The following is a 57,671-nucleotide window of genomic DNA, read 5'->3' as shown; positions in this document are numbered from 1 at the left end:
TGGCAACGCCCTTGCCACTACCCTTAAATCTTTAAGTCTTGATTTTATTTCTTCATCAGAAAGTGCAAACAATTCATCACTTGTTAACACTATTTCATTATCAGATGTTAAAAGTCCTGCTTCTTTTGCTATAGCAACAGCAGTATCTTTTCTATCACCTGTAATCATAACAACTTGTACACCAGCATTATGCACTTCTTGTATTGCTTCAATAGACTCTGGACGGACATCATCACGTATACCTAATACTCCTACTAATATATAATCATTTTCAGGTAATACATCATTTTCAATGCCCTTTTCAGATACTGCAAGTCCTAATACTCTAATAGCACGACAAGCTAATTCATTTATTTTTGTATTTACAATATCTGGATTTAATGGCTGTTTTTCTCCATTTTCATCAAAATACCATTTACATTTTGAAATAATTTTTTCTGGTGCACCTTTTAAAAGTGTATAATTAAAATCTCCTGTAACTTGTGCTGCAGAATATTTATTATCACTGTTAAATGGTACAGAAGCTATTTTTTTCACATTATAAGAAGGAATGTCCCCTGTTAAAAAGCCCAATACAGCTCTATCTGTACCATTTCCTCCTATAATTTTCCTTTTACCTTCTTCTTGAGAAATTACAGCTGTTGTGTTTTCTAATATGCTTATTGTCAAAATATTTTTTAATTTTGGTGTTACTCTTTCTAAACTATTCCACTCTAATCCTTTTCCATTCATAAATGTAACAACTTCTAATATGCCCTTTGTAATTGTACCTGTTTTATCACTAAAAAGAATATTTAAACTACCTGCTGTTTCAATACCGCTTATTTTTCTAACTAATACATTATCTTTTAACATTTTACCCATATTTTGAGCAGAAACAATAGCAATCATAAGTGGTAAACCTTCTGGTACAGCCATAACTATAATAATAACTGCTAACATAACCGCTTCTACAATGTCATTTACTATTGTTATCCAATTAGAGCAGTAATCTGAAATCAATGCCATATCAAAACTATTGTGTACTACAATTCTTTGAAATAACAATGCTACTGCAATTAATACACCACCAATATAACCAAATTTGCTAATACCATTTGCAAGATTTGTTAACTTTACTTTTAATGGCGACTCTCTATCATCATCGCTTTGCAGTTCACTTGCAATTTTACCATAAACAGATTTATCTCCTACTGTTGTTACTTCCATAATACCATTACCAGAACAAACAATAGTACCTCTAAATACTTTATAAGCATTTAAAAAGTCCATCGCTTTGGTTTCATCTTCTTGATATTCTTCTGGTATTGCTTTCTTTTTTGCTTCTTTGCTTTCACCATTTAATACAGATTGGTCTACATTGATGTTGCCATCAATTAAATTACCATCTGCTGGTATTTTGTCACCAGATTGCAATATAATACAATCTCCTACTACAATATCATCAATAGAAATTTCTGTAACTTCGCCATCTCTATATACTTTACATTTGATTTTAGAAGCTTCATCTTGCAATTTTTGAAAAGCATTTTCATTTCGATATTCCGAAAATGTAGATACAAATGTAGCAAGTATTACTGCCATTGCTATCCCTACAGACTCATACCACTCTGTTTGTCCCAAAAATGCAAACACTACATTGATAATCAATGCTACACAAAGTATTTTAATCATAGGGTCACCAAAATTACTCTTAAGTTTGTCCCAAAATCCTTCTGATTTTACTTCGCTTAGGCGATTATCACCATGTTCTTGTCTGCTCTTTAGGACTTGCTCTTCTGTCAATCCTAATTTATTCATCTTATTATTTTCCTCCTTAATTATATTTTATAAATTTGTATTCATTTTTGAATTAAAATCTATTTTTAATTGATTTAAGCGTTGTATATCTTGTTGTCTTTTTTGCTGTGCTTCTTGTTGTATTTTTTGTGTTTCTTCAATACCATTTACAATAGTTTGCCATGATTTTTCTAATGTTTCTATTTTAACAGAACTTCCTGACGCTAATTGTGTAGTAAGTTTAGATTGATTTACTGTATTTTGTGCATTTTTTAGAAGCATCTCATTTGTTCTCTCATCTAATGCTGCCATTGCTTCTGCTTGTATTTTTTGTCTTTTTAAAAGAATAGCTTGTGTTAGTGCTTGTTTAAATACAGGCAATGTAATAATAAAAGCAGAATTAATTTTTCTGATTAAATTCAAATTGCTAAACTGCATTGTTTTAATCATAGGAATAGACTGCATTGCTACATTTTCTGCAATGCGTAAATCCATTACTCTTTGGTCTAATATATCCTTTGTCTGTTCTAATCCCATAATATCCATTTGTAATACAGCATCTTGAGATTGTTGATAGTCTTGACGCATTTGTTGTAAATATTGGTCAAGTTCTTTTACACCTTGTTCTCCTGCTAATATATATTTTACAAGAGTTTGATAATATTCTACATTTGTTTGAAACATCTGCTCTAATTTTTGGTTAGAAACTTTAATTTCATTTTCATATTCTTTCAATTTAATGTAAATTTTATCAACTTCATCTCCCATAGTATGATATTTTGAAAGCACTTGTTCTAATTGTTTTTTTGCTCCTCCAAATAATTTACCCAAAACACCTTTTTTTTCTTCTGTTGCAATTTCTTCTAAATCAAATTTATCCATAATTTTCCCTAATGTTTTGAGCAACTCCCCTGAGTCATTAATTTGGTTCATATTGACACTATTTAATATTTGGTCTGAACATTTTGAAATGCCTTCTGCTGCTTCTGCACCAAATGACACAATCTCTTGAGGATTATAAACATCAATGGCACTTACAATATCATCAACCTCTTTAGAATTTACTAAATTTTTTGTCATCTCCTGTCTTTGTTCCACAATATTATATTCTTTTATTTCTTCTAGCTCTATTATATTTTGAGTAGTACTTTGAGTAACTGTAGGTTTAAAATTTAATGCCATTGTTATTTTCTCCTTCCAAATATTCTATTAAACAATCCACTTTCTGTTGTTATAGCCATTCTTTCCAATTTTGCTCTTTCTGGTATTTCCATTTGAAATAAATATTCCCCTATTTCATATTCTTCAAAAGCCTTTTTACTAATATATTTATCAATATTTCTATAACCTGTAGGAGTAAACACCACAATGTCAAATCCTATTAAATTTAAATAAAGTAAATAAATAGCATCTTCTAATGTTGCTATATTTTCATTAACAGAAACTACTACAACTTTAGGAATTTCTTTTGTAAAATCAAATTGTTGTATCATTTGTAATGTGATTTTATCTAAATTTAAAATAATATAAAGTATTACTTTTTCTATATCCACACCTTCTGCTTCTATCCATTTCAAATCTAACATTTCTTGTGCTTTTTGTAATATATAATTTTGTGTTTGTAAATTTAAAAAATCATAGCGATAATTGGAATGTTTTTTGACTGCTTTTATATCAATTTTATTTTTATTTAAAAATTGTGCAGCAAAAGAAGGAGAATGTCCTACTCTTGCAATATACGGAAAATTTTTAATAAATATTGTATTTTCTGTCAAAAGTTCAGAAATACTTTTTAAATATTTTGAAATATCTCCCTCTTTTACGCCATTTATTTTTGCAAAAATATTTGGTATAGTAACTATATTTTCTTTTATTTCAAAACCAGGACGATATTTTGCTTCTTCTTTCCAAATAATACTGATTTCTTCATATATTGTTTTTAATGTAACTGTCTGTGAATGTATAAACTGTTTTGGTCTATATAATCCTGTATCTTCATATAATATACTATCTAATTCTCTTTCTGCTTGATAAGCAGTCGTTGCTTGTTTTACTCTTATTGCCTTTTGAGGAAAACAAAACATTTCACTGTCATTTTCTAATTCAATCACTATACTATTGTTTTCTATTTCTTCAAATACAGTATGATATTCTTTTTTAGGTGAAATATATAAAACATCTACAGGCAAATAAGAAAGCATATTTAAAAATAATGCTTGATTTTTATTTATTTTACCATAGTATAAAAACAAAGGTATTTGTTCATAATCAAAATTTTGAAACAATATACTACTATAACGATTAAGCCAACAAACTAACTTCAATGCAGTATTATAAATTTTAGAAATACTTTGTTCTGTATACTGTTCCATTATAGTAAAAAAAGCTCTTTGAAAAAGTCTTTGTAATATTGTATTTCCTAGTAATACAATTTTTTCTGAAAACTGTTGTAGCATATCTTTTTGATTTTCATATTTTGTTAAACGTAATGTATTACTTTCTTCTATAGAAGGATTTTCTATATTTTGCTCTACTATCAAAAAAGGTTTGGCTTTTTGTTTTAACTCTTGTTTTAATGTATATAATCTATTTTGATATATTTCTAATTGGTCAACGCCAATATATTGTATAAAAATATTATAATAATGATTTCTATCTAACAGTGCTCTTTGACTATTTGTTTGAAATAAATTTTGCCAAAAATCTTCTTTTTGTAATATATTTGTTTTTACAAAATCAGATACTGATTGTATATTTTTATCTGTTTGTTGCTGTTTTTCTAGTACATTTAAGTCAATATTTTTAAAGTGTTTTGGAGGTTGTCCTCTTCTTTTTCCATATATCACATTAGACCACATTGCAGCAGTATCTATTTTAAAATAAGAAGCCTCATCATAAAAATGAACATATACAACATCGCAGCCACTAAAACACAACACTCTTAAAAGATATAATTCATATTTTGAAATATCTCCCTCATAAAGTATTTTTGGTACTTCTTCCTCTCCTAAAGTGCAAAGCATATTTCCAAAATAATACTTTAACCAGCACATAAATTTTACAAATGTATTTTTTAATATATTAATGTTATTTTGTTTTGTACTTAATTCATATAATATATAATATATTGCTTCTGAAATATTTTTTTGTATTTTCTGAGGTACAAAATCTAACCATTTTACTATAATTTCATAAAACAAATTTTGCTCTATTACAAAATCAAATTGTCCTACTTTATCAAAAAAATGGAAAACTTCATTTTCATTTGGTTGAGGTAATTTTTTTGATATATATTTTCCATTTTTCTGGCAATCTATTTGTATTTTTCTTTCCCATATTAGTAATTCTTCATCAAAACCAATAAAACGACAAAAATAAACGCCTTCTCTTTCTCTTTTAGAAAGGGGTTTAAAATAATCTTGTTTATCATTACAATTTAATTTTTGATACATTTGTTATAAATTCCTCTTTCTTTTTATCATAACTCTACTGAAAAAACAAAATTTTTATAAAATGATTACTACACATTTACTAAAATTATTTTGTTTTAATGGTACAGTAAAACATTGTTTCTGTCAAATAATAAACTTATTTTTTATAAAAAAAATACAGTTTATAAAAATTTTTTATATAAACTGTATTATAGTACCATTATGATAATACATTAATTGCTTCTATCACTTTTTCATAATCTTTTTTTACTTGTTCAAATGCCTCTGATGCTGTTTCATTATATTGTTGATTATCTCTTAATATATCAGACAAAATACTAGTAGAATGATATAATGTAGTTAATGACAAATTTTGACTAATTCCTTTTAAAGTATGTGCAGCACGAAATGCCTCTTCCATATTACTTTGTTCTATAGAACTACACAACAAATCATAGCTTTTATCATTTAACACTTTCAGCAAAAATTTCTTAATTCTTTCTTCTGTTCTTAATCTACTTTCTACTTCTTCATAATTTGCTCCCATTGCTTCATAGCACTGTTTTACTGTCATTGTACTTTTTCCCCTTTCACACTACTATTTATCTTTCTGTTGTGAAAATTTTGCTTTCCAAACAACTTCTATATCTTCATTATAAAAACAATAAGTATGTCCTCCATTATGTTTGGCTGTATATAATGCTTTATCTGCTTTTTCAAACAATTCGTCATATTCTTTTCGTTCACAGTCTTCTGAAGATGCTATTCCCATACTTACATTAATATCAAAATCTTTATATTTTCCATGTAATTTATGAAATACTCTTTCTACTTGTGGTTTTGTAGTGTCTTTATATTCCATAAAAATTAAAAATTCATCCCCACTCATACGAGCAGCTATATCTGCACTACGAATACTATTTTTAATAGTATCTCCTATATACTGTAAAATCTTATCTCCAGATTGATGACCATACTCATCATTTGCTTTTCTAAAATCATCAATATCAATCAAAAGTAATATATATTTCTTTTCTTGTTGTGTTGATAAAAGAGAAGAAATTTTATTTTTTGCAACACTATGATTTAATAATCCTGTTAAAGAATCTTGTGCCATAGCTAACTCTAAACGGTTCATTTTTTCTAGATACTCATGAATATCTACAATTTTTCCAATCGCACCCTCATATAATGGAGGTTCTTCATTTGTCCACATTGATTTCGCAATTACTTCGCTCCATCTTTGACTTCCATTAATATTTAAAAGGTAAGTTTCTTTTATAATAGAGTCTTCTGGTGTAGTATCTTTTAATCTTTTCAAAAGTTGTTCAAAATCTTCTTTAAAGAATACTTGATTTCCAAAAGTGCTTTCTTTTGGATTTAATATCATTTCTGGTAAGTTTAGGTACTCTGCCCCCCATTCAGAAAGCATAAGCATTTCTGGTGTAGCAGTATATTCAAATTGTATTTCTTTAGACATATTTGCAAAAAATTGATATTTCATTCTTTCATGTTCTAGCAAACGAAATGTTCTTTCAGATACATTTAATTCATTAATATCCATCATTTGTTGCTCTACTGTTTCAAGTAAATCTCTTTGAAAATGACTTGTTGCCGAAATTTCTTTAAACTCTTTTTCCAAAGTATCTGAAATTTCTGTTAAACATTCCATTAAAATAGGATTGAATACACCACATTCTCCATTTAATATCATATTTACTGCTACTTCATGTGTAAAAGCAGCTTTATATACCCTTTCGCTTGTCAAGGCATCATAAACATCTGCCAACGCAACTACTTGTGCTGCAATAGGGATTTCTTCGCCCTTTAAACCATCTGGATAACCTCTTCCATCATATCTTTCATGATGCCATCTGCAAATTTGATAGCTTACTTGAATTAACGGTTCATTTTCTCTCATAGGAATACAACTTAACATCTTTGCTCCTGCTGCAGAGTGTGTTTTCATTATTTCAAATTCTTCTTTTGTTAAACGTCCTGGTTTATTTAAAATTTCACTTGGTATTGCAATTTTTCCAATATCATGTAGTGCTGAAGCATTACAAATTAAAGAAATATCCCTTTTTGAAATGCCATATTTATCTGTTTTTTCCATTAATTTTTTTAGCAAAAGTTCTGTTAAAGTATGAACGTGTAAAACGTGCAAACCACTTTCTCCATTACGAAATTCTACAATATTAGACAATATCTCAATCATCAATCTGCTATCTTTTTCTTTTTCATAAAGTTGTTCTGTTACCATATGTGCTAACTCTCTTTGCTTTGCTGCAAGCATAATTGTGCTAGTAACACGACGTTGTACTACTCTTTCATCAAAAGGTCTACTGATATAATCCAATACACCTAAATCATATGCTTTATCCATATAAGAAGGCACTGTTTCTGCTGAAATAATAATTACTGGCACGCTTTTAATCCAGCCATTTTTATTCATTGTTTCTAGTAAACCAAATCCGTCCATAATTGGCATAACTATATCTAAAAGTATAACAGAAATTTCGTGTTCTTGATTATGTAATATTGCCGCAGCTTCCATTCCATTTTCTGCTTCTATAATATCAAATTCATTTGATAACATATCGGATAATAAGGAACGATTCATTTCTGAATCATCTACAATTAAAATTTTTCTTTTTACCACCATCTATCAACCTTTCTATTTACATCATACTTTATTTTTATTTTAAGTATTTTTTCAATATTTGTATCAGTCTATCTACATCAATTGGTTTAGATACATGCTCATTCATACCACATTCCAAAGAATGTTGTATATCTTCAGAAAATGCGTCTGCTGTCATAGCAATAATAGGTAAATTCACATCAGCACGTTCTTTCATCGCTCTAATCTCTTTTGCAGCATCATATCCACTCATAACTGGCATACGAATATCCATTAATATTACATCAAAATAACCTACCTCTGAATTCTTAAATTTTTGTACACAAATTTGACCATTTTCTGCTCTTTCTAATTCAAATCCAGCTTCTGAAAGAATATCTTCTGCAATTTCCCAATTCAAATCATTGTCTTCTGCTAATAATATATGTTTTCCTACAAAATTTTGTTCTTTTTGTTTTTGTTGTATTTCTTCTGCATCTTTTTCTATCATAAAAGAACTTAAGCCTAAAAATAGATTAGACTTAAACAATGGCTTTGAAATAAATCCATTTGCTCCAGCTTTTAACGCCTCTTCTTCTATATCGCTCCAATCATATGCAGATATAATCAATATAGGAATATTATTTCCTACTTGTTTTCTAATTTCACGCATTGTTTCTAAGCCATCCATATCTGGTATTTTCCAATCTAAAAGCACAATTTGATAATCATTGTTCTCTTGATGACGTTTTTTAACCATTTCTATTGCCATTTTTCCATTTAAAGCCCATTCCGCATTTATTCCTATTTCTTTTAATGAAAAAACAGCACTTTGACAAAGGTCTTCATTATTATCTGCTACCAATACATTCCATGGAGGAAGAAGCATATCTTCTTCTTTTGTAAATGCTTTTTCTAAATCCAATATAATATGAAATTCGCTTCCCTTTCCTGGTACACTATTTAATTGTATTGTACCACCCATAGTATCTATAATATATTTTGTAATTGCCATTCCTAATCCAGTACCTTCTGTTTTATATACCTGCTCTTTTTGCTCTCTCGAAAATTTTTCAAAAATCTTTTCTTGAAATTCTTTTGTCATTCCAATACCACTATCTTTTACTCTAAAATGACATCTTATATAATTTTGACCAACAGGTGAAGTTTCTTGTTCTAAATAAACTCTGATATTGCCATCTTCTGGTGTAAACTTAATAGCATTTGACAATAAGTTAATTAATACTTGATTTAAACGTACACTATCACAAAATACATTTTCTGTCTGAATTTTTTGTATAAAAATATCAAAATGTTGATTTTTTGCTTTAATTTGTGGTTGTACTATATTCACAATACTTTCCATTGCTTCTCTTAAAGAAATTTGGTGCATATTTAAAGTTAGTCTTCCACTTTCAATTTTAGACATATCTAACACATCATTAATCAAACCTAATAAATGTTTACTTGATAATGTTATTTTTGTTAAACAATCCTTTACTCTTGTTGTATCATTTATATTTGCCACAGCAATAGCAGTCATACCTACAATACCATTCATTGGTGTACGAATATCATGGCTCATATTAGAAAGAAATTCGCTTTTTGCTTTGTTTGCTTCAACTGCTTCTTTTTTTGCTTTGTCCAACTCTTTAAGCTGTTGCTGTGACATTCTGAAATACAATATAAAAATAATAAGTATCCCAATTAAAATAGTACCACAAGCTTCTAATATAGTATACTGCCTTATATCACTTAATTCTTTAATACTATCATTTAAAACTCCATAAGGCATAACTGCAACTAAATACCATTTAGAATTTGGTAGAGAAGAACAATACAGCTGTTGGTATACACCATTTACCATAATTAAGGTAGAATAATCTTCGTCTTGTTCCATAGCACTCTTTAATTCTTGAACATATCTTTCTGGTGTTTTTCCATGTAATTCTGAAAATAGTTCTTTAATACGAGTAAAATAATCTTCTTGAAATCCTTCTCCACTTCTAATTACAAAATTTCCATCTTTACGAATAATATGTGAATACATAATAGAAGTTTTTTCATCTAATACAAGAGCACTTTCTAAATAACTCATAGGTAATGCTACCACTAGTGAAGAACTTTTATTGTTTCCTTTCATAGGGTATTCTGCATCAATGGCCAGTATTAAAACTTTATCTCCATTTTCATCATAGCCTGTTGTTACTCTCTTACTTTTGTCTTTCAATATTTCACTAAATTCTTGTTTGTCTACTATTCTAATAGGTTTACCATAAACAATTTGTTCTTCTTCATTTTCTGTATAAAGTGCCAAATATGTAAATTCACGAATTTCAGCACTTAATGCCAGTTCTTGCAACATAGTGTCGCTATATTGAACACCTTGTTGTGGTGTACGTTTTACGATACCTTGTGCTTGTGACAATTTTAAATCAATGATAGCATCAAATTTTTGATGAATTTGTTTACTCATCTCTAACATATAAATTGCACCTATTTCAGTAATTGCCTTTTCACTTTTTTGGTTCATATATGAGCCTATCCAAACAAATACAGCAGTACACAATACGACCAAACAAATACCACTTATTGCAAAAAAACGTTTTGTCATTTGAAACATTAAAAAATTCTCCTCCTTTTTATTCTAAATCAACCAAGTATTTATCTATTTTTATATTACACTTTTGATTATATTTGTTATATTATATATAACTTCTAAAACATGAAATGAAATATATAAATATAAATGTTACATTTCTACAGAAAATTCTTTCATAACATTACATTATTTTTAGTTAAATTGATTAATATTTATATTATTTTATCATTTACTATTGAGCATATCATATCATATTCAATTATAATATGCAAGAGAATACACCAATTACTTCTATTACATAAAGTCAAATAACTACATAAAACAAATAATTAAATAACAAGCAATATTTTGAAATATACTATATTATAAAATATTTTCCACTATTAAAATAACAGTATTATTTCTATAAAACTATGTTATTATATATTGTACAATTAGTATAAATATACAATTTTAATACTAAAAATGAATACTTTATCCATATAATCTGGTGTGCAAAAAACTGTACAATTTTACATCTGATATATCTCTTATATATTAATGTAACATAATAAAATACTATTTACTTATTGCTATATAACAAATTATACTATTTGATAAACAACATAAAATAAAAAGGCGTTCATCAGTAAAAACTGTTATACGCCTTTATCATTCTTTATTTTAAAACTGCTCCCTCATTAGAGGAACAAACTAATTTTGAATATCTTGCTAACCAGCCATGTTTTATATTTGGTTCTTTTGGGACAAACTCTCTTCTTCTTTTTTCAAATTCTTGTTCACTTATTTCTGCATTTATTTTTCTATTTGGAATATCAATACTAATCATATCGCCCTCTTTCAAAAGAGCAATTTCACCACCTGTAGCTGCTTCTGGACAAACATGACCAATAGAAGCACCTCTTGATGCACCACTAAAACGGCCATCTGTAATCAAAGCAACATCTTTATCCAATTTCATACCTGCTAATGCTGAAGTAGGATTTAACATTTCTCTCATACCTGGCCCACCTTTTGGTCCTTCATAACGTATTACTACAACATCACCTTTTTTAATTTTTCCTCCAAATATTGCAGCAATAGCTTCTTCTTCACTGTTAAATACTCTTGCAGGACCTTTGTGTACAAGCATTTCTGCTGCTACAGCAGATTGTTTTACAGCACACCCTTCTTTTGCAATATTTCCCCAAAGTATTGCAATACCTCCTGTTGTACTATATGGATTATCAATGTCACGTATCACTTGTGTGTTTTTGTTTATTGCATCTGTAATATTTTCTTTTACTGTTTTACCTGTTACTGTCATTAAACTAGTATCAATCAAATCTTTTTTTGCTAATTCTGACATTACAGCCTGTACTCCTCCTGCTGCATACAAATCTTGTATATGATGAGGGCCAGCAGGTGCTAAGTGACACAAATTAGGTGTTTTTTCACTCACTTCATTAAACATATTCAAATCTAAAGGACAACCTGCCTCATGGGAAATTGCCAGTAAATGTAAAACACTATTTGTACTACAGCCTAATGCCATATCCATAGCTAGTCCATTTCGAAATGCTTTTTCTGTTAAAATATCTCTTGGTTTAATGTCTTTTTCTACCAATTCCATAATTTTCATACCAGCGTGTTTTGCTAAATGAATTCTTCCAGAATACACTGCAGGTATTGTTCCATTTCCAGGTAAGGCCATACCGATTGCTTCACTCAAACAATTCATAGAATTTGCTGTGTACATACCTGCACAAGAGCCACAGCCAGGACATACATTATTTTCATAATATTTTAATTCTTCATCGTTTATTATATTTGCTTTATAAGACCCAACTGCTTCAAACATTTTAGAAAGGCTTGTATGTTCTCCATTGACATCGCCAGCAAGCATAGGACCACCACTTACCACAATGGAAGGAATATTAATTCTAGCTGCTGCCATAATCATGCCAGGTACAATTTTATCACAGTTTGGCACTAATACCAATCCATCAAAACAATGTGCATTTGCCATTGTTTCTACACTATCTGCAATTAGCTCTCTTGATGCAAGAGAATATTTCATGCCAATATGTCCCATAGCAATACCATCACATACGCCAATCGCTGGTACAACAATAGGCGTACCTCCTGCCATAGAAACCCCAGTTTTCACTGCTGCTGTAATTTTATCCAAATTAATATGTCCAGGTACAATATCACTATAAGCAGACACAATACCAATCAAAGGTCTTTCGATTTCTTCATCTGTTAAACCACAAGCTCTCAATAAAGAACGTTGTGGCGCTTTTTCTGCACCTTTTGTTACATTATAACTTCTTCTTTCCACAATACTACCTCCTATTATTTTTTATTCATTTGTTGTTATTACCTATTTCTTTTATAAAATTACATTTATCATCAACAATACTGACAGAAAATTTTATATCCTTACTATATTTTATATTTTGTTTCAGCAAATAGTAAATATTGTTTGCATCACATTCCTCTTCTATATCACTATTAAAATATATATCGTAAAAACTTTCTAAATCATGAGGATAATTACACCCTGTAAAATGAAGTGATGGTATCTTTTGAATTATCCATTCCTCTACTTCCATTTGATTTGTAATATTACTCATCAACATTATTTCAACATCATCTGCATTTGTAGAATAAAAACTTACTTTTATCTCTTTTATCATAATTAATCCCTTTAAAATTCTTTCAATGCTAAACTCTTTATATAAATAATAGCCTACTTTATTGTTATATACACAGCTTATTATTGAAAATTGCCAAAGGCAGAATACAAATTCTGCCATTGACAATAATAATATTTATTTTTTATTTTTTTAACCAGCTCATCATTTTACGCAATCTTGCACCTACTGCCTCTAATGGGTGTGTTGCTTCTTTTGCACGTGTAGCAAGGAATTTTGCACAACCGCCTGCTTTATTTTCTTGTATCCATTCGCTTGCAAATGTACCATCTTGAATTTCAGAAAGCACTTTTTTCATTTCTTTTCTTGTTTCTTCTGTAATCAAACGTTTTCCTGTACGATAGTCGCCATATTCTGCTGTATTAGAAATAGAATATCTCATTTCAGCAAAACCGCCTCTATTGATTAAGTCAACAATCAATTTCATTTCGTGTATACATTCAAAGTATGCCATTTCTGGTTCATATCCTGCTTCTACCAATGTATCAAAACCAGCTTTCATCAATTCTGTTACACCACCACAAAGTACAGCTTGCTCTCCAAAAAGGTCTGTTTCTGTTTCTTCTTTGAATGTTGTTTGAATAATACCTGCTCTACCTGCACCAATGCCACAAGCCCAAGCTAAAGCATATTCTTTTGCTTTACCAGAAAAGTCCTGATACACCGCAATTAAAGAAGGTACACCCTGTCCTTCTGTGTAAAGGCTTCTTACAATATGTCCAGGACCTTTTGGTGCAACCATAATAACATCAACATTTTTTGGTGCTTTAATTTGATTAAAATGAATGTTGAAGCCATGTGCAAACATTAATATATTGCCTTCCTGCAAATTTGGAGCAATAGATTTATTATAAATATCTGGAGCTGCTTCATCTGGAACAAGCATCATAATAACATCAGCAACTTTTGCTGCTTCTGCTGTTTCTAATACTTTTAATCCTGCTGCTTCTGCTTTTGCACAACTTGCAGATGTTGTTCTTAAACCAACTACAACATCACAGCCACTCTCTTGCAAATTTAAAGCATGAGCGTGTCCTTGACTACCATATCCTATTACAGCAATTTTTTTACCTTTTAATAAATTCAAATCACAATCTTGGTCATAATACATTTGTACCATAATTTTTCTCCTCCGTAATATTATTCATTCTTTTTTACTTCTTTTTTATTTATATCAATCGGTTATAAAAACCGATTTCTATACATTATAACGCTGTTACACCTGTACGACACATTTCTTCAATTTCAAATTTAGATAATGCTGTCACAAAATTATCTACATTGCTTGGAATATCTGACAATTCTACTGTAATAGCATTTGGTTGTATTTCTAATATTTTTCCTTGAAATTCTGATACTGTGTTACTAATTTTTGCACTAGTAGCAGTATCTTCTGTATGAATTTTTAGCAATACCAATTCTTTACAAATAGCTTGTTTTTCATCTATTTGTGTTACTTTTTCCACTTCTTCCAATTTTGAAACCTGTTTAAATACTTTTTCTATAATTTCATCATCTGCTTCTACTACAACCGTTATTTTTGTAATTTTAGGGTTATCTGTAGGTGATGCAGAAATAGAATCTATATTATATCCTCTACGTGCAAATAAACTTGATATTCTTGCCAAAACACCAAAATTATTCTGTACTACAAGAGATAATATATGCTTTTTCATAATATCCTTCCTCCTAAATTATCATTAATCTACAATAATATCGTCAAAACTGCCTCCTGGTGGTATCATAGGCAATACTTTTTCATCTCTATCAATAATACATTCTATCACACTAGGACAGTTTGTGTTTTGTAAAGCCTGTTCAAACGCTTTTTTAAATTCTGTTACAGTAGTTGCTCTGTATCCTTTTGCTCCAAATGCTTCTGCTAATTTCACATAATTTGTTTTTCTATCCAATGTGGTATAAGCATATCTTTTTTCAAAAAACAGTTCTTGCCACTGTCTTACCATACCTAGAACTTGATTATTCATAATTACAGTAATAATAGGTAATTCATATGTGACACTTGTACAAAGTTCATTCAAATTCATATGAAAACTACCATCACCTGTAATATGAACAACACGTCTTTCAGGATAAGCAATTTTTGCACCAATAGAAGCACCATAGCTAAATCCCATTGTTCCCAGTCCTCCTGATGTCAAAAAAGAACGAGGTTTTGTTCTTTTACAGTACTGTGCTGTCCACATTTGATGCTGTCCAACATCTGTTACAATAATAGCATCTTCTCCACTTAATTCAGAAATTGCTTCTACCAATTTAAAAGGTTTAATAGTATTTTCATCATCTACTGGGTGATAATCAATTTCTTCTCTCCATTTATCTATTGTTTCTATCCATTCTTTTCTTTCTGAAGGCTGCACATATTTCATTAATCCTACTATAACATCTTTCACATCGCCTAATATGCTAAAATTTGTTCTTACGTTTTTATCAATTTCTGTATCATCAATGTCAATTTGTACTTTAATAGCATTTGATGCAAATTTCTCTTTATTTGTTGCTACTCTGTCAGAAAATCTTGTACCAATAGCAATCAACAAATCTGCCTCATTAATTGCTTTTGAACTAGAAACATGACCATGCATACCAACCATACCTAAATTTAATCTATCACCATAACTTAATACTCCTGTTGCCATAAGTGTATGACAGGCTGGTATAGAACAAGTATTAATCAATTCACTCAATTCACGAGAAGCTCTTGACGAAATAACACCACCACCAAAATAAATAACAGGACGAACACTTTTATTAATTAATTTAGCAAGATGTTTAATATCATCTTCTTTTACAGGAACATGGTGTTGTGACCTAACAATCTCTTTATGTTCAAATTCATAACTTGCTATAGTTAAATCTTTTGGAATATCCACTAAAACAGGGCCAGGACGTCCACTTTGTGCAATACGAAATGCTTCTCTTAATGTATCTGCTAAATCTTCTATATTTTTGACAAGAAAATTATGTTTTGTAATAGGTAATGTAACCCCTGCAATATATACTTCTTGAAAACTATCACGTCCCATAGCATCTGTTGTTACATTTCCTGTAATAGCAACCATAGGAATAGAGTCCATATATGCCGTAGCAATGCCTGTTACAATATTTGTTGCACCTGGTCCACTTGTTGCAATCACAACACCTGTTTTTCCTGTTGCTCTAGCATATCCATCTGCTGCATGAGATGCTCCTTGTTCATGTGCTGTTAAAATATGACGAATTCTATCTTTATTTTGAAGCAAAGCATCATAAATATTTATTACAGTTCCTCCAGGATAGCCAAATACAACATCGACACCTTCTTCTACCAATACCTCAACTATAATTTCTGCACCTGTTTTCATCATATCCATTTCCCCATTCATTAAATATTTTTCGTAATTACTATTTTTCATTTGTTTTTACTATTTTTCTATAAAAAAAGACTTTATCTCTTTTTTATTCAAGAGACAAAGTCTTAGGCTCTGCGGTACCACTCTTATTGCTATAAATAAATATAGCCACCTCAAAACATCTACACAATAATGTGTTAATGCTAATTCTTTTAACGAAGAATTAATCCGTTTGAACCTACACAAATTATTTCTGAATTCTTTAGTTCAACTGCTCTTGAGGAGATTTTCACAATTTATTGTTATTATCTTACACCAACCGACAACTCTCTGAAAACAAATGTAAAAGTTACTTTCCCTCAGTCACTGCATTTTTTTACTTTAATCATGAACAAAATTATAACCATTTTTATAAAAATGTCAATAGCAAATTTTATTTTATATTTTTTATTTGTATGACAACATAAATATGATATCAAATATTTTTCTATTGATATTATAAAATTAATATTATATAATTATTATTTACATTGGTGTTAAATTACAATAATCTTCTATTGTGCCACCTCTTTTAAAACATTCTATAATTTCTTTTCCTAGTGGGTCTAATTCTGGTACATCAAATTTCTTTAGCTCTTTTTCAAAAAAATTATTTAATATTTTTGCACCTTTATCATAACCTTCTATACCAAGCATTTCCTGTAGTTCGCATTTTAAAAATACACTTCTAATGTTCTGTCTTTCAATTTTCATTTCTTTTAAAGCATAACCTAAAAGAGGACATCTTGCAGGCTCTAAATTTTGACGTTTAATAATATTAATCCCGCCACGTCTTGCTAAATATTCTCTTGCTAACCATTCTGCTGCAAATCCTACTTTATATACACCTATATGCTGATTTGGTATCAATATATATTTTGTATTGCGACAGGAAATAATTTGTTGTAACAATAAATTCGCCTGTCTTACTCTTAATCCTGTTGCAAAAGGCCAGTAAGAACCAACACCTTCACTTTCCATACCTTTTGTAGCAATAATGCTTGGATTATTATGACCTCTTGGTGCTACCAATCTCCACAACCATGCTAAAGAAGGAGGTATAATTTGCATCAATCCCATAATACCATAGCTTGGACGTTCTGCCGTTGCTGGAGGCATACGTACTCCAAAACTACGTATATCTACTCCAACAGGCTCCTGTACAATTTTATTTACCATATATCTTGGAATAACTACACGAGGATTTGGACAAGGTTTTCCATCAGAGTCTAATGTGTGCTCCCAAGGCAAACAAGTTGCTCCTGCAACTCCTTGTAAATTGAAGAAAATAAGAGGTTCTTTTGGGTGAATTGCTATTTTTTCATAGGCAGGGCTACTTCCATATTCTGTAATACCATCTACTCTCAAAAACCAAGCATTTTCTCCATCAATAATACCTAATTTTCCATCTTCGCCTTGTATAGCAGGGTGACACATTGCCATATCATCAGAAATTGGCTCAATATCACAAGTATCTCCCAAGTGTAAATAATTTTTTCCTCCTGTTACAATATGTGTTCCTAGTAATATACGGCCGTCTGGCTCTCTATGCTCTACTTCAAGCATTTCACTTTTTCCACCGCCAGAAGCTCCTTCATGCATAATTACAATCTCATTTTCATATGGTGTAATAATTCTCGCAGCAGAAGCATGAGCAGTTACCCAATTTTCTTGCTCCCCAATATCTAATAATACACTATAAACTCCCTTTTTAGCAGATGGGCCAGGATACAAATTATAAGAAAAAATTTCATGACAATTATCTAAACGATTATGAACACACACTTGTTTTCCCTCAAAATGAGTATGTCTAAAAGGTGGTGCAACATAAATAATAGCACGTGGCACAAAAGGAACAATTTCTTCTTCTATATTTACAAATGCTTGCAAATTTGCAAGTGCATATGCAAAAAAAGCAGCATTTTTAGGACATATTAATATAGCAGGATAGCCATATTTTTTACCACCTGCTCTAAATGGTACAACAATTAATTCTCTTTCTTTCAGCCACAACAATGTTTCTTTTCTTAAACTAGAAAATTCATAACCATACGCTTCTTCAAAACGTTGCTTATCTGTTGGCTTTTTATCTGAAATAACCATACATTCTGGGTCACGGCGACGCATATAATCTTCTGTATAATTTACAGCAGCTCCATTGCGGCAACGCACAACATCTGCTTCTTTTTTTTCTTTGCCATGAACTGTATATGTGATGTCAAAAGAATTTTCTTTTTCTCCTCCAAATACCATATCATAAATTTCTGCTCTTGTTTTTGGAATAACTACATCAGAACAAGCATTTAAAATTTCTTTTAATTCTTCTGAAAAAGCAATTCTTTCTATATTTTTATCCATAACTTCCTCCTTCTCTTTTATTTATTAACATGATATGAAACAGCTTGTCATTAAAAGCAGAACAAAATATTTTTAAAATTTTTACTGTATTTTTACTTTCATGTTAATTTAGCAATATATTTTATTTTTTATCACTTATTTTAATATGCTATTATTCATTTGTAAATCTTAATTAAAAATGTACTTTTATTTTAAATTTTGTATGTTTTATTATAAATTATAATGCCATTTTAGTTCTAAAATAAACAAAATAAATAAATTCTAAAGTGTAATTTTTTTTAGATATAATATTTTTTATGATAAAAATATAGAATTAGTCCTTTTCTATCACATTTTTTTACAAAATTTAGTATTCTATTTTATCATTCAAAACAAAAAAGATAACCCCTCCGCTGTCACTTCAACGGAAAGGTTATCTTTCATTCTGAACTGGTTCTAACACTTCTATTTTTCTCACTCTTTCTTTATTTTATTTTATTCGTGTTTTTATTGAGATGTCATTTATAATCATCACAACACCATTTTCCATATTTAGTTGTATATTTCATATACTGTATTTGCTCTTTTTTTCCACATGGAATACATTTTTTATCTCTTTATAAAATGTTTTATATTTACCATTTGCTTTTACAGTTTTGAAATAGAAAACGAAACTTGCTTTAAACATCGGACTCAAGCCTATATTATATAGTGCCTTATCCATTTTATATTGTCCTATGATATCTCCCTTCATAAACACTATATGCTTTTCTCTTGGAAAAACACGCCCAACTTTCATCGTCGCAAAGAAAAGGGTATATCGAAATTAACTATTTTGTTGGACTCTCCTCCTTCTACCATTTACTAACTATAATTGTATTGGAAAATACATTCCGCTTCAATTTATAATCAACAAAGTAATGAAAACAATCTTTATAATGACTTGTTTGACATAAAGAAATGGAATTTCTTCTATTATTGACGTCTTATAACAAAAGAACCGAATATTTTTTCCTTTTTCTTATTTATTTTTTATATAGATTGATTACTTTGTATGTATTTATATTAAAACATTAATAATAAAATGTCAATAGTTTTTTTAAATGTATACAATATTTTTTAAAAGTACATTTTTACATTCTCTTTTGTTGTATGAATTGACATTTAATGATAAAATATGATATATAACTTTATTGATTTAGAAAGGTGGAACTATTTATGAAAGAAGCACTTGTTGTTATTGATATGCAAAATGATTTTATAGATGGTAGTTTAGGTACAACACAAGCACAACAAATCGTACCAAATGTAATTTCAAAAATTAATGCTTTTTCTGGCGATTTATATTATACAAGAGATACTCATTCAGAAAATTATTTAGATACACAAGAAGGAAAAAAACTTCCTATAGTACATTGCATTAAAAATACTTTTGGTTGGGAAATACAAAAAGACGTTTGGAATGCTGGTGTAAATAAAAATCCTGTTATTATTGATAAACCTACTTTTGCCTCCACAGCACTTGCTCAAATGCTTTCTCAAAAGCAATATGACCGCATTACTTTAGTAGGTTTATGTACTGATATTTGTGTAATTTCTAACGCATTAAATATAAAAGCATTGCTTTGGGAAACTCCTATAATAGTTGACGAAAACTGTTGTGCTGGTGTGACACCAGAAAGTCATACACAAGCACTCAATGCTATGAAAATGTGTCAAATTGATATTTTAAATTAGTATATAATTCTTCCATATTTTTTCAAAATTATATATAAAATACAAAGACATTATAAAAAAAACGTGTTACAATAAAAAAATAATATTATTATCACTTTTTTATAAAAAATATTGTGTTTGCTAAAATAGCAAAATGAAAGTGGGCGATAATAAGTGAGTAATAAAAATAAAGCTTGTTTTATTATATACCAATATTTTTATGGCGATCAAAAGGCAAACACAAATTTTATAGAAATTTTAGACTATATTAAACGTTATAATATAACAGTAAATAAAAATGAATTACTTCTTTCTGGCAGACTTTGTAAAGATATAAAATTAGGTGATGTACTTTTTACAAAAAATTATAATACAATGATAGTTGTAAAATGTTTATTTGCATATGGCCATACATTTGATTTTTTAAATGCTGGAATGAGCTGTGCAATACTAACCAATATTTTAGAATATTCTTTTTTTCAATATGAAATATTATATAAATTATACCCAGAAAGTGCTAAAAAGCAGTAAAATACTTTTAAAAAAATATTCTAACAATACAATCATATTTGTTTTGATGAACATATGAAGGAGAAAACAAAATGAAACTTTTTGATTGGATAAAAAAGAAAAAAGAACCTCAACAGCCGACAGAAGAAAATTCTTCTGTTACTGAAAGCAATACTATAAATACAGAAAGCCAAACAACTACAACACAAAACGAAACACAACAACAAGATACACAGCAAAAAACAGAAACAGTTCAGCAAGAAAAACTGCAGCAGTCAAAGACCAAACAGCAAGAACATGATGCTGCTATTCGCTTATATTCTTGCCGAAAAAATACAGATATTATTTCCTCTGTTTTTGAAAAAGCTTTTTCTGAAGAATATAAAAAACTTGATTTTGTAAATAATGCAGAATTTGTTTTAACTTTAAAAGATGATACTTTTCTAAAAATTCGTATTATCACAAATAAAAAAGAAACAACTGCACAAGCTTATGGTATGGCAAATTTTTTTAGTAAATCTCCTATTAAAAATCAAGTATTAAAAGAAAATATATTACAGCAAATGAAACTATTCAATTGTATTATTTCTATACAATTTACATTAAATTCTGATGAAAAAAGAACAAATAATATTATTAAAAATGTTTATAGTGCAGCAAAAGCTCTTACTGCTTTTGTACTTGTACCAACTATGGAAGTATTTCATTATGATGGTAGGCTACTGATAGATACACAAGGACAGTCTGCTTTTGATACATTCCACCCCATTGCCTCAGCAGATTTTTTAGAAAAAGAACTAAAACCTACAGAGGCAGATATGGAAAGAAAGAAAAAGTCAATTGAAATATTAAAAAGTAAAAAAATCCCTTATTTAGAGGAACTTCGTTCTGCAGTATTTGATGCAGAAACTACTTTACAAACAAAAGAAGAAATTATAAAACGTTTGATTGCCACATATGCCACTGCAATACAAGCAGAAGTTTATATTAGTGGAAAATATGATAATCCAGAACAAAAAATGAAAGAACAAATTGCTCTTTTAGAAGAAAAATACCATGTCTTAAATTCTTTTTCAGTAAAAGAAAAAGAATATATTGACAACCCGCCTATCAAAGAAACAAAAATATTTAATAGTTATGCTTGGCGATATGAATGTTGTGCGATATTTCTTTGGGCACTTTCTTTATTAGATTTAAAAGAACCTAATCAAATTTGTGAAGCAGTAGAATTAGGTAATGTAATATGGAACCATAATTTTGACAGTCTTTCCAAAGCCGCGAAATTGCGTTCTAAAGAAGAAATATTAACATTGCAAGATTTAACACTTCGTTATAATTGGGCTTGTGTAGACGCTCGTATTAACAACAAAACAATAGATGCTCTAGATTTTGGTGTAATTTATGAAAGGCATTATGCTTTAAATTGGTTGCTTAAAGTAGATGGTGTTACAGATTGGGATGCTGTCACTACTACAACATAAACAAAAATACTACTGTTAATATCAAAATTTTAGCAGTAGTTTTTTTATTGTCAGAGTAGTATAAAATATAACAAATTTTTACAATATTTTTATACTATTTGCATATTGTATCTCTTTACCATAGGTACTATAATAAGTTTTAAATAGTAACTATTATAGGAGAAAAATAATGTCAACAACTGTATTAAAATTATTTGCACTTATTACAATGTTAATTGACCATATTGGATTTTTTATTCCTAATATGCCCGAATGGTTAAGATATATAGGAAGACTATCAGCGCCTATATTTTTATTTTGTGCTGTAATAGGCTATAGCAACACGAGTAATAAAAAAAAGTATCTGTTTCGAATTTATGCTTTTAGTGTGTTTATGGGTATTATTGATGCTATAATATTACAAAACATCAATTACATAAGAACAATATTTATAACACTTCTTATACTATTTTTAATAGACTGCTTTCAAAGTCAAAACAAATATGCAAAAAAATACTTATGTATATTTTTATTGTGGCAAGTTGTAGTAAATACACTCTATATTATGTGTATTATTAATATGCCAGATAAATTTACCGTAATAATATTACCATTATTTGTTATTTCTGCATATATGAATTATGGTATATTATTTGTAGTATTAGGTGTTTGTATGTACTTGTTTCTTCATTCTTATAAAAAATTTAGTATCAGCTATATTTTGATTACATTTACTATACTCATTTTTCAAAATACAAATTTGCTATATCGTATAGGCAATAAAATAACTTATATTGCAATTACAAGTAAAAATAATTTGCTAATGCACTTAAAAGAAATATTTGAGTTTTTTTGTTCAGCATTTTTGGATATAGAAATTAGATTTTTAAAAAACGATTTATGGTATACTACACAATGGCTAATGATATTTTCATTACCTTTGCTATTGTTATATAACGGAAAAAAGGGGAAAGGACTAAAATACTTATTTTACATAATGTATCCTTTTAATATTATTGTATTTTATTATATTGGTGTTTCTATGGGTAATGTATTATAAAAAAAGAGGTAAAAATAATGTCTAACATATTCAATAAAACATTTTTAAAAAGATTTATTCCTGTTTTATTACTTAGATTTCTATTTGTAGTAGAAGAACGTTCTTTTACATCATTTGTAAAATCTTTTATACTCTGTTTTATTATAGCAGTAATTTCTCAAATTAAAATAGATAAAATTCATTTATTCAAAAGATTTATAAGACAATTACTGTTTTTCTTCTTTATGCCACTTTTTGCCATACAGATTGACCACTATATATTACGTCATTTTTTGATAGGTTGTACTATTGCTGGTATTTCAAGCCTTTTTGATGTAGCACAGACATATGGAAAAAGCTCCTCATATCGAGGAGCTCTTTTAGCTGAAAAAACAAAATTTTTTGCTTGAATATATTTCATAAAGCAAAGTAAATACTCAAATCTCAACATTAGTCAACACAAGTCATAATTTTTAATATTTCTTTATCTGTTTCACGCATACCATCTTTTCCTAATCTACCAATATTTTTTATTGTATTTTCAATTCCTTTTGATACAATGCCATCTCCACCATAAAATTGCTGTCCTTTTAAATACATATCATATCCAAAAATACCTGCATCAACTGCTGATGCAATTTTTGCTGCACAAGATGCCTTTGCACCATCACATATAATACCTGATGTAATAGCAAGTGCATTCACAATTGTATGTGTAATGTCCTCATAGCTACCACCTTTTAAATAGGCAATGCCTGCTCCTGCTGCTGCTCCTGCACTTACTGCACCACAATATGCTGATAAATATCCTATACCTGTTTTTTTGTGTATTGCAATTAAATTAGAAAGAATTAACGCTCTATACAATTTTTCTTTTTCTATATTTAATTCTTTGGCATATTCTATAATTGGTAATGAAACCGTCATACCTTGATTACCACTACCAGAATTAATAACAACAGGTAATTCACAACCGCTCATTCTTGCATCAGAACCTGCTGCTGCTTTTGCTTTTGCACGATTTCTAATATCATTACCATATGTTTCTAATAATACAGAGCCTATATTTGCACCATAATTATTTTTTAATCCTTCTTCTGCAATCGCACTATTATATTCTATTTGTCTATCTAATACTTCTTTTACATCTTCTATATCTACTATTTGTGCAAAATCATAAATTCCTTGTACAGAAAGCAAACTGTAATCAGGCACATCTTCCTGTACTTGTTTCACAATTCCATTATCTAAAAGTACATTACCATCTTTTTCAATATATACCACATTACTATGTGCATTAGCAATACGAACAATAGCATAACTATCTTGTTTATATACTTTTACAATAATATCTAAAAGTAAATCACTTTCTGCTTGTTTTACTTGAATTTTTGTGTTCTTTTTATATTCTAAGAACTCTTTTTTTTGTTGTTCTGTAACATTGCTTAATACTTCTAATTCTAATTTCTCATCTCCTGCAATAATACCAATGGCTGCCGCTGCCTCAATGCCTTTTTCTCCGTTGGTATTTGGCACAATAACACTTTTCACATTTTTAATAATATTTCCACTTGTTTCTATCGTCACTTTATCAGGTATTTGTCCTAATACCGCCCTTGCTTTTGCTGCACAATATGCAAGTGCAATTGGTTCTGTACAACCCATTGCTACAACTAATTCTCTTTTTAATATTGCAACATATGTTTGATAACGTAATTCGTTTTTTTCCATAATATTTTTCTCCTTTTGTTTCATACTTTTTAGTTTATTAAGAAACTATATTATAATTGGTTTTCATTTAAATTTTTACACCACTTTTTCAATCCTCTCCTTTTTTATATAAATATATGGAAAAAGCTCCCTATACTAAGGAGTTTTTAAACTATTCAAACAATATTACCATTTTTCAAAATTTCCTTTTTTATTAGGCCTCAAATTCTCAAAAAGTTCCTCAAATGTATCTGCTATCACTGTTTTTTTATGCCAATCAAAATCATATATTACAATATTCCCATTCTCATTATCAAAATACAGTTCAAATATACCTTGATAACTTCCAATTTCAATACAATTTTCTAATGCTTTTAAATCTCTACTATCTGCACTTTTTTCTATTTCTTTTATATACTTGTGTTGTAATATTATTTTTTCTACACTATCTTCCACGTCATTTATGGCATCAAAGTAAACAAGTTTTTCATTTAAAAATCCTAGTAATTCCAAAAATTTATAAGAATTTAAATATTCTTTTATTTCTTCTCTCAATATTATTTTTATTTCTTTTTCTAATTTTCCAAAGTCAAATTTTTTTGTATTTTCTTGATATATCCACTGAATATAACCATATTTATTTACTTCTCCAATATATAATTCTGTATTAAATTCTCCATCAAATGGTACACTAGGCAATAATCCAGTTTTATGATGCCAATAATTAAAATATTTTTCCAAATAACATAATATAGCTTTTTTCATAAATGTTCCTTTTTCTATAACAAAATTTTTATTTTATTAAATATAATGAAATATTCTTTTTATATTTTTTTAATCATTTACTATAGTATTTTATCGCAATATTTCCTACAAACTGTGTTGAAGCCCAATCAAATGTAAATCCAACAGGAGCTCCCACAAGTGGTACCATTTTTACAAAACTTGTTAATGATTTTTCACCAGCTTTTGTAATTATTTTTCGTCCCACTAATTTCCATATTTTAGTCATAACCTCTCTTGTTATATACTTATTTACCATTTTTTTAGTAAGACTTTTTGATGCTTCAATGCCAAACTGTTTCAAAATTTCTTTTGCAGAGTCTCCTGCTAAAATTAAATATAAATCTGTTTTTAAATCTGTAGTATCTTTTGTATGTCCATAAATATAGGCAATAGAAAGTGCCATTGATGCTTGAATTCGCCAAGAACATACTAAATCAACAGGAACAGCAACAGGTAATGTAATAATACCTCCAATACCTGTAATAGCACCAATCACTCCATTTTTTACAGACTTACGTGATAATACTTTTTTTGCAAGTTCATCACAAGTAATTCCTACATTTTGTTGATATAATTTATTTACATAATTTTCTATTGCAACTAAATCTGTAGAAATAACATAATCCATAACCATCTCCAAAGCATTCTGCAATTCATTTCTGTTATGTAGTAAATTTTTTTTCATAGGCATTATAATTTCCTTTACTTTAAAAATACAGATATAAAAGCTCCTCAGTATGAGGAGCTTTCTACTATCATTTTCTTATTTCATAAAAGATTTTAAAACTTTACCAAGACTTGCAATACCTTGTTCAATTTTATCATCTGGCATACAAGAATAGTTCATTCTAAATGTATTTTCATGTCCGCCATTAGGGAAGAAAGAACCACCAGGAACATAAGCAACTTTTTCTTCAATACATTTTACAGCAACTTCTCTTGCATTCATGTACTCAGGCAATACAACCCATGTAAACAATCCACCATCTGGGTGTGTATATTCAATGCCTTCTGGGAATTCACGTTTCATAGCATTAAGCATAACATCACGTCTATGTCCATATACTTCTTTAATTTTTGCTACGTGTTCATCTAAGTTATACATATCCATAAATTTGTCAACTTCTAACTGAGAAACGGTAGATGGTTGTAAGTCAGCACCTTGTTTTACAAAGTTATATTTTGCAAGAATTTCTTCAGATGCACAAACCCAACCAAGACGATAGCCAGGTGCTAATATTTTGGAGAAAGTTCCCAAGAAAACAACAAGACCTTTTGTATCAAGAGATTTCAATGATGGCATATTTTCGCCTTCAAATCTCAATTCACCATAAGGATTGTCTTCTATTGTAGGAATTTCATATTTGTTTATAATTTCCATGAATTTTTTTCTTCTTTCCAAAGGCCATGTTCTACCTGTTGGATTTTGGAAATCTGGTATTACATAAATCATTTTTATATTTTCTGTTGTCTGTATGATTTTTTCTAATTCTTCCATAATCATACCATTGTTGTCTGTTGGAACTTCAATAAATTTAGGGCAGTTGATTTTAAAAGCATTGATTGCTCCTAAATAAGATGGGCTTTCCATTAACACAACGTCACCCTCGTTCAAGAAGACACGACCAGAAAAGTCAAGACCCTGCTGAGAACCGTTTGTAATCAAAATATTATCAATAGTAGAAGTAATGTTATTTTTTGCTTTCATTCTATCAACGATTTTTTGTCTTAAAGAATCAATACCATCTGTTGTAGAATATTGCATTGCTTCTTGTCCGCTTTCACTCATAACAGCCATAGCTGCTGCTTTCATTCCTTCTACAGGGAACAATTCTTTCGCTGGCAAACCACCTGCAAAAGAAATAATGTCTGGTTGTTGTGTGAGTTTAAGCAATTCTCTAATTTCAGAACCTTTCAACTGTTCTACTCTGTCTGAAAATTTTATCATTTTGATTTCCTCCTTTATTTTTTAGCTCGTTGGTTATATTGTACAAGAACAGTTTTACATAAACATATTACATTTTTGTTTTTTTATTTATTATTCTTTCTTTGTTAAACTGCTCTTGAATGGGGCAATTAATTATCTTATATCCATTTAACCACAAAAAGTACAGAAAGTCAAATTATTTTTGTGAATTTATAGTCAATTTTTATAATGTTTTTTTTTAAAACAAAAATACCGTTGTATGACTTCAACAATAATAGTTTATTTTTTTCACTAATTTTGCTTTATTTTAGCCATTTGATATACTCATTGCCTCTATTGATACAACACCACCTCTTACAATTTCCATATCGTGAAATCCTTTTGACAAAAGATTTATCAAATCATTATTACCCACTTCTGAATTAACAGACTGTAATATCAAGCGTTCCATATCATAATCTATAATAGAAGCTCTAAATATTTTTGCTATTGAAATTACTTCTTCTTTTTCTACTGGTGAATTGATTTTTAATTTAATAAACATAAGCTCTTTCATATGTGTGGGTATGTCTGTCAAGTCAATAATCTTGATAACTTCTACACATCTATTCATTTGTTTTTTAATTTGCTCAAATGTTGCATCATTACTTAAAAAACTAAATGTCATACGAGAAATCGTAGGGTCTGCTGTTGTTCCTACTGTAATTGTTTCAATATTATATAGTTTACTAGAGCAAATACCTGATATTTTTGCCAATACACCAACTTGATTTTCTACAAATACAGCAAGCCATCTCTTTTTAATATCCATTTCTTTTCTTCCTTTCTTCTCTTGTAGTATTTAATTCTCTTCCAATATCATATTATCCAATGTACCGCCATGTCTTACAATAGGAAGCACAATATCATATCTTTCTAATATAAATTCAACCAATACTGGGGCTTTATTTTGTTTTGCTTTTTCAGAAGCTATTTTTAATGTTTGTTCGATTTGCTCTTCTTCTGTGACTCTATATGCTTCTACATTATAACTTTCTGCAAATTTTAAAAAGTCTGGCAAATACGGAGGACACTCCTCTGGTGTATGACATTTTGTTTTCTGACAACTTTTTCTTTCTTTTAAGCAAGTACCATAATAATGTTTTTCACAAAAATATTGCTGTTGCTGACGTACCATACCCAAAAAACTATTATTAAATACCAATACTACTATAGGCAATTCCCATGCTACGGCTGTCGCCATTTCTGCCATATTCATTTGAAAGCCACCATCTCCTGTAATACAAATCACTTGTTTTTCTAGATAAGCAAGTTGTGCTCCTATCGCAGCAGGAAATCCAAATCCCATTGCTCCCAATCCTCCAGAAGTTAATAATTTTTTATGATTATCTAATTCTAAAAATTGTGTTGTCCACATTTGATGTTGTCCTACATCTGTAACAGCTATAAAATCATCAAAAATATTGTTTATACCTTCTATAATTCTTTGTGGATTGACACAGTTTCCTGATTTTACGCCAAGTGGATATTCTTCTTTCCACTTTTTCACTTGTGCTACCCATTCTCTTTTTTCACTCTGTTTTACCATAGTCAACATTTTTTCAATAGCTAATTTCGCATCTCCTACTACAGGAACATCTACTTTAATATTTCTTGAAATGGCTGCTGTATCAATATCAATATGCACAATTTTTGCTTCTTTTGCAAATTCACTTATTTTTCCTGTAATTCTATCATTAAATCTTGTGCCTATAGAAAATAACAAGTCACATTCACTTACTGCTTTATTTGCCGCATAACAGCCGTGCATACCCATACTACCTACATACAAAGAGTGATTTGTAGGAATTGCTCCTTTTCCCATAACAGTAGTAATTACTGGTATGTTTACTATTTCAGCAAGCTGACGAAATGCTTCATTTGCGTGAGCAATATTTATACCTCCTCCACAAAGAAAAAGAGGTCTTTCTGCATCTCTTAACAACTTTAATGCTCTTTTTAACTGTCCTACATGTACATCAGAATTTGGTTTATATCCTCTAATATGCACCTCTGCTGGATAACTATCTTTCATTACCTCTTTCATAATATTAGAAGGTAAATCAACCACTACAGGACCTGGTTTTCCTGTACGGGCAATATAAAATGCTTCTTTTATAATTCTACCCAAGTCTTTTCTATCTCTTACCATAACACCATATTTACAAACACTTCTTGTAATTCCTATAAAATCAACTTCCTGAAAAGCATCATTTCCAATTAAATCTAAAGGAACTTGTCCTGTAAAACAAACAAGAGGCACACTATCATAATTTGCATTTGCTATACCTGTTACTAAATTTGTTGCACCTGGGCCACTTGTTGCAACACAGACACCTACTTTTCCTGTTGCTCTGGCATAAGCATCTGCTGCGTGCACTGCTGCCTGTTCATGGCGTGGCAATATCAAGCGAATATCATTTTGTTTATAAAGTTCATCAAAAATATCCAATACATATCCTCCTGGATAGCCAAATATTGTATCAACGCCTTCTTCCTTTAATGCTTCCAGCCAAAGCTGTGTTCCTTTTTTCATAATAAAATAACCTCCTCAAAATATCATTTGTATAGTATATGATTTCCATATATATTAAAAAACACCCTAATCAATGTGATTGATTAGGGCGATTTTATTCGTGGTACCACCTAAATTCAGAAAAAAATTTTCTGCACTCTTTATTTGTACAAAACTATTTTTAAAAATAGTAAAATACATCATTTCTATAACGGGAAAACCCGATGAATACTACTCAGAAAATACTTCCTTTCGCGTCATAGCTCCAAGACTACTTCCACAGCAATAAAACAAAGATTTTCACCAGCCCATCTTTTCTCTGTGCTTTTATTTACAGTGTACTACTCCTTTTCACAGCATTTACCATATTTTAATTTTATTGGAATATATTATAACACAAATTTTTTTTTTGAAAAGAGATTTTTATAAAATTTTTTGACAGAATAGTTTACTAATTTTAAATTTTTTGTTTATTTTCTATTGCATTTCAAAAACAATATAGTATAATAATATCTGTTTAGTAAAAATAATACGTTTGTTTAGTATTTCTAAAAAAATAATGATAGTAAAATATTTACTAAGGAGTTAAATATGGATATTGGTCATAAAATTAAACAGCTTCGTATTCAAAATGGATTAACATTAGAAGAATTAGCTTCCAGAAGTGAGCTCACAAAAGGCTTTTTATCTCAGCTAGAACGTAATTTAACATCTCCTTCTATTACAACATTAGCCGATATTGTAGAAGCACTTGGAAGCAGTATGTCTGACTTTTTTAAAGAAGACATAGAAGAAAAAATCGTATTTCAAAAAAAAGATTTTTTTGTAGACCAAAGAGAACACTATACTGTAAACTGGATTGTACCAAATACACAAAAAAATGCTATGGAACCTATATTAGTAGAACTGCCTCAGCACGGAAGTTCTTTTGAAGTTGCACCTCATAGTGGTGAAGAATTTGGTTATATCATAGAAGGTTGTGTTTCACTTATTTGTGGAGAAAAAAAATTTATAGTACGCAAAGGTGAAACATTCTACTTAAATGGTAAAACATTTCACCATATTAAAAATGAAAAAAAGACACTTGCAAAAATACTTTGGATTTCTACACCACCATTGTTTTAGGAGGGTATAATGCGAAAATTAATACAATTTAAAAACATTGTAAAAGACTTTGATGGACAATTAGTACTCAAAGGAATTAATTTAGATATTTATGAAAATGAATTTGTTACATTACTTGGCCCTAGTGGCTGTGGTAAAACAACATTATTACGTATACTAGGAGGATTTTTAAATCAAACAGAAGGACAAGTGATATTTGATAATACTGAAATTAGCAATGTTCCTCCCTATAAAAGGGAAATTAACACAGTATTTCAAAAATATGCCCTTTTCCCTCATATGAATGTATATGACAACATTGCCTTTGGACTAAAAATAAAAAAAGAACCTAAAGACATTATTGAACAAAAAGTGCAAAGAATGTTAAAATTAGTGAATTTAGAAGACTATGCTAAAAGAAATGTAACAGAACTCAGTGGAGGACAGCAACAAAGAATTGCTATTGCCAGAGCATTAGTAAATGAACCTATGGTATTGCTTTTAGATGAGCCTCTTGGTGCATTAGATTTAAAATTACGAAAAGAAATGCAGCACGAATTGAAAAAAATACAGCAGGAAGTTGGCATTACATTTATTTATGTTACTCATGACCAAGAAGAAGCATTAACTATGTCTGATAAAATTGTTGTTATGAAAGACGGAGAAATACAACAAATAGGCTCTCCTACTGACATTTATAATGAACCAACAAACGAATTTGTTGCGAAATTTATAGGTGAAAGCAATATTATAGATGGTGTTATGTTAGATGACTACAGAGTAATGTTTGAAGATAAAATATTTGACTGTGTGGATTTTGGATTTGACAAAAACGAAAAAATTGATGTTGTAATACGTCCTGAGGATTTAGACATTGTATCAAAACAAGAAGGTAAATTAAAAGGAATTGTTCGTTCTGTACTGTTTAAAGGTGTTCATTATGAAACAATTATTGAAACAAAAGTTGGTACAAGTATCACAGTACAAATGAAAGTATCTGATGAGAAGCCTGTAATAAACACAGAAGCAAATGAAAAAATGAGTGCAAATGACTTTTATTTAGATGTTAGTGACATAGAAGAATTAACAGAAGCTACTATTGTTGCTCGTGCAGATGCTCAAGCTTGGAACCCAGATACAGAAGAATGGATTTCTATACAAAAAATAACGTATGATATTAAACCTGAAAATGGTACTTATCCTGTTACATTTTCTACTGCTGCTGGTACAAGTGTAACAGTTAATATGATTGTAAAAGATGAAAACAGAGTTATAAACAAAGAATATCAAGAAAAAATATTTGCTGTAAACTTTTTCAAAACAGCAGATGAAATCAAAGAAAGCATTGCTTTAGAAACAGATTTAAAAACATGGGCAAATGCTTCTGCTTGGAGTTTAGAAGAAGATACTCCTGTTGAAATTACAAATATTCATTACGATTTTGACCCAGAAAATATTACAATAGGAACTTACAATGTTACATTTGCTACAGAAGGACATGAATATATGGTTGATACAACAGATAAATATGAAGTAGGTGACGAAGTTGGATTGATTTTTCAGCCTGAAGACATTCATATTATGAAAAAGGGGTGAACTATTTATGAAACAATTTAAAAATATGACATACCCTTATATACTATGGATTTCTATTATGATTGTTGTACCTATGTTTATGATACTGATGTACGCTTTTACAAAACATGGTAATGATGTTGCCACATTTTGGTTTACATTTGAAAATTTTAATCGTTTTTTTAGTGATATTATATTTATTAATGTATTAAAGCAATCTCTTTATATTGCAATAATCACTACAATAATATGTATATTATTAGGTTATCCTGCAGCATATATTATCGCAAATGCCAAAGAAAAAAATAAAGTTATTTTGATACTTTTAATTACATTTCCTACATGGATTAATATGCTTGTTAGAACATATGCTTGGATGGGTATTTTACAAGATAATGGAATATTGAACAATATATTATCTTTATTTGGTTTACAAACAAAATTACTTCATACAGATTTTGCAGTTATATTAGGTATGGTTTATAATTTCATTCCTTTTATGATATTACAAATTCATACCTCATTAACCAAAATGGATAAAAGTCTTTTAGAAGCAGCAAGCGATTTAGGTGCTGATAAATTACAATGTTTTTTAAAAGTTACATTTCCTCTTTCTTTGCCAGGTGTTATTAGTGGCATTACACTGGTATTTTTGCCAGCAATGTCTAGCTTTTTTATACCAAAGCTATTAGGAGGAGGACAATATGTTTTAATTGGCAATGTTATAGAAACTCAATTTTTAACAGCAGGTAACTGGAATTTTGGTAGTGCTATTTCATTAATTATGGCTATCATTATTATGATTTCTATGTACATTACTAAAAAAATCGAAATTAGAAACAGTACAGGAAAGGGGAGAATATTGCATTGAAGCAGTCTAAAAAAATAGGCAGTAAAATTTATATGGCAATTATGATAATATTTTTTTATTTGCCTATTGTATACACTATTATATTTTCATTTAATTCTTCTCGTTCTCTTACAAAATTTGGAGGATTTTCATTACAATGGTATGAAAAAATGTTTCACGACTCTACTATGATGCAGTCTATATTTTATACGATTATCATTGCTTTGCTTGCAACATTAATTTCTACTATTGCAGGCACTATTACAGCAATAGGACTCTCCAAGTCAAACCGTATATTAAAAGGAATTGTAGAGCAAATTAACGATTTGCCTATTATGAACCCTGAAATTGTAACAGGTATTGGTCTTTTAATGTTTTTTAGTGCATTAGGTGTCAAAAAAGGATTTATGACATTATTACTTGCACACATTATGTTTTGTATTCCTTATGTTATATTAAGCGTAGCACCAAAATTACGCTCACTTGACCCTAATTTAGCTGATGCTGCATTAGACTTAGGTGCTACACCTTGGCAGGCACTCATAAAAGTAATTGTTCCTCAAATTATGCCAGGTATTGTATCAGGTGCTTTAATCGCTTTTACAATGTCATTTGATGATTTTATTATATCTTACTTTGTAACTGGTAATGGTGTAAACAATATTTCTATACTTGTTTATACTATGTCAAAAAGAGTAAATCCTTCTATTAATGCACTATCTAGCATTATTATTTTAATTATTACAGTAGTTTTGCTACTTGTAAATATCATACCAATATTAAAACAAAAAAAGGAGAGAAACAAAAATGAAGCATAATATTAAAAAATTACTTTCTGTTTTACTTACTGCAACAATGTTGTTTAGTTTTACCTCTTGTGGAAACAACAACACAGCAGTAGAAGACCCTGTTGAAAAATATGGCTCTGATACATTAAAATTGTATAACTGGGGTGAATATATGGGCGATACACTTATAAGCGATTTTGAAAAACAATTTGGTGTTAATGTCATTGTAGAATATTTTGACTCTAACGAAATGATGTATACTAAAATACAAGCAGGTGATGCCTATGATGTTTTAGTACCATCTGATTATATGATTGAAAGACTTTTAGCAAACAACAGCTTACAACCTATTGATAAAGAAAGTATACCAAATATTTCTAATTTATCAGAAGGTGTTAAAAATCTTCCTTATGACCCAGACAACACCTATTCTGTTCCTTATTTTTGGGGTACTGTAGGCATTGTTTATAACAAAAATAATGTAGATATAAAAGATTTAGAACAACAAGGCTATGCTATATTAAAAAATCCAAAATACAAAGGCAAAGTATATATGTACGACTCTGAAAGAGACTCTTTTATGATAGCTTTAAAATCACTTGGTTACTCTATGAATACAGATAATGAACAAGAAATTGAACAAGCTTATCAATGGTTAAAAGAATTAAATGATACTATGGAACCTGTTTATGTAACAGATGAAGTGATTGATGGCATGATGAACAGCAACAAAGATTTAGCTGTTGTATATAGTGGAGATGCTACAACAATACTATATGAAAACGAAGATATGGCATTTTATTTGCCAGAAGAAGGTACCAATATATGGAGCGATGCTATGGTAATACCAGCAAATGCAGAAAATCCAAAATTAGCAAATGAATTTATAAACTATGTATTGACATATGATGCTTCTTACGGCAATTCTGAAGCAGTAGGATATACTTCTTCTAATCAGGAAGTTATGGACAATATGAGTAGTGAAGGTGGTTTATATGAACTTGTTCCTTCTTATCTGCCACGTACTGGATATGAAAAAGATGAAGTATTTCAAGATAATGCTGTTTTAAAAGAAAAATTATCTGAACTTTGGATTAAAGTAAAAGCTTCTAATTAATAATAAAAACCGAGAAAATTTGTTTTTCTCGGTTTTTTTGCATTATTATACTAACATATCTACCATATGAGAAGATGGCAGATTTACTGGGTTCGCTGCTTCCATACTTTCAATTAACTGTGCTGCCTGTAATTCTGCTGACTCCATACAATTTTTTGTTAAAGCAATTCCTGCTTGCATTTGTACTCCCGCTAATCCTAAACCTCCAACGTCCATGAAATTCACTCCTTCACTTATTAATTTATATTTCTTATATTTAATTATCGGTATAAAATAAATTAAATTAACACTATTCTTTACAAAATATTAATGTTTTCATTTATTCTGTTGCATTTCTATCATCATTTTTATAAATGTATTCATTTGAGGCGTTACATATTTATTTCTATGATAAATAATTTGTTTCCACATTACAACATTCCAATTTTCTACATTTATTTTTTGAATAGTTTGATTTTTCATTTCTTCTAATACAACAATTTTAGGTAAAAAAGAAATGCCTTCTCCTCTTTTCAAAAGTTCTACAATAATTTTAGTATCCCCTATTTCTAAAAATGGTTTAAAATCAATATCATTTTTTTGTATGTACTCATCTAATTCTTTACGATAGCTAATACCTTTTTCTGTCAATATAAAAGGTTGTTTTAATATTTCTTGTATACAAACATTTTTTCTTTTTGTTAAACTATTTCCATACTGTGTAAAAAATGAAATTTCTTCTTTTTTCATATAAGGTTTTATCCATTCTTTATGATAAAGTGGTCTATCAATTATAAAAATAAAATCTACTTGATTATGTACCATCATTTCAATCAATTCATCTACATAATTTGTTTTGACAATCAACTCTACTTCTGGATATTTTCTATGATATTCTGACAAAATTTTAGGCATATCTGCACAAATTAAGGACTCTATTACACCAATACAAAGCTGTCCTTTTATATTATTTTGTTCTGTACTCATATATGTCATTTTTTCCACTAAATTTCTAATTTCTTTTGCATATTGAAATACTTCCCAACCTTTTTCTGTTACAGATACTTTTTTGCCTATTCTTTCAAACAATTTTACATTCAGTTCTTGTTCTAACTGCTGTATTTGTATTGTAACAGTAGATTGAGAATAGTCTAACTGCTTTGCTGCTCTTGTAAAATTTTGTAATTCTACAACTTTTAAAAATGTCATTAAATTTCTTATTTCCATAATGTTCCTCCTCACTATACTATATATAATATAACATAATATCATTAAAAATAATAATGTATTTTATTAAAACTATGAATTTTACAAATGATTATAAATGAGCTATGATATAAGAAATAAAAAAAGTATTTTACAAAATAAGGAGGTTATATTATGATAAAAAAAGTATGGGATTTTATATTTGCATTAATTACAGCATCTACAAAATACAATCATTTTTAGAAAGGAGAGAAAACAATATGAAAACAAGAACAAAAGTAAATATATTAGGATTTTTTACAGTATTATTCTGGGCAATGGCCTTTCCTTTTTCTAAAATAGCCATTTCTCATTTTCATATTAACAGTGTTGCTGTATTAAGATGTATTATTGCATCATTATTTTTATGTTTGTTAGGTATCTGTCAAAAAATTACAATTCCTAAAAAACAAGATATTCCTAAATTTTTTATTTCTGGATTATTTGGCTTTTTTCTATATCTTGTTTTTTTTAACATAGGGCTTCAATCCCTTACCTCTGCTACTTCCAGTATTATCATTGCAACAACACCCATTATGACATCTGTTGTTTCTGCTTTTTTGTATAAAGAAAAAATTAAATTGCTTGGCTGGATTGCTATTTCAATAGAATTTGTAGGAATTATAATTTTATCACTATGGCAAGGAACACTTTCATTTAATTTTGGTATTATATGGACACTATGTGCTGCTGTTGTATTTTGTATTTATAATATTTATCAAAGAAAACTTTCTTCATTGGGTTATCGTTCTAATGAAATTGTAACATATAGTATGATTTGTGGCACAGTATTATTATTGTTCTTTTTACCAAAAGGTATTTCTGAATTGGCAACTGCTTCTATTACACAAATAGGAGTGCTACTTTTATTAGGTATATTTTCAAGCGGTATCGCTTATGTACTGTGGGGAAAAGCACTTTCTATTGCAGAAAAAACAAGTGATGTTACAAATTTTATGTTTGTAACGCCTCTTTTATCTACAATATTAGGTTTTTTATTTTTAAAAGAAATTCCTTCTATAGGCACATTAATAGGAGGAACAATGATATTGATAGGATTGGTATTATTTCAATTCTCTAAATAATAAAAAAGCGTTACTCTCTTTTTTGAGAATAACGCTTTCTTATTTAATTTATGTAGTATAATGTTACTGATTTTTATTTCTAATGTGTGCATTAAAATAATAGATTAAAATACTTAGTACAATAATCGTTAATACTACCACTACAATGGTACGAGAGTCTTTAAATGATATAAATATTGCCAAAAGCCCACAAAGAAGGCTAACAATATACAATATTAACACTGCCTGACGCTGTGAAAGTCCTTTATCTATCAATCTATGGTGCAAATGTCCTCTATCTGCTTTCATAATAGGCTGATGCTTTGCCATACGTCTTAGCATAGCAAACAATGTATCAAATATAGGCAATCCTAAACATAGCATACTAACAATTAATGCAAGTATAGCATATCCTTTAAATACACCTAATATACTTGTTACTGCAAGTACAAATCCTAAAAATGTAGAACCAGTATCTCCCATAAATATCTCTGCTGGATTAAAATTTCTAGGCAGAAATCCTAAACAAGCACCTGCTAATGAAGCTGTTAGCATAACGGCTGTAGTACTTCCTGTCATAATACAAAGTATCATTAAACAAAGTGCTGCAATAGAAGATACCCCTGCAGCCAAACCATCTAAACCATCAATTAAATTTACTGCATTTGTTACCCCTACAATCCATACTAGTGTAATTGGAACACTAAATGTTTGTAAATAAGTTGTCACAGGCCACATAACAACATTAATTCTTGTACCAGAATATATCACTATCAATGCTGCAACAATCTGTATACAAAATTTCAGTCTTGCCCTTAAATTTTTTACATCATCTATCATACCAAGCACAACAATAATACTAGCTCCCATTACAAAGCCTGCAAATTGCTTCACATTCATTTCTGGATTAAAACGATACAAAACAAGCACTGTTATCATAAAACCCATTACAATAGCAATACCACCCATACGAGGCATAGGTTTTTTGTGCATACCTCTATCTTTTGGTATATCAATCGCACCCAATTTTATAGAGATTTTTTTTGCTAAGGGTGTTGTTACCAATGTAATCGCAAAAGCACTTGCAAAAGCTGCAATATATAAAAGCCAATTATAATCCAATATTATCCTCTCCTCAGATACAGATAGCTTTATTTTGTGCCAAAAATTCTATCTCCTGCATCTCCTAGACCTGGTACAATATAGCCATGGTCATTCAAACTATTATCATATGCTGCTGTATAAATATCTACATCAGGGTGCACATTCTGTATTTTTTTTACGCCTTCTGGTGCACTTAGTACACAAAGTAATGTAATTTTTTTAGCACCTTTGTCTTTTAAAAATCTAATTGCTGCTTCTGCTGTACCTCCTGTAGCAAGCATAGGGTCTGTTAAAAATACTGTTCTTTCTTCTATGTCAGAAGGTAATTTACAATAATACTCTACTGGCTGTAATGTTTCTGGGTCACGATATAGCCCTATATGTCCTACTTTTGCTGTAGGCATCAGTGCTAAAAGTCCTTCTGTCATACCAATGCCAGCTCTTAATATAGGTACAATTGCTAATTTTGTATCAATCATTTTACAATCTGCTGTTGTAATAGGTGTTTGTACCTTTACATTAACTAAAGGCAATTCTCTTGTTGCTTCATAAGAAAGGAGCATTGCTACTTCTTCCACTAATTCCCTAAATTCTTTAGAACCAGTATCACGATTACGAAGCATTGCAATTTTATGCTGTATTAATGGATGTTCTGATATAAATAATTTGCCCATACTATACTTCCTTTCTAAATTATTACTCCATTTGTGAAATTCTCCTAATATGACGTTCATCATTTGAAAATGGCGTTTCTAAAAATGTTTTTACAATTTCAAGTGCAAGTCCAACACCTACTACTCTCGCTCCCATAGCCAATATATTCGCATTATTGTGTTCTCTTGTTGCTTTTGCAGAAAAACAATCTCCGCAAAGTGCTGCTCTAATGCCTTTTATTTTATTTGCTGTAATAGAAACGCCTATACCAGTACCACATATCAATATTCCTTTTTCACAATTTCCATCTGCCACTGCATGAGCTACTTTTTTAGCATACACTGGATAGTCACAAGAGTCTTCTGAATAAGTTCCAAAATTTTGATATTCTATATTTTGTTTTTCTAAGTAGTCAATTACTTCCTGCATTAAAGTATATCCGCCGTGGTCACAACCTAGTGCTATCATATTCCATCATTCTCCTTTACTATGATTACTCTGTTTTTATCACTTTATAACCTGCTGCCTTTTGCAAACGGTTCATTATAGCAAGTCCTTCTTCCTTTTCAGGCACTGTTTCAGAATAAACAACGTCTACACCTAAAAAATCAAATTTTCTGAGATGTTTAAACAAATTCGAACCGATTTCTTCCAAATTTTGCCTATCTCCTAATGAAAGCACAATACCACAATCATAGCTATTTTTTGTTTGCTCTGTTGCCAATATACCAACTTTTTTATTTAATTGTAGTTCTTTTTTTACTAATTCTTTTATTTTCTGTTGTGCAACAAACAAGTCATTACATTGTACTAATATAACATCAGCTTTAGGAGAATAATGTGTATATTTCATACCAGGAGCTTTAGGAATTAAATTTTGATTTGGCTTTGCTAATATAGCTGGGTCAATTTCTATATGCCCTATTACAGTTTCTAGCATTTCTTTTGTAATTGCTCCAGGACGCAAAAGCATAGGTATTTCTCCAGAAACATCTACAATAGTAGACTCTAAACCTACTTCTGCATTTCCTCCATCTATAATCATATCAATTTTATTTTCTAAATCAAATAAAACATGAGATGCTTTTGTAGGGCTTGGTTTTCCTGAGGAATTTGCACTTGGTGCTGCAATAGGCACACCAGCCATTTTAATGAGTGCTTGTGCTACTTTATGAGAAGGAAAACGTACCGCTACTGTAGAATATCCTCCTGTAATTTCTTGAGGAACACAATCCTCTTTTTCAAATATCATTGTCAAAGGTCCTGGCCAAAAAGCATTTATTAATTTTTCCGCCTTTTGAGGAACTTCTTTTACAATTTGATACAAATCTTTTTTTTCTGCAATATGAAGTATCAAAGGGTTGTCCGAAGGACGTCCCTTTGCTTCATATATTTTTTTACAGGCTACTGCATTTAATCCATTTGCACCTAATCCATACACTGTTTCTGTAGGAAAAGCTACTAAACCACCTTTTTTTAATATATTTGCTGCTTGTTGTATACTTTCTTTATCAGGCGTTTGTTTATCTACTGTCACCAGTATTGTTTTCATAATTATAAATTCGCCCCACAGCATTTTTTATATTTTTTGCCACTACCACAAGGACAAGGGTCATTTCTGCCAATTTTTTTCTCTTTTACTATGGTACGAGATTTTTTCTGTTCTTTTGTAAAATTCTTTCTTTCTTCTTCTGTATAAATATTATCCCATTGTGGTAATTTATAGAGATGTTCTGCTTTATATTCTACCATTTTTTTATACAATTTCTCAAAATCAATTTCTAATTTTACAGAACTGTTTGCTTCTAATTCATTCATATCATATGGTTTTGGTAGCACTTCATTGATACCATCTATAAATGCAATAATTTCTTCTGCTGTTACGCCAAAACGAAGTGCTAATTCAGAAACTGCTCCTTCTAATACATTTACTTTCTCTCCTAAAATATATTCATATATTTTTTGTTCCTTTGGTAAAAAGTCATCCCAAACTGCTTCCATACTTTTACCATCTTTACTAAATGCTTTGTTCATCCAATTTTCATATAATGTCATTATTTGCCACTCCTTATATATCATAATCAATTTTAAAATTAAAACATACTAATAGAAATAATAATATATATTCTCTTTCAATGCAACAAAAAATTATAAATACAACTGAATTTTTAGTTGAAATTATTGGAAATCTCTCTTTTTTTAGTACATTTTTACAATCCTTTTTATTCAAATATAATATTACAATTTTAATATAAAATAAAAAATCTCTTGACAAATACAAGAGATTTTTGTTGTTTACATATTATCCAATTTTTTGTTTTAATTCTGTACAAATCACATCTTGCTGTCCTACTGTAATGACCTCCACCTGTTGTGGCAAAATAGTAATGATTTTTTGAAATTGTGTTTCTTCTTTTTCTTTTAAGCATTTTTTTGTTGTTTGTTTAGGCAATTCTCCTATAATGACCTTTGTAATTTCTTCTTGTTTTACAAATTCGCTAATACATTTTGGTATATCTTGGTCGCATAAAACATGTATAATTCCACCACATCTATCACCATATGCTAATAATTTTGTCAATAATTTTAGTGTTTGCCCATTTTGAAAAATGCTATCGCCTTTTTGTACATGAAGTATATGCAAAGAACCATTATATTGTTGTGCGATTTCTGACCCATAATCAATTAATCTTTGAGAACTTGTCTGTGCTGTAATACATACTGCAATTTTTTCTTCTTTCATAACAAATCCGCTACCTCCTTCTAAAACTTCATATCATTACAGACGATATACTTTGTGAATACTATGTCAAAATTTTGCTATCTATCATTATTTTCCCTTTATTAATATCATATCATATTTTTATAAAAATGCAACAAATATTATATCAATTTTTTCTGTTTTTTTTTGCACATTTTTACCAATAAATCATTTTATTGCAAAAAAATAACAAGAAAAACATATTTCTTGTTATTTTTATGATTTTATTTTGTTTCTTTTTCACTATAATTAATACAGCATTGTACAAAATCACGAAATAGAGGTTGACATCTATTAGGACGAGATTTAAATTCTGGATGAAATTGTACTCCCACAAACCAATCATTTTGAGGTATTTCTACAATTTCTACTAATCTATCATCTGGAGAAAGTCCTACAATTTTCATTCCTGCCTCTATAAATTGCTTTCTATATTCATTGTTAAATTCATATCTATGTCTATGACGCTCATATATTAATTCTGTATCATACGCCTTATAAGCACAAGAAGATTTATCTAATTTACAAGGATAAGCACCTAAACGCATAGTGCCTCCCAAATTATCTATATCTTTTTGTTCTGGCATCAAATCAATTACAGGATATGCTGTTTCTTTTACTTCTGCTGTAAAAGCATCTTTCCAACCCAACACATTCCTTGCAAATTCAATTACTGCACATTGCATACCTAAACAAATTCCAAAAAATGGCACATTGTTTTCACGAGCATATTGTATCGCCCTAATTTTTCCTTCCAGACCTCTATCTCCAAAACCACCTGGTACTAATATACCATGACATTTTGAAAGTATACTTTCCACATTCTGCTCTGTCAAATGCTCTGCATTTATCCAATTAATCTCTACATCTGCTCCTGTTGCAATACCACCATGATGAAGCGACTCCACAATAGAAAGATATGCGTCATGTAGTTCTACATATTTTCCTACTAAAGCTATCTGTACTTTTTTATCCATATTTCTCTCTTTTTCCAGCATAGCAAGCCATTCGGACATATCAGGTTGTCTTTCTAAAATGCCTAATTTTTTACATGCAACTTTTGCAATACCCTCTTTTTCTAACATAATAGGGATTTCATAAAGACTTTCTGCGTCCATATTTTGTATAATACAATCTTCATCTACATTACAAAACAACGCTAATTTATCTTTCATATCTTGACTAATTTCATGTTCTGTACGACATACTATCATATCAGGTTGTATTCCTATAGAAAGAAGTTCTTTTACAGAGTGTTGTGTTGGTTTTGTTTTCATTTCTCCACTTTTAGAAAGATAAGGTATTAACGTAACATGTATGTATAAACAATTCTCTTTTCCTACTTCTCTTGCTACTTGTCTAATTGCTTCTAAAAATGGTGTGCTTTCAATATCTCCTACTGTGCCACCTATTTCTGTAATAACAATATCAGATTGTGACGCTTTCGCTACACGATATACTCTGCTTTTGATTTCATTTGTAATATGAGGGATAACCTGTACTGTAGCTCCTAAATATTCCCCTTTTCTCTCTTTATTCAGTACAGACCAATATACCTTTCCTGTTGTAACACTACTATTAATACTTAAATTTTCATCAATAAATCTTTCATAGTGCCCTAAGTCTAAATCGGTTTCTGCACCATCTTCTGTTACAAAAACTTCTCCATGTTGATAAGGACTCATTGTACCAGGGTCTAAATTGATATAAGGGTCAAATTTTTGTATTGTTACTTTGTATCCTCTTGCTTTTAAAAGGCGTCCCAATGAAGCAGCTGTAATGCCTTTTCCTAAGCCAGAAACAACGCCCCCTGTTACAAAAATATACTTTGTGTCCATAAATTTCTCCTTTCTCATTTTATATACCTTTATTTATTATTTCATTCTAAATTGAATATTTTTATTTATGAAAACAAAAAAAGTGTTTATTTTCTTTACAAACACACACATTATTCTTATGATACCATATTCAGCATGGAAAAGAAATACTATTTTATTGGAATTTTATGCTAAAACAATATACACAATATCTATAAAATACTGTTGAAACTGCACTATACTATTGACAATAAAACAAGCACAATGTAGTATAAATAAAATAATATAGTATGTATTACAAAAGGGGGAAACTTTATGGAACAAAATGCAGATAATATCAAACAAGAATATATTGAAAAAGCAGAAACTGTTGCAGGCGAGTATTTTAAGCAAGGTTTAAACTGTGCAGAATGTGTTTTTCAAAGTTGTTTAGATATGCAGAATGTTGACCTTCCTAAAGAAGTTATTTCTTTAGCTTCTGGCTTTGGTGGAGGTATGGGACAGACTAGAAATACTTGCGGTGCTATTACAGGAGCAATATTAGCACTGAGTGCATTAAAAGGAAGAAATCCTTTTGAAAAAGAAACTCCAAAAGAAAGAATACAGCAAATACAACAAGTTTATATACCGTTTAAAGAAATGGTACAAGAAATTGAACAGCAATATGGAACATTAATTTGTAAAGAGCTTTCTGCACCTCATGGAGATTTTGCTGGAAAAGAAAGAAAGAAAAATTGTAAACAAGTAATTTCTTATTGTGCTGGTCTTGTTGCAAAATATGCACAGCAAAATTGATAATGTAACTTTTTGACAATAATCCAAGAAATAAATTCCATTTCTTGGGTTATTTTTTTATAGAACAATATGACAAATTACTTACATTATAAAGCAAATAAATCATAAAAACATTTGACTTTTTATTCACAATGTTTTATAATAAATTCAAATATAAAATTCTTCAGGGCAGGGTGCAATTCCCGACCGGTGGTAATAGTCCACGAGCGAATTTTTTTAAAATTTGCTGATATGGTGTAATTCCATAACCGACAGTGATATTACAAGTGTAATAAAGTCTGGATGGGAGAAGAATAAATGACAGCAATATTTTGTATATTTATAAATACATTTTTTTGCTATCCTTTATTTTGCTTGATAACAGTCTGAAGATTTTTAGGCTGTTTTTTTATTTTTATAATAAAAAATAGCTTGCCTTTGGCACTTTACAGCACATTGTTGTAAATAAAAAAATCTGACACAGTAGTAAAACAAATGGAGGTAAAATTTATGGAAAACATCAAATCAGTATTTTTATCAATTAAATCAAAACCACAAAAAGAAAAACAAAAAATGACTATTAGGCAAATGGTAGGTATGGCTATGTTAGCAGCTATTTCTATTGTATTTGTATCTGTAATACATTTTCCTTTGTTTCCAGCTGCAGCATTTTTAGAATATGACCCTGCTGATATTCCTATACTAATTGGTACATTTGCTTATGGTCCTATTGCAGGATTTATATTAACAGTAGTTGTTTCATTGATACAAGGTATTACAGTAAGTGCAGGAAGCGGTATTATAGGTATTATCATGCATATTGTAGCAACAGGAAGCTGTACATTAATTTCTGGTACTATTTACCAAAAAATGAAAACAAAAAAAGGAGCAGCCATTTCTTTATCCATAGGCGTTATTATAATGACCTTTGCAATGGTATTCATGAATTTGATATTAACACCATTATTTATGGGAGCTCCTGTAGAAACAGTCATAGCAATGTTAGTGCCTATTTTTATACCTTTTAATTTGCTAAAGTATTCTATAAACTGTTTGATTACATTTTTGTTATATAAATCTATTTCTCATATATTAAAAGGTGTTTCAAAAAAATAGTAATAAATCATAAAGGTGATAGAGTATGTTCTGTCACCTTTTTTATTGTCATTTTGTTATTACATATATTTTATTAAAACAATTTACACAGAAATTTACTTTTTTATTGTCATTGCATTCATTTGTGAATATAATAGTACTATTAAGGCTGAAATATAGACTAAAAATAATTATAAAAGCATATATTTTTGAAAAGAAAATAGTATGTTGTATTTTATATTATACTAATATCAGTCAAAAATGTTTAATGAAATAGTATATCTTTCATTGAACAAAAATAGCAAATATAAACTTGTACAAAAAAATAAGAGTACTACAAAATGCTCCATAAAACAATACGCAAGTTGCAGCGTAGCATATCAATATGATATGTAAAATAATAGTAAAGGAGAAGTTACTGTAAAACAAGCAACATTATAATCTGTTTTATAAGTTTTTTCAGTAACAACATATCAATATGAATAAAAAAACAGTTGCTGTAATATTTGGCGGACAGTCTTCAGAACATGAGGTTTCTCTCAATTCTGCTTCTACAATTATATCTCATATGGACGAAGAAAAATATTTTATTGTACCTATTGGTATTACAAAGCAGGGACAATGGCTTATATATGATGGTCCTGTAGAACACATTAAAACAGGAGAATGGCAAAAATATAGTACACCAGCTATTATCAGTCCTGATGCTACACAAAAAAGTATATTAAAAATTGTAGGTGGAAGAATAAAAGAAATTCCTGTTGATGTTATATTTCCTGTACTTCATGGCAAATGGGGAGAAGATGGCACAATACAAGGACTTTTTGAAATGGCACAAATTCCTTATGTAGGAGATGGTGTACTTGCTTCCTCTGTTTCTATGGACAAAGTTTTTACAAAAATAATTGCAAGCAATGCAAATATACAACAAGCAAAATATTTATGGTTTTATGACCATCAATTAAAGCAATGTGACAAAATAGTAAAACAAATTGAAAAAGAATTACAGTATCCTTGTTTTATAAAACCAGCAAATACAGGTTCTTCTATAGGTATTACAAAAGCACACAACAGAGAAGAACTGGAAAAAGCACTTCACTATGCTGCACAATTTGACAAAAAAATAATTGCAGAAGAATTTATAGATGGCAGAGAAGTAGAATGTGCTGTGCTAGGAAATGAAAATCCTATTGCTAGTGGTGTAGGTGAAATATTTTCTGCAGCAGAATTTTATGACTATGATGCAAAATACAACAATACTGCTTCTAAAACAGTTGTACCTGCAGAATTATCTCAAGAAATTACAGATAAAATTAAAGAAATTGCAATAACAGTATTTAAAGCAGTGGAAGGTACTGGCCTTGCTAGAGTAGATTTTTTAATACAAAAAGATACTAATCGTATTATATTTAATGAATTAAATACTTTACCTGGATTTACTTCTATCAGTATGTATCCTATGCTTTGGGAAGCAGAAGGAAAAACAAAAACAATGCTGATTGATGAACTGATTTCATTTGCACTAGAAAGTCATCAAAGCAAATGACAAATGAGGAGGAAGCAACGGTGGATAAAAGACCTATAGGTGTGTTTGACTCTGGTGTAGGTGGTCTTACTGTAGTCAAACAAATTATGAAAACATTGCCTGAAGAAAATATTATTTATTTTGGAGATACGGCAAGACTGCCTTATGGTACAAAATCTAAAAAAACAGTCACTAAATTTTCAAAACAAATTGTACGTTTTTTATTAACAAAAAATGTCAAAGCAATTATTATTGCCTGCAATACTGCAAGTTCAAACAGCCTAGAAGAACTAAGACAAACATTTAACATACCTATATTTGGTGTCATTGTTCCTGGCGTAGAAGAAGCACTTCGCTCTACCAAAAACAAAAAAGTAGGTATTATAGGTACAGCTAGTACTATAAGAAGTAAAGCATATGAAACACTTATTGCACAAGCAGATAGTAGCATAGAAGTTTATGCAAAACCTTGTCCTCTTTTTGTATCACTTGTAGAAGAAGGTTGGACAGAAAATACTGTTTCAAAATTAACAGCAGAAATCTATTTAAAAGAGTTAATACAAAAAGGCATTGACTCACTTGTATTAGGTTGTACTCATTATCCTTTACTAAAAAAGTGTATAGGAGAAACTGTAGGCAGTGATATTAAATTAGTTGACCCTGCAAAGGCTACTGCAAAAATGGTAAAATCATTTTTAGCAGAACACAAATTACTTATGCAGGGAGAAAATATTTCTGAAAGATATTTTTATATTAGCGATGACACAGATACTTTTAGCAGTATGTGTAAAAAAGCTCTTAAGCAAGAATACATACCTCAAATTATTGATATTGAAGCATATTAATATTTTATTAAAAATGAAGAAGTCATAAAAATGTTTATGACTTCTTTTATTGTAATCAAAAATCCTTTTACATTTTGTGTTTATTTTGCTAGTTACCAGCAATTTCACCAATCACAATTTGAAGTTCAAAAATTGGATATGCTATAATCAGTATAACAAATTGGAATTTAAAGAGGTGATTATATGTTTTTCAGAAAGGAAGTTGAAAAAATACTTAAGCAGGCACAGTGCATGGACTCACAGCTGAAAATGTTTGGTGCTGACGCCCATCAATATAAACTTGGTTCGCCTGTTGATTTGTCGTTTGTCCGCACGATAGAGGAAGCATATCATTTTCGGTTTCCGGAGGATTATGTCCAGTTTATTACAGAAGTTGGCGACGGAGGTGCAGGGCCAGGTTATGGGCTTTATCCCTTTGGCTACTATTGTACAGAAGTGAAAAATATCAAAGAAGCCAAAGCACGAGAAAGGTATCTGCATGGTCTTGGAAAAGAGTTGCAGCTGTTGCCGATAGAACCTAAATGGCTGGAAGATTTTTGTATTTCCAGAGAGGAGTACGAAAAAAATCCTGAAAAATATTTTCAGGGAGGCAGGGGGAGTTTTAATTGGGATAATGATACTCCATATGGATTTTTTCACCTAGGCACATACGGGTGTTGGAGGGATTTTGGGCTGATTACAGCTGGGGAAAGATATGGTCAGGTATTTATTTATGATACAGAAGGTGCCTTTGAACTGGAAGCCAGAAGTTTTCAGGAATTTTACCAGAACTGGCTTAACTCTATTTTGGATACAAAGCAGTTCCAAAAAGAACTGGAAGAGTGGAGAAGAATTCGAAACAGATAACTTCCAGTTTATCAGGCGGCGAGTCATTCTGCATTATTGCCAATTCTGTCATTTTGACGATAGTGAAATTATCAACACGAAGTTTAAAAGGCATTAATCAAAACTATGTTATATTTCCTAAAAATAAGTGTATTTATACCGTTTTATACTACACATTTACTATAGTATTATTATAACAACATGAAAAAGTATTGCAAAACATTAAAATTTAATAATAAATGTATTTTGTTCATATTTTATTCATAAATTCGTTATATAATTGTAAAATAATTGAATTGATTTTGAATTAAATTTGTAAATACATTTCATTTTGGAGGGAATTACCGTTGAAGAAGTTTCTCATAACAATTATGACTACTATATTAACATTTTCATATTTTATTGCACCAGTACCTGTACAAGCTGCAACAAAAACATTACAACAATTACAAACAGAACGTGCTGATTTAAAGAAAAAAACAGAAGAAGCTAAAAAGAATTTAGCAGAAACAAAACAGAAAAAACAATCTGTAGAGCAAGAGGTTGCTGCATTAGACCAAACACTAAATGCTGAAAATGCACAGTTAGAAAAAGTAGAAACAGATTTAGCAGAAGTGCAAAAACGTTTAGAGGAGTCAAAAAAAATGCTAGAAGAAGCATCTGAAAACAAAGAAAAACAGTTAACTTTATTTGGTCAGCGTGTAAAATATATACACGAAAATGGTAACACAGGTTATTTAGATGTTATATTAGACTCAAAAGATGTCAGTGACCTTCTTATGCGTATGCAGCATGTAGAAGAAATTATGGACCATGACAACAGTCTTTTAAATGATTTAAAAAATACAGAACAAATTATTCGTCAAAAAAAGGAAGATGTGGAACAAGAAGAAGCAGAAACTGCTGAATTAGTAGAAGAACAAAAAGCAGTATTAGCAAGTCTTGAAAAGTTAAAACAAGAAAAAATGGCAACTGTGCAAGCTTATGCACAAGATGAAGCAAAATATGACCAATTAGTAAAAAGCAATGAAGCTGCAAGTCAAGAAGTGTCAAAATTAATTGCTGCAGCAACTGCTTCTTCTAATAATGACACTGTAGTATATACAGGAGGAAAATTAAACTGGCCAGTGCCTTCCAGAGCTGCCTCCAGTTCCAGTTTAAGCAGCGGTTTTGTAAACAGAAAACGTCCTATAGGTAGTGGCTGGGAAAAACATACAGGCTATGATATTCCTGCATCTTATGGTTCTAGTATTGTAGCAGCAGAAGGTGGTACTGTCATTACAGCAGGCTGGGTAAATGGTTATGGTAACACTGTTATGATAAATCATGGTGGTGGCATTGTTACATTATATGGTCATAATTCTAGTTTAACTGTTTCAAAAGGACAAACTGTATCTAGAGGGCAAGTGATTGCAAAATGTGGTAGTACAGGAAATTCTACAGGAAATCATTGTCACTTTGAAGTACGTGTAAATGGTTCTGCTGTAAATCCAGCATCTTATTTAGGTGTAGCTAATATTTCAAGATAATGCAAAAGGCATTGATAACAAATCATATCAATGCCTTTTTTTATTAGTCTTGGAACAATGCTGTAGAATAATATCTATCAGCAGAGTCTGGAAGCAATACAACAATTGTCTTATTTTCGTTTTCTTCTTTTTTTGCTAATTCTATACCTGCATGAAGTGCTGCACCAGATGAAATACCTACTAATATACCTTCTGCCTTTGCTAATTTTTTTGCTGCTATAAAAGCGTCTTCATTTTCTACTGGAAATACACTGTCATAAATAGAAGTATTTAATACTTTTGGCACAAAATTTGCACCAATACCTTGTATTGCATGAGCACCGCTTTTTCCCTGAGAAAGCACAGGAGAACTTGCAGGTTCTACAGCAACCACTTTTATATTTTGATTTTGTGATTTTAAATATTCTCCCGTTCCTGTTAATGTACCTCCTGTTCCTACTCCAGCAATAAAAATATCCACTTCTCCATCTGTATCATTCCATATTTCTACGCCTGTAGTTTTTTTGTGCATTTGTGCATTTGCTTTATTATCAAACTGTGCAGGTATAAAACTATTAGGAATTTCTTTTGCTAACTGTTCTGCTTTCTCAATCGCTCCAGCCATACCTTTTTCACCTTCTGTCAATACTAGTTCTGCACCATATGCTTTTAATATATTTCTTCTTTCTACACTCATTGTTTCTGGCATAGTTAATATAATGCGATACCCTTTTATTACTGCAATAGAAGCTAATCCAATACCTGTATTACCACTTGTAGGCTCAATAATTACAGAACCTTCTTTTAATAGTCCTCTTTGCTCTGCATCTTCTATCATACCCTTTGCAGCTCTATCTTTTACGCTTCCTGTGGGATTAAAATATTCTAATTTCAGTAGAAGCCTTGCTTTTAACTGAAGTTGTTTTTGTAAACGAACTGGTTGTAATAACGGTGTATTTCCAATCATGTCTAATGTACTTTTATAAATTGCTGACATAAATAACGCCTTCTTTCTATATTATTCCTACTAATTTAATATGGATTACTTGTAATCATAGTACTTATATTAACATTTGTCAATATATTTTTTATTATTTTACTATTTTTTTACATAAAATAAAAGTATAGGGCTTAATTTTTAATAATATGTTCCGATATATTTATTAGAAGGTTACAAACAGTTTTATAAAAATAATATAAAACAATATTGTGTCAAATTATTTTACTATATTAAGGAAGGGGAAAAAATATGAATAACGTAAATATGAATGTAAAAGTAAATGCAAGCGTATATGCGTCTTCTACTGTTGCTCAGCATCAAAGTACAACAGTAAAAGAAGCTGGTAAGGAAACTACAACATCATCTACTCAAGTAAAACAAGATACATTTGTTTTCTCTGGTTCTGTATCTGCATCTACATCTAAAAACAATGCTATAGAAGAAAACAAAAATACAACTTATGAAAAACCAAATAAATTATCTGCACAACAATTGCAAGCACTTTCTGACCAAAGAGTTGCTTCTTTCAAAAATATGGTGCAGACTATGCTTGGAAAACAAGTAAAAACATTAAATAAATCTTTGTTTGAAGGCATTACTATTAGCCCAGCAGATAAACAAGCAGCAATTGATGCAATTTCTCCAGGTGGAGCATGGTCACCAGAAAATGTTGCAGGCAATATATTAAATATGGCAAAAGCACTTTCTGGCGGAGATGCTTCCAAAATTGAAACATTGAAAAATGCTGTAATAAAAGGTTTTCAAGCTGCTGAAAAAGAATGGGGCGGAAAACTGCCAAGTATTACAGATGAAACATATGATTTGATTATGAAAGGCTTCGATGAGTGGGCAAATGAAGGTAAAGAAACAAATAGTACTGATGACTCTGTAAAAACAGAAAAAGCAGAAGCTTAATATACATTATAATTAAAACAAAATGGCTCGATATACATACTGTATATCGAGCCGGGGCAACTGTACAGGAAAGGGAATTTCATGTACAAACCACAGTATAATCAAAAATAATTAAAAATAGATTATAAATACATTAAATTTTGATGAAAAAATATATCTTTTTACAACCTCTACTACGAAAAACTCCTCTTGCTTTTATATAAAGTAAGAGGAGTTTTTATAGTATTAATACTTATTCATTAATAATTTTCAGCATGAATTTCAAAATAACTTTGAGGGTGATTACATACAGGACATATTTCTGGGGCATTTGTACCTACTACAATATGTCCACAGTTTCGACATTCCCAAACTTTCACTTCACTTTTTGAAAACACCTCTGTTGTTTCAATATTTTTTAGTAAAGCTCTATAGCGTTGTTCATGATGTTTCTCAATGGCAGCAACTAAACGGAATTTTTGTGCTAATTCTGCAAAGCCTTCTTCTTGAGCTGTTTTTGCAAAACCTTCATACATATTTGTCCATTCATAATTTTCACCTTGTGCTGCATGAAGTAAATTTTTACTTGTATCTTCTATACCATTTAATTCCTTAAACCACATTTTTGCGTGCTCTTTTTCATTATCAGCAGTTTTTAAAAATAATGCTGCTATTTGTTCATATCCTTCTTTTTTTGCAACACTAGAAAAGTAAGTGTATTTATTACGTGCTTCAGATTCTCCAGAAAATGCAGCACGTAAATTTTTTTCTGTTTGTGTTCCAGCATATTTATTTGACATTTTTGTTTCCTTTCTTTACTTAGTAACTAAAATTTATTTTTGTAACATCTATAAATAAATATAATATATTATTTTATTATAATAATCAAGTTACTAATCAATATATCATTAAAAAATTATTCACAATTATTGTGCTATAAGATATTATTCTTCTTCTAATTGAAATTTTACTAGTTGCTCGTTCAATATACTAGCCTGTTCAGACAGTTCTCCACTAGCTGTAGCAGAGTCCATAACAACATCACAGTTTACTTGTACTACATTTGAAATTTGTTTTAGACCCTCAGACATACGATTAACTGCCTGAGACTGGTCTTTTGTTGCTTCAAAAATAGAACTTACAGAATGAGATACCTTTTGTGCACTTTCTACAACTTCTTTTAAAGATTGATTTGTTATATCAGAAATATGGCTTCCTTTTTCTACAGCCGTGATAGTACTTTCAATAAGAAGTTCTGTGCTTTTTGCTGCTTCTGCTGACTTATTTGCCAAATTTTTGACTTCATCTGCTACTACTGCAAATCCTTTGCCTGCCTCTCCTGCTCTAGCTGCTTCTATTGTTGCATTTAAAGACAATATTTTTGTTTGAGAAGCAATATCATCAATTGTATTAATTACTTTGATAACCTCTTTTGATTTTTTATTAATTAAATCCATAGCATCTACTAATTCATTCATATACTCACTACAAGTTTTAATTTTTTCATGAGATTGTATATTTTCTTGCTCTGCAACATTCGCAAAATTAGCCGTAATATTTACTTGTTCTGAAATATAATTTACAGTATCAGATAATTCTTGTATAGAAGCTGCTTGTTCTGATGCTCCTTCTGATAACGACTCTGCTCTAGTAGAAACTTGTTCTGCTTCTGCATTTACATGTTTTGAAACATAAGCAATCTCTTTGAGCACTTTTGTCAATTTAGAACGTATTGTCTGCAAAGACTCTACCAATACCTCTAAACTTCCTATATAGTATACTCTATTTTTTTCTACATCAACTGTTAAATTACCATCAGCCATTTCTCCTAATATTCTTCCAATATCTTCAACAGATTTTGCTAAATGATGGCAAACATCATGTGTCGCATTTGCAATCATACCAATTTCATCTTTTCTATCATAAAATTTTTCTAATCCTTCATCTGCAGAAAGGTCAAACTTACCTAAACTAGCTATTGCATTTTCTACAACCATTAATTCTTTCGCTGTCCTTTTTAATATAAAAAGTGTTGTCAATACAATCAGTGTAGCTACAATAATACAAGCAGAACCTATTATAATATTTGCAGTAACAACAGGTTTAAAAACTTCAGAAGCACTATCCTGTACCATAAACACCCAATTACGATTATCCAAATATTTATATGTTACCATCTGATTTTTATTTTTTTCATCTTTATATACATATACATTTGCCTCTGTATTTTTTTGTTGTCGTATACGATTTAAAATCTCTAAATGTCCCTTATCTGTTGTTTCTTTATTTAATAAACTTTCATTTTTATGATAAAGATATGTACTTGTTTCTACATCAATAAATACATATTCACTATTAGGAAGACTTTTGAGTTCTAGTTCTAGAAGAGAGTCCATTAATCTTTTTGCATATACTCCAGCACCTACATAACCAATACACTCTTCACCATCAAATATAGGATAATATATTGAAATTACCATATTTCCAGTACCAGGAGATACCATAATACCTAAATTAGTTATTTCAGCCTTTGACAAAATAGTTTCACGAAAAGTATTTAAAGAGCTTCCTTCTCTTGTTGTTATACCAATTGCTTCTGGAGAAGTATGTGTCAATACATATGTATCAGGAGTAGCAATATATAAACCTTCAAAAATTCCTTTTACATTAGCAAAATCTTCTGTATATTGTTGAGCCTCTTTCAAAAATTCTGGGTTATCTGGGTCTTTCAAAAGATTTTTGACTTCCTCACTTAATGAAAAAGAAACTAAATATTCTTCAGCAGATGCTACATAATCATCAATAATAGAAGCTCTAGACTGTACAGCATTTGTCATTTCATTTGTAATACTTTTTCTAACAATATTTTCTATGTTATTTGATATTATTGTCCAAAGAATAAAAAGACCAAATAAAGTAATTATTGTAGTTAATATACTAATTTTTGTAACCAATTTTCGGTTTTTTAGGAACTGCTCCATACTATTAATTCCTTTCTTTTTGATATTATTTATGCTTTGTCATTTTAAATTATTTATTGGTTTATTTTCATTTGTTTTTACATATCATTGTACTTTCACACTATTTATAAGCACACTTTTCAAAAGCTCCTGAAAGAAAATTTTTTCTCCTAAAATAATATTCCATTTAACACAGTTTATTTTTCTTTTTTTATTGGAGCAAAAATTTCATTATATTATTGAAACTCTTTTTTTAACAAATGAATTTTTTACTTTTTTATCCTTTATATTTTTTGTAGTTTTTGTATATCTATCTTGATTATCAAATTATTTGGTATTATAACAATTACAGATTGATATAAATTCTAACCTCCTCCTTAATTGTTTTAATGTTAATTCATTTTTTTACTTCTATCAAAAGCTCTATGATACTAAGTTGTAGCCAACTTAAATTTGTATTTTTAATCGTCTCTCTATATGTTCTCATATAAAATTAAGCACAAGCAGTGCTATTTATTGCTATTATATCTACTTTTTAATATAGTATTATTATTCAATACGCAATCATTATTTTTGATAGGACAAATTTATTATAATTTATAAGAAAAAAACCATTTATAACTTTATTTTGTCACCAAAATTTTAGCATATTTATTTATATAATTCAATACTTTCGCCTTGAATAATACCCAGAAGTAGATTGACGAAATATTATCTATATGGCATAATAATTATAATTAGCATATTATGATATATAGTATTCATATTTATAAATTGTGTGAGAGGTGATTTGATATTGGCTGGGCAAATTTATCATATTATTCAGAGTGTCATCACTCAAAAATCTAAAGGAAATCAAATTATAGCAAGAAGTATTAAAACAAAAATGATTTTAAAAGGAATTGCTGTTGACAAATACACTCCTTCTTCACCTGATGACCCTGTTATGGTACAAAAAGTGAAAGATGTTGCAAAAGAATTTGGATTAACAGTTTAAAAAATTTTGAAGTAAAGGTGGAATAACATTGGCAATAAAAACACTTTCTATTAAAGGAATGGATAGTAAAGATATGGCTCAAAAAGCAAAAACAGCATTAAAAGATTTCAATGCAGAATTATTACTATTTTTTGCTTCCAGTTTTTATGATACATCTTCTCCAGCAAAAGAATTAAGTATTGCATTTCCTCACAGCAGAATTATTGGTTCTACTTCTCATAGTGAATATTGTAATTCTGATTATACAGAAAACTCTGTTAGTATCATGGCAATAGACAAACAAAGTGTAGAAGATGTTTGTATTCAAGTAGTAGAAAATATTGAGCAAAAACAGCTAAATCTTCATAATTTAATGCAACAAATGGAAGCTCAGTTTGGAGGACAGGAAGAAATTTTTAATCATTTTGACCATTATGTAGGAATTGTTTTATTTGAAGCAAGTGCTAAAGCAGAAGAAACTTTTATGGACTCTCTTGGAACTGCGTCAGATATTTTGTTTGTAGGTGGTTCTTCTTCTACTACAGAAAACAATATCTCTAAAGTTTATGTAGGAGATAAGTCTTATAACAAAGCAGCAGTATTAGCAATTTTAAAAACAGTAAATGGTTATGATGTATTAAAAACA

General features: G+C 29.7%; 49 protein-coding genes, 1 pseudogene, 1 riboswitch and 2 other annotated features (2 of these 53 running past the window's edge). Of the genes and pseudogenes, 20 read left to right on the top strand and 30 right to left on the bottom strand.

What is annotated here, in order from left to right:
* The 12 genes from C820_RS03880 to C820_RS03825 all read right to left on the bottom strand — a co-directional run.
* Window positions 1-1,800, bottom strand: the 5' portion of a protein-coding gene (locus tag C820_RS03880; RefSeq protein ID WP_004038163.1) for a calcium-translocating P-type ATPase, PMCA-type. Its footprint begins 849 nt before the window's first position; only the first 1,800 of its 2,649 coding nucleotides appear in the window; its start codon is at window positions 1,798-1,800; the stop codon falls past the left edge of the window.
* Between the two features lie 27 nt (window positions 1,801-1,827).
* Window positions 1,828-2,961, bottom strand: coding sequence for a toxic anion resistance protein (locus C820_RS03875; protein ID WP_004038165.1), 1,134 nt, complete (start codon window positions 2,959-2,961; stop codon window positions 1,828-1,830).
* A gap of 2 nt (window positions 2,962-2,963) precedes the next feature.
* Entirely contained in the window at window positions 2,964-5,231 is a 2,268-nt protein-coding gene (locus tag C820_RS03870; RefSeq protein ID WP_004038168.1) for a YceG family protein, read from the bottom strand.
* Between the two features lie 199 nt (window positions 5,232-5,430).
* Window positions 5,431-5,784 carry an Hpt domain-containing protein gene (locus C820_RS03865; RefSeq protein ID WP_004038171.1) on the bottom strand — a complete coding sequence of 118 codons (354 nt, stop codon included), beginning with the start codon at window positions 5,782-5,784 and terminating at the stop codon, window positions 5,431-5,433.
* Window positions 5,785-5,808: 24 nt separating this feature from the next.
* Complete coding sequence (locus tag C820_RS03860; RefSeq protein ID WP_004038173.1) at window positions 5,809-7,875, bottom strand: bifunctional diguanylate cyclase/phosphohydrolase; 2,067 nt, start codon at window positions 7,873-7,875, stop codon at window positions 5,809-5,811.
* Window positions 7,876-7,909: 34 nt separating this feature from the next.
* On the bottom strand, window positions 7,910-10,456 hold the full coding sequence (locus C820_RS03855) for a response regulator (RefSeq protein ID WP_004038175.1): 2,547 nt from the start codon (window positions 10,454-10,456) through the stop codon (window positions 7,910-7,912).
* Window positions 10,457-11,093: 637 nt separating this feature from the next.
* Window positions 11,094-12,758: a dihydroxy-acid dehydratase gene (gene ilvD, locus C820_RS03850; protein WP_004038177.1), complete on the bottom strand. Its 1,665-nt coding sequence runs from the start codon at window positions 12,756-12,758 to the stop codon at window positions 11,094-11,096.
* A 25-nt stretch (window positions 12,759-12,783) separates the two neighbouring features.
* The gene (locus C820_RS03845; RefSeq protein ID WP_156801463.1) at window positions 12,784-13,116 is read right to left on the bottom strand and encodes a hypothetical protein; all 333 of its coding nucleotides are present in this window, start codon (window positions 13,114-13,116) and stop codon (window positions 12,784-12,786) included.
* 142 nt (window positions 13,117-13,258) lie between these two features.
* Window positions 13,259-14,254: a ketol-acid reductoisomerase gene (ilvC, locus tag C820_RS03840; protein WP_004038179.1), complete on the bottom strand. Its 996-nt coding sequence runs from the start codon at window positions 14,252-14,254 to the stop codon at window positions 13,259-13,261.
* A gap of 85 nt (window positions 14,255-14,339) precedes the next feature.
* A complete protein-coding gene (gene ilvN, locus C820_RS03835) occupies window positions 14,340-14,810 on the bottom strand; it encodes an acetolactate synthase small subunit (RefSeq protein ID WP_004038180.1) in 471 nt (156 codons plus the stop codon).
* Window positions 14,811-14,834: 24 nt separating this feature from the next.
* A complete protein-coding gene (ilvB, locus tag C820_RS03830) occupies window positions 14,835-16,502 on the bottom strand; it encodes a biosynthetic-type acetolactate synthase large subunit (RefSeq protein WP_035296955.1) in 1,668 nt (555 codons plus the stop codon).
* Between the two features lie 95 nt (window positions 16,503-16,597).
* Window positions 16,598-16,863, bottom strand: a binding site (T-box leader).
* Window positions 16,864-17,012: 149 nt separating this feature from the next.
* Window positions 17,013-18,884, bottom strand: coding sequence for a DUF4914 family protein (locus C820_RS03825; RefSeq protein ID WP_004038182.1), 1,872 nt, complete (start codon window positions 18,882-18,884; stop codon window positions 17,013-17,015).
* A 1,197-nt stretch (window positions 18,885-20,081) separates the two neighbouring features.
* On the opposite strand from C820_RS03825, the gene C820_RS03820 reads away from it, so the two are divergent.
* The 5 genes from C820_RS03820 (at window position 20,082) to C820_RS03800 (ending at window position 23,998) form a co-directional block, all read left to right on the top strand.
* Complete coding sequence (locus C820_RS03820) at window positions 20,082-20,600, top strand: cysteine hydrolase family protein (protein WP_004038183.1); 519 nt, start codon at window positions 20,082-20,084, stop codon at window positions 20,598-20,600.
* A gap of 153 nt (window positions 20,601-20,753) precedes the next feature.
* A complete protein-coding gene (locus C820_RS03815; RefSeq protein WP_004038184.1) occupies window positions 20,754-21,110 on the top strand; it encodes a hypothetical protein in 357 nt (118 codons plus the stop codon).
* A 71-nt stretch (window positions 21,111-21,181) separates the two neighbouring features.
* A complete protein-coding gene (locus tag C820_RS03810) occupies window positions 21,182-22,570 on the top strand; it encodes a DUF4272 domain-containing protein (protein WP_004038185.1) in 1,389 nt (462 codons plus the stop codon).
* A gap of 169 nt (window positions 22,571-22,739) precedes the next feature.
* On the top strand, window positions 22,740-23,609 hold the full coding sequence (locus C820_RS03805) for a TraX family protein (protein ID WP_004038187.1): 870 nt from the start codon (window positions 22,740-22,742) through the stop codon (window positions 23,607-23,609).
* A gap of 17 nt (window positions 23,610-23,626) precedes the next feature.
* Window positions 23,627-23,998, top strand: coding sequence for a hypothetical protein (locus C820_RS03800; protein ID WP_004038190.1), 372 nt, complete (start codon window positions 23,627-23,629; stop codon window positions 23,996-23,998).
* A gap of 40 nt (window positions 23,999-24,038) precedes the next feature.
* On the opposite strand, the gene C820_RS03795 is transcribed toward C820_RS03800, so the two are convergent.
* The 6 genes from C820_RS03795 to ilvB (C820_RS03770) all read right to left on the bottom strand — a co-directional run bounded on the left by C820_RS03795 (window position 24,039) and on the right by ilvB (C820_RS03770) (window position 30,586).
* Window positions 24,039-25,319: an L-cysteine desulfidase family protein gene (locus C820_RS03795; RefSeq protein WP_004038192.1), complete on the bottom strand. Its 1,281-nt coding sequence runs from the start codon at window positions 25,317-25,319 to the stop codon at window positions 24,039-24,041.
* A gap of 165 nt (window positions 25,320-25,484) precedes the next feature.
* Window positions 25,485-26,063, bottom strand: a complete 579-nt coding sequence (locus tag C820_RS03790; RefSeq protein ID WP_004038193.1) for a SecY-interacting protein Syd — start codon at window positions 26,061-26,063, stop codon at window positions 25,485-25,487.
* Window positions 26,064-26,136: 73 nt separating this feature from the next.
* Window positions 26,137-26,769 (bottom strand): EcsC family protein, encoded by a 633-nt coding sequence (locus C820_RS03785; RefSeq protein WP_207635786.1) that lies wholly within the window; start codon window positions 26,767-26,769, stop codon window positions 26,137-26,139.
* A gap of 78 nt (window positions 26,770-26,847) precedes the next feature.
* Entirely contained in the window at window positions 26,848-28,032 is a 1,185-nt protein-coding gene (locus tag C820_RS03780) for an aminotransferase-like domain-containing protein (RefSeq protein ID WP_004038195.1), read from the bottom strand.
* Between the two features lie 286 nt (window positions 28,033-28,318).
* Window positions 28,319-28,822, bottom strand: coding sequence for an acetolactate synthase small subunit (ilvN, locus tag C820_RS03775; RefSeq protein WP_004038197.1), 504 nt, complete (start codon window positions 28,820-28,822; stop codon window positions 28,319-28,321).
* Between the two features lie 30 nt (window positions 28,823-28,852).
* Window positions 28,853-30,586, bottom strand: coding sequence for a biosynthetic-type acetolactate synthase large subunit (ilvB, locus tag C820_RS03770; protein ID WP_004038199.1), 1,734 nt, complete (start codon window positions 30,584-30,586; stop codon window positions 28,853-28,855).
* An 81-nt stretch (window positions 30,587-30,667) separates the two neighbouring features.
* Window positions 30,668-30,929: a binding site (T-box leader), on the bottom strand.
* 227 nt (window positions 30,930-31,156) lie between these two features.
* Between ilvB (C820_RS03770) and C820_RS03765 the strand changes: the two genes are divergently transcribed.
* From C820_RS03765 to C820_RS03745, 5 genes and pseudogenes are all read left to right on the top strand, one after another.
* Window positions 31,157-31,690, top strand: coding sequence for a helix-turn-helix domain-containing protein (locus C820_RS03765; RefSeq protein WP_004038201.1), 534 nt, complete (start codon window positions 31,157-31,159; stop codon window positions 31,688-31,690).
* A gap of 9 nt (window positions 31,691-31,699) precedes the next feature.
* A pseudogene (locus tag C820_RS03760) lies at window positions 31,700-32,683 on the top strand (ABC transporter ATP-binding protein); the annotation flags it as partial.
* A 589-nt stretch (window positions 32,684-33,272) separates the two neighbouring features.
* Window positions 33,273-34,115 carry an ABC transporter permease gene (locus C820_RS03755; RefSeq protein WP_004038205.1) on the top strand — a complete coding sequence of 281 codons (843 nt, stop codon included), beginning with the start codon at window positions 33,273-33,275 and terminating at the stop codon, window positions 34,113-34,115.
* A complete protein-coding gene (locus C820_RS03750) occupies window positions 34,112-34,912 on the top strand; it encodes an ABC transporter permease (RefSeq protein ID WP_004038207.1) in 801 nt (266 codons plus the stop codon). The genes C820_RS03755 and C820_RS03750 overlap by 4 nt, the downstream gene beginning before the upstream one ends.
* Window positions 34,902-35,999: an ABC transporter substrate-binding protein gene (locus tag C820_RS03745; RefSeq protein ID WP_004038209.1), complete on the top strand. Its 1,098-nt coding sequence runs from the start codon at window positions 34,902-34,904 to the stop codon at window positions 35,997-35,999. The genes C820_RS03750 and C820_RS03745 overlap by 11 nt, the downstream gene beginning before the upstream one ends.
* Window positions 36,000-36,044: 45 nt before the next feature.
* Here the strand turns inward: C820_RS03745 and C820_RS03740 are convergent, their stop codons facing one another.
* Window positions 36,045-36,215, bottom strand: a complete 171-nt coding sequence (locus C820_RS03740; protein WP_004038212.1) for a putative motility protein — start codon at window positions 36,213-36,215, stop codon at window positions 36,045-36,047.
* Window positions 36,216-36,314: 99 nt separating this feature from the next.
* Window positions 36,315-37,205 (bottom strand): LysR family transcriptional regulator, encoded by an 891-nt coding sequence (locus C820_RS03735; protein ID WP_004038213.1) that lies wholly within the window; start codon window positions 37,203-37,205, stop codon window positions 36,315-36,317.
* A 239-nt stretch (window positions 37,206-37,444) separates the two neighbouring features.
* On the opposite strand from C820_RS03735, the gene C820_RS03730 reads away from it, so the two are divergent.
* On the top strand, window positions 37,445-38,308 hold the full coding sequence (locus C820_RS03730; protein WP_004038216.1) for a DMT family transporter: 864 nt from the start codon (window positions 37,445-37,447) through the stop codon (window positions 38,306-38,308).
* A gap of 63 nt (window positions 38,309-38,371) precedes the next feature.
* Here the strand turns inward: C820_RS03730 and C820_RS03725 are convergent, their stop codons facing one another.
* From C820_RS03725 to pyrG, 7 genes are all read right to left on the bottom strand, one after another.
* Window positions 38,372-39,409, bottom strand: coding sequence for a glycosyltransferase family 4 protein (locus C820_RS03725; RefSeq protein ID WP_004038218.1), 1,038 nt, complete (start codon window positions 39,407-39,409; stop codon window positions 38,372-38,374).
* 29 nt (window positions 39,410-39,438) lie between these two features.
* Window positions 39,439-40,065 carry a uracil phosphoribosyltransferase gene (upp, locus tag C820_RS03720; protein ID WP_004038220.1) on the bottom strand — a complete coding sequence of 209 codons (627 nt, stop codon included), beginning with the start codon at window positions 40,063-40,065 and terminating at the stop codon, window positions 39,439-39,441.
* A gap of 22 nt (window positions 40,066-40,087) precedes the next feature.
* Window positions 40,088-40,513 (bottom strand): ribose 5-phosphate isomerase B, encoded by a 426-nt coding sequence (gene rpiB, locus C820_RS03715; RefSeq protein ID WP_004038222.1) that lies wholly within the window; start codon window positions 40,511-40,513, stop codon window positions 40,088-40,090.
* A gap of 25 nt (window positions 40,514-40,538) precedes the next feature.
* Entirely contained in the window at window positions 40,539-41,597 is a 1,059-nt protein-coding gene (locus C820_RS03710) for an L-threonylcarbamoyladenylate synthase (protein WP_004038224.1), read from the bottom strand.
* Between the two features lie 2 nt (window positions 41,598-41,599).
* Entirely contained in the window at window positions 41,600-42,100 is a 501-nt protein-coding gene (locus tag C820_RS03705) for an SEC-C metal-binding domain-containing protein (protein ID WP_004038225.1), read from the bottom strand.
* Between the two features lie 247 nt (window positions 42,101-42,347).
* Window positions 42,348-42,788, bottom strand: coding sequence for an adenine nucleotide alpha hydrolase family protein (locus C820_RS03700; protein ID WP_004038226.1), 441 nt, complete (start codon window positions 42,786-42,788; stop codon window positions 42,348-42,350).
* Window positions 42,789-43,030: 242 nt separating this feature from the next.
* Complete coding sequence (gene pyrG, locus C820_RS03695) at window positions 43,031-44,644, bottom strand: CTP synthase (protein ID WP_004038227.1); 1,614 nt, start codon at window positions 44,642-44,644, stop codon at window positions 43,031-43,033.
* 294 nt (window positions 44,645-44,938) lie between these two features.
* Between pyrG and C820_RS03690 the strand changes: the two genes are divergently transcribed.
* The 6 genes from C820_RS03690 (at window position 44,939) to C820_RS03665 (ending at window position 51,216) form a co-directional block, all read left to right on the top strand.
* A complete protein-coding gene (locus C820_RS03690) occupies window positions 44,939-45,418 on the top strand; it encodes a C-GCAxxG-C-C family protein (RefSeq protein ID WP_004038228.1) in 480 nt (159 codons plus the stop codon).
* Between the two features lie 155 nt (window positions 45,419-45,573).
* Window positions 45,574-45,716, top strand: a riboswitch (FMN riboswitch).
* Between the two features lie 191 nt (window positions 45,717-45,907).
* Window positions 45,908-46,513, top strand: coding sequence for an ECF transporter S component (locus C820_RS03685; protein ID WP_004038229.1), 606 nt, complete (start codon window positions 45,908-45,910; stop codon window positions 46,511-46,513).
* Between the two features lie 457 nt (window positions 46,514-46,970).
* On the top strand, window positions 46,971-48,038 hold the full coding sequence (locus tag C820_RS03680) for a D-alanine--D-alanine ligase family protein (protein ID WP_004038230.1): 1,068 nt from the start codon (window positions 46,971-46,973) through the stop codon (window positions 48,036-48,038).
* Between the two features lie 20 nt (window positions 48,039-48,058).
* Window positions 48,059-48,862, top strand: a complete 804-nt coding sequence (gene murI / locus C820_RS03675; protein ID WP_035296964.1) for a glutamate racemase — start codon at window positions 48,059-48,061, stop codon at window positions 48,860-48,862.
* A gap of 183 nt (window positions 48,863-49,045) precedes the next feature.
* The gene (locus C820_RS03670) at window positions 49,046-49,708 is read left to right on the top strand and encodes an SMI1/KNR4 family protein (protein WP_004038232.1); all 663 of its coding nucleotides are present in this window, start codon (window positions 49,046-49,048) and stop codon (window positions 49,706-49,708) included.
* 326 nt (window positions 49,709-50,034) lie between these two features.
* Entirely contained in the window at window positions 50,035-51,216 is a 1,182-nt protein-coding gene (locus tag C820_RS03665) for a murein hydrolase activator EnvC family protein (protein ID WP_004038233.1), read from the top strand.
* 43 nt (window positions 51,217-51,259) lie between these two features.
* On the opposite strand, the gene cysK is transcribed toward C820_RS03665, so the two are convergent.
* Window positions 51,260-52,192: a cysteine synthase A gene (gene cysK / locus C820_RS03660; RefSeq protein ID WP_004038235.1), complete on the bottom strand. Its 933-nt coding sequence runs from the start codon at window positions 52,190-52,192 to the stop codon at window positions 51,260-51,262.
* 252 nt (window positions 52,193-52,444) lie between these two features.
* On the opposite strand from cysK, the gene C820_RS03655 reads away from it, so the two are divergent.
* A complete protein-coding gene (locus tag C820_RS03655) occupies window positions 52,445-53,110 on the top strand; it encodes a hypothetical protein (protein WP_004038237.1) in 666 nt (221 codons plus the stop codon).
* 239 nt (window positions 53,111-53,349) lie between these two features.
* Here C820_RS03655 and rbr read toward each other — a convergent pair whose 3' ends face one another.
* Together rbr and C820_RS03645 are read right to left on the bottom strand one after the other, a co-directional pair.
* A complete protein-coding gene (gene rbr / locus C820_RS03650; RefSeq protein ID WP_004038239.1) occupies window positions 53,350-53,889 on the bottom strand; it encodes a rubrerythrin in 540 nt (179 codons plus the stop codon).
* A 144-nt stretch (window positions 53,890-54,033) separates the two neighbouring features.
* On the bottom strand, window positions 54,034-56,070 hold the full coding sequence (locus C820_RS03645; protein WP_004038241.1) for a methyl-accepting chemotaxis protein: 2,037 nt from the start codon (window positions 56,068-56,070) through the stop codon (window positions 54,034-54,036).
* Between the two features lie 775 nt (window positions 56,071-56,845).
* Between C820_RS03645 and C820_RS03640 the strand changes: the two genes are divergently transcribed.
* Entirely contained in the window at window positions 56,846-57,046 is a 201-nt protein-coding gene (locus C820_RS03640; RefSeq protein ID WP_004038243.1) for a hypothetical protein, read from the top strand.
* A 28-nt stretch (window positions 57,047-57,074) separates the two neighbouring features.
* Window positions 57,075-57,671, top strand: partial view of an FIST signal transduction protein gene (locus tag C820_RS03635; protein WP_004038245.1) — the 5' portion only. 510 nt of this gene lie beyond the right edge of the window; the window shows 597 of its 1,107 coding nt (coding positions 1-597); it begins with the start codon at window positions 57,075-57,077; its stop codon lies beyond the right edge, outside the window.

This window comes from Clostridium sp. MD294, assembly GCF_000364165.2.
GTDB lineage: Bacteria > Bacillota > Clostridia > Lachnospirales > Anaerotignaceae > Coprocola.
Note: the sequence above shows the minus strand (reverse complement) of the source record. Positions and strands in the feature narration are given on the sequence as shown.

Coding starts and splice junctions, on each gene's coding strand:
- C820_RS03710 (WP_004038224.1), bottom strand. CDS start 41,597: ATGAAAACAATACTGGTGACAGTAGATAAACAAACGCCTGATAAAGAA.
- C820_RS03825 (WP_004038182.1), bottom strand. CDS start 18,884: ATGGATAAAAATATAGAAAGAATTGCTTTTTCAGAAGAATTAAAAGAA.
- C820_RS03765 (WP_004038201.1), top strand. CDS start 31,157: ATGGATATTGGTCATAAAATTAAACAGCTTCGTATTCAAAATGGATTA.
- C820_RS03700 (WP_004038226.1), bottom strand. CDS start 42,788: ATGAAAGAAGAAAAAATTGCAGTATGTATTACAGCACAGACAAGTTCT.
- C820_RS03730 (WP_004038216.1), top strand. CDS start 37,445: ATGAAAACAAGAACAAAAGTAAATATATTAGGATTTTTTACAGTATTA.
- C820_RS03745 (WP_004038209.1), top strand. CDS start 34,902: ATGAAGCATAATATTAAAAAATTACTTTCTGTTTTACTTACTGCAACA.
- C820_RS03870 (WP_004038168.1), bottom strand. CDS start 5,231: ATGTATCAAAAATTAAATTGTAATGATAAACAAGATTATTTTAAACCC.
- C820_RS03820 (WP_004038183.1), top strand. CDS start 20,082: ATGAAAGAAGCACTTGTTGTTATTGATATGCAAAATGATTTTATAGAT.
- upp (WP_004038220.1), bottom strand. CDS start 40,065: ATGGGCAAATTATTTATATCAGAACATCCATTAATACAGCATAAAATT.
- C820_RS03810 (WP_004038185.1), top strand. CDS start 21,182: ATGAAACTTTTTGATTGGATAAAAAAGAAAAAAGAACCTCAACAGCCG.
- ilvB (WP_035296955.1), bottom strand. CDS start 16,502: ATGATGAAAACAGGTGCAGAAATTATAGTTGAGGTATTGGTAGAAGAA.
- C820_RS03680 (WP_004038230.1), top strand. CDS start 46,971: ATGAATAAAAAAACAGTTGCTGTAATATTTGGCGGACAGTCTTCAGAA.
- C820_RS03705 (WP_004038225.1), bottom strand. CDS start 42,100: ATGACATTATATGAAAATTGGATGAACAAAGCATTTAGTAAAGATGGT.
- pyrG (WP_004038227.1), bottom strand. CDS start 44,644: ATGGACACAAAGTATATTTTTGTAACAGGGGGCGTTGTTTCTGGCTTA.
- C820_RS03790 (WP_004038193.1), bottom strand. CDS start 26,063: ATGAAAAAAGCTATATTATGTTATTTGGAAAAATATTTTAATTATTGG.
- C820_RS03670 (WP_004038232.1), top strand. CDS start 49,046: ATGTTTTTCAGAAAGGAAGTTGAAAAAATACTTAAGCAGGCACAGTGC.
- C820_RS03800 (WP_004038190.1), top strand. CDS start 23,627: ATGTCTAACATATTCAATAAAACATTTTTAAAAAGATTTATTCCTGTT.
- cysK (WP_004038235.1), bottom strand. CDS start 52,192: ATGTCAGCAATTTATAAAAGTACATTAGACATGATTGGAAATACACCG.
- ilvN (WP_004038197.1), bottom strand. CDS start 28,822: ATGGATATTAAAAAGAGATGGCTTGCTGTATTTGTAGAAAATCAAGTT.
- C820_RS03735 (WP_004038213.1), bottom strand. CDS start 37,205: ATGGAAATAAGAAATTTAATGACATTTTTAAAAGTTGTAGAATTACAA.
- C820_RS03795 (WP_004038192.1), bottom strand. CDS start 25,319: ATGGAAAAAAACGAATTACGTTATCAAACATATGTTGCAATATTAAAA.
- C820_RS03740 (WP_004038212.1), bottom strand. CDS start 36,215: ATGGACGTTGGAGGTTTAGGATTAGCGGGAGTACAAATGCAAGCAGGA.
- ilvN (WP_004038180.1), bottom strand. CDS start 14,810: ATGAAAAAGCATATATTATCTCTTGTAGTACAGAATAATTTTGGTGTT.
- ilvC (WP_004038179.1), bottom strand. CDS start 14,254: ATGGTACAAATGTATTATGACCAAGATTGTGATTTGAATTTATTAAAA.
- C820_RS03865 (WP_004038171.1), bottom strand. CDS start 5,784: ATGACAGTAAAACAGTGCTATGAAGCAATGGGAGCAAATTATGAAGAA.
- C820_RS03755 (WP_004038205.1), top strand. CDS start 33,273: ATGAAACAATTTAAAAATATGACATACCCTTATATACTATGGATTTCT.
- C820_RS03855 (WP_004038175.1), bottom strand. CDS start 10,456: ATGTTTCAAATGACAAAACGTTTTTTTGCAATAAGTGGTATTTGTTTG.
- C820_RS03805 (WP_004038187.1), top strand. CDS start 22,740: ATGTCAACAACTGTATTAAAATTATTTGCACTTATTACAATGTTAATT.
- rbr (WP_004038239.1), bottom strand. CDS start 53,889: ATGTCAAATAAATATGCTGGAACACAAACAGAAAAAAATTTACGTGCT.
- C820_RS03875 (WP_004038165.1), bottom strand. CDS start 2,961: ATGGCATTAAATTTTAAACCTACAGTTACTCAAAGTACTACTCAAAAT.
- C820_RS03860 (WP_004038173.1), bottom strand. CDS start 7,875: ATGGTGGTAAAAAGAAAAATTTTAATTGTAGATGATTCAGAAATGAAT.
- C820_RS03780 (WP_004038195.1), bottom strand. CDS start 28,032: ATGATAAAATTTTCAGACAGAGTAGAACAGTTGAAAGGTTCTGAAATT.
- C820_RS03690 (WP_004038228.1), top strand. CDS start 44,939: ATGGAACAAAATGCAGATAATATCAAACAAGAATATATTGAAAAAGCA.
- C820_RS03785 (WP_207635786.1), bottom strand. CDS start 26,769: ATGAAAAAAAATTTACTACATAACAGAAATGAATTGCAGAATGCTTTG.
- C820_RS03655 (WP_004038237.1), top strand. CDS start 52,445: ATGAATAACGTAAATATGAATGTAAAAGTAAATGCAAGCGTATATGCG.
- C820_RS03685 (WP_004038229.1), top strand. CDS start 45,908: ATGGAAAACATCAAATCAGTATTTTTATCAATTAAATCAAAACCACAA.
- C820_RS03645 (WP_004038241.1), bottom strand. CDS start 56,070: ATGGAGCAGTTCCTAAAAAACCGAAAATTGGTTACAAAAATTAGTATA.
- rpiB (WP_004038222.1), bottom strand. CDS start 40,513: ATGATAGCACTAGGTTGTGACCACGGCGGATATACTTTAATGCAGGAA.
- ilvB (WP_004038199.1), bottom strand. CDS start 30,586: ATGAAAAAAGGAACACAGCTTTGGCTGGAAGCATTAAAGGAAGAAGGC.
- C820_RS03845 (WP_156801463.1), bottom strand. CDS start 13,116: ATGATAAAAGAGATAAAAGTAAGTTTTTATTCTACAAATGCAGATGAT.